At 71.9% G+C, this 55,125-nt stretch carries 47 protein-coding genes and 1 pseudogene; 29 read left to right on the forward strand and 19 right to left on the reverse strand.

The window, feature by feature from the left end; genetic code table 11:
* Nucleotides 1–84 (forward strand): annotated as a pseudogene (locus AB0C62_RS36980) (LuxR family transcriptional regulator); the annotation flags it as partial.
* A gap of 47 nt (nt 85–131) precedes the next feature.
* Here the strand turns inward: AB0C62_RS36980 and AB0C62_RS36985 are convergent.
* Nucleotides 132–1,061, reverse strand: coding sequence for an RNA polymerase sigma factor SigF (locus AB0C62_RS36985; protein WP_362980873.1), 930 nt, complete (start codon nt 1,059–1,061; stop codon nt 132–134).
* A gap of 238 nt (nt 1,062–1,299) precedes the next feature.
* Between AB0C62_RS36985 and AB0C62_RS36990 the strand changes: the two genes are divergently transcribed.
* The 6 genes from AB0C62_RS36990 (at nt 1,300) to AB0C62_RS37015 (ending at nt 6,916) form a co-directional block, all read left to right on the forward strand.
* Nucleotides 1,300–1,668: an STAS domain-containing protein gene (locus AB0C62_RS36990; protein ID WP_164373056.1), complete on the forward strand. Its 369-nt coding sequence runs from the start codon at nt 1,300–1,302 to the stop codon at nt 1,666–1,668.
* Between the two features lie 274 nt (nt 1,669–1,942).
* Entirely contained in the window at nt 1,943–2,506 is a 564-nt protein-coding gene (locus tag AB0C62_RS36995) for an ATP-binding protein (RefSeq protein ID WP_362980874.1), read from the forward strand.
* A gap of 197 nt (nt 2,507–2,703) precedes the next feature.
* Nucleotides 2,704–3,435 carry an LPXTG cell wall anchor domain-containing protein gene (locus tag AB0C62_RS37000; protein WP_362980876.1) on the forward strand — a complete coding sequence of 244 codons (732 nt, stop codon included), beginning with the start codon at nt 2,704–2,706 and terminating at the stop codon, nt 3,433–3,435.
* 30 nt (nt 3,436–3,465) lie between these two features.
* A complete protein-coding gene (locus tag AB0C62_RS37005; RefSeq protein WP_362980878.1) occupies nt 3,466–4,437 on the forward strand; it encodes a hypothetical protein in 972 nt (323 codons plus the stop codon).
* A 5-nt stretch (nt 4,438–4,442) separates the two neighbouring features.
* Nucleotides 4,443–5,564 carry a hypothetical protein gene (locus AB0C62_RS37010; protein WP_362980944.1) on the forward strand — a complete coding sequence of 374 codons (1,122 nt, stop codon included), beginning with the start codon at nt 4,443–4,445 and terminating at the stop codon, nt 5,562–5,564.
* A 62-nt stretch (nt 5,565–5,626) separates the two neighbouring features.
* On the forward strand, nt 5,627–6,916 hold the full coding sequence (locus AB0C62_RS37015; protein ID WP_362980946.1) for a hypothetical protein: 1,290 nt from the start codon (nt 5,627–5,629) through the stop codon (nt 6,914–6,916).
* A 118-nt stretch (nt 6,917–7,034) separates the two neighbouring features.
* On the opposite strand, the gene AB0C62_RS37020 is transcribed toward AB0C62_RS37015, so the two are convergent.
* The 3 genes from AB0C62_RS37020 to AB0C62_RS37030 all read right to left on the reverse strand — a co-directional run bounded on the left by AB0C62_RS37020 (nt 7,035) and on the right by AB0C62_RS37030 (nt 9,302).
* Complete coding sequence (locus tag AB0C62_RS37020) at nt 7,035–7,406, reverse strand: hypothetical protein (RefSeq protein WP_362980880.1); 372 nt, start codon at nt 7,404–7,406, stop codon at nt 7,035–7,037.
* On the reverse strand, nt 7,403–7,666 hold the full coding sequence (locus AB0C62_RS37025) for a hypothetical protein (RefSeq protein WP_362980882.1): 264 nt from the start codon (nt 7,664–7,666) through the stop codon (nt 7,403–7,405). The genes AB0C62_RS37020 and AB0C62_RS37025 overlap by 4 nt, the downstream gene beginning before the upstream one ends.
* A 139-nt stretch (nt 7,667–7,805) precedes the next feature.
* Nucleotides 7,806–9,302: an oligopeptide:H+ symporter gene (locus tag AB0C62_RS37030; RefSeq protein WP_362980884.1), complete on the reverse strand. Its 1,497-nt coding sequence runs from the start codon at nt 9,300–9,302 to the stop codon at nt 7,806–7,808.
* Between the two features lie 525 nt (nt 9,303–9,827).
* Here AB0C62_RS37030 and AB0C62_RS37035 point away from each other — a divergent pair.
* Both AB0C62_RS37035 and AB0C62_RS37040 read left to right on the forward strand, forming a co-directional pair.
* Nucleotides 9,828–10,505 carry a response regulator transcription factor gene (locus AB0C62_RS37035; RefSeq protein ID WP_018566970.1) on the forward strand — a complete coding sequence of 226 codons (678 nt, stop codon included), beginning with the start codon at nt 9,828–9,830 and terminating at the stop codon, nt 10,503–10,505.
* Between the two features lie 200 nt (nt 10,506–10,705).
* Nucleotides 10,706–11,989: an ATP-binding protein gene (locus AB0C62_RS37040; RefSeq protein WP_362980886.1), complete on the forward strand. Its 1,284-nt coding sequence runs from the start codon at nt 10,706–10,708 to the stop codon at nt 11,987–11,989.
* Between the two features lie 51 nt (nt 11,990–12,040).
* On the opposite strand, the gene AB0C62_RS37045 is transcribed toward AB0C62_RS37040, so the two are convergent.
* Nucleotides 12,041–12,580 carry a GtrA family protein gene (locus tag AB0C62_RS37045; RefSeq protein WP_267051012.1) on the reverse strand — a complete coding sequence of 180 codons (540 nt, stop codon included), beginning with the start codon at nt 12,578–12,580 and terminating at the stop codon, nt 12,041–12,043.
* Between the two features lie 218 nt (nt 12,581–12,798).
* Between AB0C62_RS37045 and AB0C62_RS37050 the strand changes: the two genes are divergently transcribed.
* The 4 genes from AB0C62_RS37050 to AB0C62_RS37065 all read left to right on the forward strand — a co-directional run bounded on the left by AB0C62_RS37050 (nt 12,799) and on the right by AB0C62_RS37065 (nt 17,221).
* On the forward strand, nt 12,799–13,938 hold the full coding sequence (locus tag AB0C62_RS37050) for a 5-(carboxyamino)imidazole ribonucleotide synthase (RefSeq protein WP_362980948.1): 1,140 nt from the start codon (nt 12,799–12,801) through the stop codon (nt 13,936–13,938).
* Nucleotides 13,935–14,459 carry a 5-(carboxyamino)imidazole ribonucleotide mutase gene (gene purE / locus AB0C62_RS37055; RefSeq protein ID WP_362980888.1) on the forward strand — a complete coding sequence of 175 codons (525 nt, stop codon included), beginning with the start codon at nt 13,935–13,937 and terminating at the stop codon, nt 14,457–14,459. The genes AB0C62_RS37050 and purE overlap by 4 nt, the downstream gene beginning before the upstream one ends.
* 41 nt (nt 14,460–14,500) lie before the next feature.
* A complete protein-coding gene (locus tag AB0C62_RS37060) occupies nt 14,501–15,679 on the forward strand; it encodes a dipeptidase (protein WP_362980950.1) in 1,179 nt (392 codons plus the stop codon).
* A 387-nt stretch (nt 15,680–16,066) separates the two neighbouring features.
* Nucleotides 16,067–17,221 carry a dipeptidase gene (locus tag AB0C62_RS37065; protein WP_362980890.1) on the forward strand — a complete coding sequence of 385 codons (1,155 nt, stop codon included), beginning with the start codon at nt 16,067–16,069 and terminating at the stop codon, nt 17,219–17,221.
* Nucleotides 17,222–17,268: 47 nt separating this feature from the next.
* Here AB0C62_RS37065 and AB0C62_RS37070 read toward each other — a convergent pair whose 3' ends face one another.
* Together AB0C62_RS37070 and AB0C62_RS37075 are read right to left on the reverse strand one after the other, a co-directional pair.
* Nucleotides 17,269–17,676: a VOC family protein gene (locus AB0C62_RS37070; RefSeq protein ID WP_362980892.1), complete on the reverse strand. Its 408-nt coding sequence runs from the start codon at nt 17,674–17,676 to the stop codon at nt 17,269–17,271.
* 73 nt (nt 17,677–17,749) lie between these two features.
* Nucleotides 17,750–18,109: a VOC family protein gene (locus tag AB0C62_RS37075; protein ID WP_362980894.1), complete on the reverse strand. Its 360-nt coding sequence runs from the start codon at nt 18,107–18,109 to the stop codon at nt 17,750–17,752.
* Nucleotides 18,110–18,203: 94 nt separating this feature from the next.
* Here AB0C62_RS37075 and AB0C62_RS37080 point away from each other — a divergent pair, with 94 nt between their 5' ends.
* The gene (locus AB0C62_RS37080; RefSeq protein WP_362980896.1) at nt 18,204–18,761 is read left to right on the forward strand and encodes a CGNR zinc finger domain-containing protein; all 558 of its coding nucleotides are present in this window, start codon (nt 18,204–18,206) and stop codon (nt 18,759–18,761) included.
* Nucleotides 18,762–18,887: 126 nt separating this feature from the next.
* On the opposite strand, the gene AB0C62_RS37085 is transcribed toward AB0C62_RS37080, so the two are convergent.
* Nucleotides 18,888–20,231 (reverse strand): UDP-glucose/GDP-mannose dehydrogenase family protein, encoded by a 1,344-nt coding sequence (locus AB0C62_RS37085; protein WP_362980898.1) that lies wholly within the window; start codon nt 20,229–20,231, stop codon nt 18,888–18,890.
* A gap of 189 nt (nt 20,232–20,420) precedes the next feature.
* Here AB0C62_RS37085 and AB0C62_RS37090 point away from each other — a divergent pair, with 189 nt between their 5' ends.
* The gene (locus AB0C62_RS37090) at nt 20,421–21,578 is read left to right on the forward strand and encodes an acyl-CoA dehydrogenase (protein ID WP_351427717.1); all 1,158 of its coding nucleotides are present in this window, start codon (nt 20,421–20,423) and stop codon (nt 21,576–21,578) included.
* A gap of 112 nt (nt 21,579–21,690) precedes the next feature.
* On the opposite strand, the gene AB0C62_RS37095 is transcribed toward AB0C62_RS37090, so the two are convergent.
* The gene (locus AB0C62_RS37095) at nt 21,691–22,989 is read right to left on the reverse strand and encodes an LCP family protein (protein WP_362980900.1); all 1,299 of its coding nucleotides are present in this window, start codon (nt 22,987–22,989) and stop codon (nt 21,691–21,693) included.
* A gap of 119 nt (nt 22,990–23,108) precedes the next feature.
* Here AB0C62_RS37095 and AB0C62_RS37100 point away from each other — a divergent pair, with 119 nt between their 5' ends.
* Nucleotides 23,109–23,660 carry an acyl-CoA thioesterase gene (locus AB0C62_RS37100; RefSeq protein WP_164373075.1) on the forward strand — a complete coding sequence of 184 codons (552 nt, stop codon included), beginning with the start codon at nt 23,109–23,111 and terminating at the stop codon, nt 23,658–23,660.
* Nucleotides 23,661–23,746: 86 nt separating this feature from the next.
* Here the strand turns inward: AB0C62_RS37100 and AB0C62_RS37105 are convergent, their stop codons facing one another.
* Entirely contained in the window at nt 23,747–25,249 is a 1,503-nt protein-coding gene (locus AB0C62_RS37105; protein ID WP_362980902.1) for an LCP family protein, read from the reverse strand.
* A gap of 178 nt (nt 25,250–25,427) precedes the next feature.
* On the opposite strand from AB0C62_RS37105, the gene AB0C62_RS37110 reads away from it, so the two are divergent.
* Complete coding sequence (locus AB0C62_RS37110; RefSeq protein ID WP_362980904.1) at nt 25,428–26,492, forward strand: glycosyltransferase family 2 protein; 1,065 nt, start codon at nt 25,428–25,430, stop codon at nt 26,490–26,492.
* Between the two features lie 87 nt (nt 26,493–26,579).
* Here AB0C62_RS37110 and AB0C62_RS37115 read toward each other — a convergent pair whose 3' ends face one another.
* The 4 genes from AB0C62_RS37115 to AB0C62_RS37130 form a co-directional block, all read right to left on the reverse strand.
* Complete coding sequence (locus AB0C62_RS37115) at nt 26,580–28,313, reverse strand: LCP family protein (protein WP_362980906.1); 1,734 nt, start codon at nt 28,311–28,313, stop codon at nt 26,580–26,582.
* A 124-nt stretch (nt 28,314–28,437) separates the two neighbouring features.
* Complete coding sequence (locus tag AB0C62_RS37120; protein ID WP_362980908.1) at nt 28,438–30,189, reverse strand: LCP family protein; 1,752 nt, start codon at nt 30,187–30,189, stop codon at nt 28,438–28,440.
* Between the two features lie 245 nt (nt 30,190–30,434).
* A complete protein-coding gene (locus AB0C62_RS37125; RefSeq protein WP_362980910.1) occupies nt 30,435–31,709 on the reverse strand; it encodes an LCP family protein in 1,275 nt (424 codons plus the stop codon).
* A gap of 137 nt (nt 31,710–31,846) precedes the next feature.
* A complete protein-coding gene (locus AB0C62_RS37130; RefSeq protein WP_362980912.1) occupies nt 31,847–32,602 on the reverse strand; it encodes a TIGR03089 family protein in 756 nt (251 codons plus the stop codon).
* Between the two features lie 128 nt (nt 32,603–32,730).
* Here AB0C62_RS37130 and AB0C62_RS37135 point away from each other — a divergent pair, with 128 nt between their 5' ends.
* Together AB0C62_RS37135 and AB0C62_RS37140 are read left to right on the forward strand one after the other, a co-directional pair.
* Nucleotides 32,731–34,095 (forward strand): N-acetylmuramoyl-L-alanine amidase, encoded by a 1,365-nt coding sequence (locus tag AB0C62_RS37135; RefSeq protein WP_362980914.1) that lies wholly within the window; start codon nt 32,731–32,733, stop codon nt 34,093–34,095.
* A 177-nt stretch (nt 34,096–34,272) separates the two neighbouring features.
* Nucleotides 34,273–35,355 (forward strand): NDP-sugar synthase, encoded by a 1,083-nt coding sequence (locus tag AB0C62_RS37140; protein WP_362980916.1) that lies wholly within the window; start codon nt 34,273–34,275, stop codon nt 35,353–35,355.
* Between the two features lie 287 nt (nt 35,356–35,642).
* On the opposite strand, the gene AB0C62_RS37145 is transcribed toward AB0C62_RS37140, so the two are convergent.
* The 4 genes from AB0C62_RS37145 to AB0C62_RS37160 all read right to left on the reverse strand — a co-directional run bounded on the left by AB0C62_RS37145 (nt 35,643) and on the right by AB0C62_RS37160 (nt 39,719).
* Nucleotides 35,643–36,644 (reverse strand): DNA-3-methyladenine glycosylase 2 family protein, encoded by a 1,002-nt coding sequence (locus AB0C62_RS37145; RefSeq protein ID WP_362980918.1) that lies wholly within the window; start codon nt 36,642–36,644, stop codon nt 35,643–35,645.
* Nucleotides 36,645–36,807: 163 nt separating this feature from the next.
* Complete coding sequence (locus AB0C62_RS37150; RefSeq protein ID WP_362980920.1) at nt 36,808–38,172, reverse strand: coenzyme F420-0:L-glutamate ligase; 1,365 nt, start codon at nt 38,170–38,172, stop codon at nt 36,808–36,810.
* Nucleotides 38,169–39,152, reverse strand: coding sequence for a 2-phospho-L-lactate transferase (gene cofD / locus AB0C62_RS37155; protein WP_362980922.1), 984 nt, complete (start codon nt 39,150–39,152; stop codon nt 38,169–38,171). The genes AB0C62_RS37150 and cofD overlap by 4 nt, the downstream gene beginning before the upstream one ends.
* Before the next feature lie 42 nt (nt 39,153–39,194).
* Nucleotides 39,195–39,719 carry a cysteine dioxygenase family protein gene (locus tag AB0C62_RS37160; protein WP_362980924.1) on the reverse strand — a complete coding sequence of 175 codons (525 nt, stop codon included), beginning with the start codon at nt 39,717–39,719 and terminating at the stop codon, nt 39,195–39,197.
* A gap of 732 nt (nt 39,720–40,451) precedes the next feature.
* Here AB0C62_RS37160 and AB0C62_RS37165 point away from each other — a divergent pair.
* The 3 genes from AB0C62_RS37165 (at nt 40,452) to AB0C62_RS37175 (ending at nt 46,173) form a co-directional block, all read left to right on the forward strand.
* Nucleotides 40,452–40,715: a WhiB family transcriptional regulator gene (locus AB0C62_RS37165; RefSeq protein WP_003975777.1), complete on the forward strand. Its 264-nt coding sequence runs from the start codon at nt 40,452–40,454 to the stop codon at nt 40,713–40,715.
* Between the two features lie 275 nt (nt 40,716–40,990).
* Nucleotides 40,991–44,686, forward strand: coding sequence for a glycosyltransferase (locus AB0C62_RS37170; protein ID WP_362980927.1), 3,696 nt, complete (start codon nt 40,991–40,993; stop codon nt 44,684–44,686).
* Nucleotides 44,683–46,173 carry a DUF5719 family protein gene (locus tag AB0C62_RS37175; RefSeq protein ID WP_362980929.1) on the forward strand — a complete coding sequence of 497 codons (1,491 nt, stop codon included), beginning with the start codon at nt 44,683–44,685 and terminating at the stop codon, nt 46,171–46,173. The genes AB0C62_RS37170 and AB0C62_RS37175 overlap by 4 nt, the downstream gene beginning before the upstream one ends.
* Nucleotides 46,174–46,242: 69 nt before the next feature.
* On the opposite strand, the gene AB0C62_RS37180 is transcribed toward AB0C62_RS37175, so the two are convergent.
* Nucleotides 46,243–46,692, reverse strand: coding sequence for a metallopeptidase family protein (locus AB0C62_RS37180; RefSeq protein WP_362980952.1), 450 nt, complete (start codon nt 46,690–46,692; stop codon nt 46,243–46,245).
* Nucleotides 46,693–46,953: 261 nt separating this feature from the next.
* On the opposite strand from AB0C62_RS37180, the gene AB0C62_RS37185 reads away from it, so the two are divergent.
* The 7 genes from AB0C62_RS37185 (at nt 46,954) to AB0C62_RS37215 (ending at nt 55,077) form a co-directional block, all read left to right on the forward strand.
* On the forward strand, nt 46,954–47,433 hold the full coding sequence (locus tag AB0C62_RS37185; protein ID WP_362980931.1) for a DUF3499 domain-containing protein: 480 nt from the start codon (nt 46,954–46,956) through the stop codon (nt 47,431–47,433).
* A gap of 277 nt (nt 47,434–47,710) precedes the next feature.
* The gene (locus AB0C62_RS37190; protein ID WP_362980933.1) at nt 47,711–49,327 is read left to right on the forward strand and encodes an L-lactate permease; all 1,617 of its coding nucleotides are present in this window, start codon (nt 47,711–47,713) and stop codon (nt 49,325–49,327) included.
* A gap of 160 nt (nt 49,328–49,487) precedes the next feature.
* The gene (locus AB0C62_RS37195) at nt 49,488–50,861 is read left to right on the forward strand and encodes a phosphomannomutase/phosphoglucomutase (RefSeq protein WP_362980936.1); all 1,374 of its coding nucleotides are present in this window, start codon (nt 49,488–49,490) and stop codon (nt 50,859–50,861) included.
* A 191-nt stretch (nt 50,862–51,052) separates the two neighbouring features.
* Nucleotides 51,053–51,223: a Trm112 family protein gene (locus AB0C62_RS37200; RefSeq protein ID WP_078943765.1), complete on the forward strand. Its 171-nt coding sequence runs from the start codon at nt 51,053–51,055 to the stop codon at nt 51,221–51,223.
* 291 nt (nt 51,224–51,514) lie between these two features.
* Nucleotides 51,515–52,642, forward strand: coding sequence for an SIS domain-containing protein (locus AB0C62_RS37205; RefSeq protein ID WP_362980938.1), 1,128 nt, complete (start codon nt 51,515–51,517; stop codon nt 52,640–52,642).
* Nucleotides 52,643–52,803: 161 nt separating this feature from the next.
* A complete protein-coding gene (gene manA, locus AB0C62_RS37210) occupies nt 52,804–53,955 on the forward strand; it encodes a mannose-6-phosphate isomerase, class I (RefSeq protein WP_362980940.1) in 1,152 nt (383 codons plus the stop codon).
* A gap of 141 nt (nt 53,956–54,096) precedes the next feature.
* Nucleotides 54,097–55,077: a cation diffusion facilitator family transporter gene (locus AB0C62_RS37215; RefSeq protein ID WP_362980942.1), complete on the forward strand. Its 981-nt coding sequence runs from the start codon at nt 54,097–54,099 to the stop codon at nt 55,075–55,077.
* The last annotated feature ends 48 nt before the right edge of the window (nt 55,078–55,125 follow it).

A 55,125-nucleotide genomic window follows, 5' to 3' on the forward strand; every position in this document is an offset into this window, starting at 1 on the left:
GTGCCGGGCGGGCCCTCGGGAAGCCCGGGGGAGCCCACCACCGCACTGGTCAGGGACAGCAACCTGCTCAGCGCGTTGATCGCCGCCGGACCGCTCCGTCTGCGCGCGGCCGCACGGGCCGCGAAGCCCTGTCATTCCTCGACGGTCAGTCCCTTCCGGAGTCGCACGAGGGTGCGCGACAGGAGCCGGGAGACATGCATCTGGGAGATGCCGAGTTCGTCGCCGATCTCGGACTGGGTCATGTTCGCCACGAAGCGCAGCGAGAGGATCTGCCGGTCGCGCTGGGGGAGTTCCGCGATCAGCGGCTTGAGGGACTCCACGAACTCGATGCCCTCGAGTCCGTTGTCCTCGTAGCCGATGCGGTCCGCGAGCGCGCCCTCGGAGTCGTCCTCCTCGGGCTGGGCGTCCAGCGAGCTGGCCGTGTACGCGTTGGACGCGGCCATGCCCTCGACGACCTCGTCGTTGCTGATGCCGAGGCGTTCCGCCAGCTCTCCCACTGTCGGAGCGCGGTCCAGCTTCTGCGCGAGTTCGTCGCCCGCCTTGGCCAGGTCGAGCCGGAGCTCCTGAAGCCGGCGGGGGACCCGCACCGACCAGGAGGTGTCACGGAAGAACCGCTTGATCTCGCCGATGATGGTTGGCATGGCGAAGGTGGGGAACTCGACCCCCCGGCTCAGCTCGAACCGGTCGATCGCCTTGATCAGGCCGATCGTGCCGACCTGGATGATGTCCTCCATGGGCTCGCTGCGGGAGCGGAAGCGGGAGGCGGCGAACTTCACGAGCGCGAGGTTGAGTTCGACGAGCGTGTTGCGGACGTACGAGTAGTCGTGCGTGCCCTCTTCGAGGGACTCCAGACGCGCGAAGAGCGTCTTGGACAGGGCCCGTGCGTCCACCGGCCCCACCTCGTCGTACGGGGGGATCTCCGGGAGTCCGTCGAGTCCCGCGAGTCCGTCGGCTCCGTCGGTGCCGGGGCCGTCGAGGTGCTCCGGGCCGACCGGAGAGGGTGTCGACGTCGCCGTCTGGGTCTGCGATGCGTCGAGCCGGGGTGACATGGTGTCCTCCATCGTTCTCGGCATATGGCCGCCGATGCCAATACGTGCACTGCGGTGTGCGGCGCCTCCAAAGCCGGCCGGGTCGGATAGGTGTCTCTTCTAGCCCTACCCGCTTTTGTGAGCTTGTCGCAAGTGCCTTCTGTGGCGAAATGTCCGTTTGCGGGGGGTTGTTCGGGTGTCAGGTGACGTAGAGAAGGCGTAGTGTTCGAGTGCGTACATCAGCAGTCGCGACGCTCGGGAGAGAGACGGCATGGACCGCGGGACGGTCGGCAGCGCACAGTCTGGCCGGCTTCTTGTCGAGGTGCGGGAAGAGGGCACTAGTGCCGTCGTGACCCCCGCGGGTGAGTTGGATCACCACACGGCCGATTTGTTGCGTGAGCCGCTCGAAGGGTGCCTCGAAAAGGGGTACTCGCGGCTCGTCGTCGACTGTTCGCGCCTGGAGTTCTGTGACTCCACCGGACTGAACGTGCTGCTCGGCGCCCGGCTGAAGGCCGAGGCCGCGGGTGGCGGCGTCCATCTGGCCGCGATGCAGCCGGTGGTCGCACGGGTCTTCGAGATCACCGGGGCGGAGGCCGTCTTCACCGTGCACGACACGCTCGAAGCGGCTCTCGCCGACTGACCGGGCGGCCCGTCGATCATGTCGCCGTTATGTCCCAGTCGCCCCCGCGTGACCGGCGTTACTCGCGTCACAGTTTCCGTGCCGAATAAATGGGTGTTCGGACGGTTCCGTCGGGCAGGAGACATCCTGGATGCGTCGGCAGCGAGCGGGCCGGCCTCCGGTACGGCGAAAGTCGTCCGATCCACAAGCGGCGAAAGCCGTTGATCCATCCGTACTGAGTACTGCGTACTGAGTCTTGAATTGTGAACCGGTGAATCGGTGAGGTGAAGCGCTGATGAGCACCACCCGGCCTTACTCGCCGGGCGACCGCGGCCCTGAGTCGGGCGACGGCGGCGCTTCCGGGGCGTCCGTGGACGACACGGCGCCCGTGGACGGCGGACCGCCCGGTGACGGAGCCTCTCCGGACGGCGCGGTCCTCGCTCCTCCGGGCCGCCAGGCCCGCAGACTGAGCTTCGAGGGCGAGAGCGGCGTCGTGCCGCTCGCCCGCGACTTCGCCCGCCAGGCGCTGTACGCCTGGGGCTGGCTGCCCGCCGAGGGCGCCGACCGGCGTGCCGCCGCCGAGGACGTCCTGCTGGTCGTCTCCGAGCTGGTCACCAACGCCTGTCTGCATGCCGAGGGCCCGGACGAACTCCGGATCTCCGTCGACAACAAGGTGCTGCGCATCGAGGTCTTGGACCGCGGCGCGGGCCAGCCCGCACCGCGCACCCCGCACCGAGCCGGCCGCCCCGGCGGCCACGGCATGTTCATCGTGCAGCGGCTCTGCCTGGACTGGGGGGTCGTCCGCAGCCCCGGAGTCGCCGGCAAGACCGTGTGGGCGGAGCTGGGCGCACCCGCCTGACGCGGGGGGCCTCCCGCACACACCTCCCGACTCCCGCCCCGTACGGCACTCTGCGCGCCGGATCCCCACGGATCCGGCGCGCACTTTGTCTTCCCTCCACAAGTCCCCGGGCGTACCTTGACGGCCGATCTGATGTTCCGTCAGAAATCTCGCCGCGTGTCCCGTCGGGGACGACGTCAGGATTGAGGGGCAGGCCCGTGTCGTACCGGACGTACCAGAAACGAACCGCCGCGCTCGCGTGCGCCGCGGCCCTGGCCGGCTCGGCGGTGCTGATGGCCGCCCCCGCAGCCCAGGCCGACGTGGTCGACGTCAACTACCAGTGCAAGACGCCGATCGGCGACAAGAGCGCCGTGTCGCCCATCGACATCAAGGGCGTCAGGAGCGGCAGCGGCTACAAGCTCACCATGTCCTGGCAGAAGGGCGTCTCCTCCAGCCCGGTCGAACTCGGCAAGGGCGCGATGACGCCGAGCGCGGTCATCAAGGTGGGCGGCGCCGACAGCGGCACGGTGGCGGTCACCGGACCGGCCAACGCGGCCGCGATCCCCGCCAACACGCCCATCAAGATCAGTGACCTGAGCGGCACGTACACACCGAGGAAGTCCGGCAAGGTCACCTTCACCGCGGGCGTCCTCACCATCAAGGCCCTCGGCACCACGACCACGTGCTCGCCCTCCAACAGCCCGAAGCCCTCGCTGACCCTCGACGTGAAGGCGGCGGGCGGGAGTTCGGGCTCCGGCTCGGGTTCGTCCGGCTCCTCGGGGTCCTCGGGTTCGGGGAGCCAGGGCGGCTCGGACTCCGGCGGGCAGCTTCCGCAGACCGGCCCCGCGGACTCCGCGATCGCGCTCGGCACGCTCGGCGGCACGGTCCTGCTCGCGGGCGCGGCGGGCGTGCTGTGGCTGACGCGCAGGCATCAGGCGGTACGCCGCTGACCTCCCCGCACGACGACCTGGAGCCGCCGCATGCCCTACGCACTCCCCGCCGCCCGCGTGCTGGGCCTGACGACCCTGGTGCTGCTCGGCGCGGCCCCGGCGGCCTCGGCCGCACAGGACTGGTCCGTCGTCCCGGCCGCGGGCGGCTCGGCCGACGGACGGCCCTCCGTGTACGCGGAGGGCGCGCCGGGCACCGTCCTCCAGGACGCGGTGTCCGTGGTCAACGCGGGCGGCAGGCCGCTCACGGTCCGGGTACGCGGCGCCGACGCGGACGGCAGCGCCCCCACCGTGCGTGAGCCGGGCACGGGCGCGTGGATCGCCTTCGCCGAGCGTTCCGGCGGCCGGCGGACCGCGGTGCGGACCCTGTCCCTCCGCGTGCCCGCGCACACCCGCGCGGACGTGCCGTTCACCGTGGCCGTCCCGGTCGGCGCGGCGCCCGGGGACCATCCCGGCGCGATCGTCGTGAGCGCGGGAGACCGCACCGCGGCGGTCCGGGTCCAGTTGAGGGTGGCCGGACCCGCGCTGTCGGCCCTGACGGTCGAACACGTCCGGGTGCGCGGCGGCCGGATCTCCTACCAACTGGTCAACCGCGGCACCACGGTCCTCACTCCGCGCCTCGCCGTGCACGCGGACGGCGTCCTCGGCGAAGTCCTGGACCGCGCCCCGCGCACCCTGCCCGTCGACCTCCTCCCCGGCCGCCGCGTCACGCTCCACGAACCCTGGGCCGACCCGCCGGTCCTCGACACGGTCGACGTGCGGCTGACGGTGACCGCGGCGGGCGAGGTGCGCGGCACGGCGACCGCGTCCGCCCGGTTCGTGCCGTGGTGGGCGCCGGCCGGAGCGGGAGCCGTCCTGGCGGCTGGGGTCGCCTTCCTCGCCGTACGACGTCGACGGCGTCCCGCGCGGCCGGGTCCGTGGCGGCACCGGCGCCGGACCGCGCAGGCCGGAGCAACGGTCGAACAGCCCCGCACAGAGGTCGAGTTGACGGGAGCGATGACGTGAGCGTCCTGGGCGGCAAGATGCGGATGGCGGCGCTGGGCGCGGTCCTGGCCCTCCTCCTGGTCCCGTTGGCGGCGACGGCCTCGGCGGGCCCGGCGTCCGCCGCCGCGGGGCCGAGCGTGAAACTGTCCGGATCGCAGGCGGGCGCGGGCGGTTCGGTCACCGTGAGCGGCAGCGGGTGGCGGCCCAAGGCCCTGCTGATGATGCTCATCTGCGGACAGTCGGTGCCCTCGCGCGGCGTGATCGGCGGCACCAACTCCTGCGCCAACGCCGACGGCCGGGCCGTCACCACCGACGCCAAGGGCGCCTTCAGCAAGAAGCTGCCGGTCGCCGAACCGCCGAAGCCGTGCCCCTGCGTGGTGCACGTCGCCACCGTCACCGGTGCCAAGGCCGAGGCGGACGCCATCTTCATGGTGGCCGGGCACTCGGTCGAACCGCTGCCCAAGGAGGAGAGCGGGGCCCGGCTCTCGGTGCTCACGGACACCCGCCTCGACGGGTCGAGCGGCCTGCTCACCTGGTTCGGTTCGGCCCCCGCGCGCACCCTCGTCTTCACGGTCGGCAACGTCGGCACCGCCCCCGTGAAGAACCCGGTCTTCCAGGTCGGCACCTCCCACGGGGTGTTCGCCCCGCAGTGGGAGGAGCAGGAGTGGCGCGGCACCGTCGCGCCGGGCCACAAGGCGCGGATCAAGCTCCCGTTCGAGCTGGCGGCCGGGGCGCACGGCGACTACACGGTCTCGCTCAAGTACGGCGGGAAGGTGCTCGCCGAGCAGCCGTGGGGCGTGGGCCGCCCCTGGGGTGTGACCGTCTTCTGGATCCTGCTCTGCGTGGTCGTCCCGGCCGCGGTGTTCCGTGTCGGCATGGCCGTGGTGGACCGGGTGCGCCCGCACCGGTCGAGCGGGCGTGCGGGCCGGCACCGGGTCCTGCGCCTGACCGACCTCACGCAGCGGCTGCCCCGGCCGGCCCCCACGCCCGCCCCACAGACTCCGGCGAACGTCTCGGACGCCTCGCCGGCCCCGGCCGCCCTGCCGTGGTTCACCCCGGACAGCGATCCGGGCACCGCGACGAACGGTCAGCTCTCCGCACCGCACGAGAACGGTCCGACGACACAGACGAGAGAGGGACACACGTGAGGACGCTACGGAGAGTGGTACCGGACACCGGACGCAGAGCGGGCGCGGCCGGAGTCGCGCTGATGCTCGGCGGTGCGGGCATCCTGCTGGGCGTGGCCGCCGTACCGGCGCAGGCCGCCGAGGTGTCGTACAAGACGGAGTGCATCCCGCCCGCCATCTCCGGGCTGCCCGCGGTGCAGGGCACCACGAAGGTGGAGATCACCGCGCCCGCGGAGGCGAAGGTGGGTGACGAGGTCACCATCACCTGGAAGTTCGCCCAGGCCGCGTCGAAGAACCCGGACGTCCTCGACCTCGACAAGGACACGGTGAAGCCCTCCGGCACCCTCAAGGCGGGCGGCGCGCAGACCGCGAGCATCGCCATGGAGGGGCCGCGCCAGAACCCCGCGATCCCCAAGAACAGCGACATGAAGCTCTCCGACATGACGGGCAGGCTCAAACTGACCGCGGCGGGTGACGTCACGCTGACCCCGGACGCCTACGACATCAACGTGAACAAGCCGATCTCCACCGACACCAAGTGCACGCCCAAGGAGACGGTGGGCTCCTCCGCGACCATCAAGGTGACGGCCGCCGACGGGGGTTCGGGCGGCGGGACCGGCGGCTCCACGTCGACCCCGACGCCGACTCCGTCCGGAGAGCCGACCGACTCGGCCACCCCGTCGCCGACCGGCAGCGGGACCGGGGGAGCGACCGGCGGCGACGACGGCGGCTCCACCGGCGGCGGTGGGCAGACCGACTTCACCGGCAAGCAGGTCTCCGTGGCCTACGCGTGCAAGACGCCCATCGGGGACAAGAACGCCACCTCGCCCGTGCAGATCAACGCCAGGAAGAGCGGCGGGAGTTACGCCCTGACCGTCACGTTCGGCGCGTCCGTGATGGACAGTCCGGCCGACATCCCGGCCGACTCCGTGAAGCCCTCGATGGAGGTCGCTCTCGGCGGCGCCGACAAGGGCACCGTCCACGTCGAGGGCCCGACCAACTCCGCGCCCATCAAGTCGGGCGACCCGATCGAGGTCCCGGACCTGAAGGGCACGTACAAGCCGGGCGCGACCGGCAGCTCGACGCTGTCCCCGGGTGTCCTGACGGTGACGGCCCTCGGCACGACGACGACCTGCACCCCGGCCGAGTCCGAGGTCTCGCTCACCCTGGACACCTCCGAGCAGGCGGGCGGCGCGTCGGGCGGCGGTTCCTCCTCGTCCGGCTCGGGTTCCGCGGGCTCGGCGTCCGGCGGCCTCGCGGAGACCGGCGCCGACAGCCACGGCGCCCTCAAGGCGCTGGGCCTGGTCGCCGGCACGGTGATCCTCCTGGGCGGCGCCGTCTTCACCTTCATGCCCCGCGGCAGGACCCGCTGACCGACTCCCGAACGACCGGCCCTGCCCCTCACCCGTGCGTGCAGCTGGGGTGAGGGGCGGGGCCGGGCGGACGAGCGTGCCGAGCGGTGTGACGGGACGTCCCGCCCGGCGCTCTCGTTCACGGTTTGCCGATGTCGACCGCCCATGCCCCCGTGCCCGCGTACGCATCGGGGGTGGCGGTGAGGACCTGGCCCTCGATCGCCCCCATGGCTGCCGCGTGGAGCGCGTGTCCGTAGGGCCATTCCAGCCCTGCGGCGACCGTCTGCTCGACCGACGCGGCGCCTGCGAAGTCGAGCGGCAGGAATTCCAGGCCCGGTAAGGCGCCGAGGTGTGCTGCCACGCCCGGGAGTTGCAGGCTCGCGGCCACGAGGCACAGGGCGGGAACGTGAGCCCGCCGGTCGGGATCGTCGACCTCGACGACGGCCAGACCGGAAAGCAGCCGGTGCCCCCGGCACAGGGCGAGCACCGCTGTGTGATCCAGGATGATCACCGACGTTCCCCGAGCTGACCGGCGGCGATCGCGGCGCGCCACTCCTGCGCCGCCCGGACGTCCGCCTCGGTGAAGTCCTCGCGAAGATTGGCACGGACGTAGGCGACGGCCCGCGCCGTGCGTTCCTCCCGTTCCTCCTCCGTGGGCGTCGCCGCGACCACGCGCTCGACGTACGCGCGCGTGCTCAGCCCGCGCTCTTCGGCGAGCGTCCGCAGACGATCTCTTGTCGACTCACTGATCTTGATGGTCGTGTCGGCCATGCCATCAGAATACAAGTGAATACCGTCGGTGGGGGAGGGTTCGTGGGGGTCGGCACCGTGGTGGAGGTGGTCGTCCGCAACGCCGAAGGGCCGCCGCACCCGGTGGTGCGGCGGCCCTTCGGCGTTGGTGCGGCCTACGTCAGCGGACGTCGCCCATCAGCTGCTTGACCTTCTTGCGGTACATCCACACCGCGACACCGGCGACCACGGCGAGCGAGGCCTCCAGGGCCACGATGCCCGTCTTGTTGAGGTCGACGTTGGCGATGGAGAGCAGGCCGGTCGTGGCGTCACCCGCGGTGACGGCCAGGAACCAGACGCCCATCATCTGGGAGGCGTACTTCGCCGGAGCCATCTTGGTGGTGACCGAGAGGCCGACCGGAGAGAGCGTCAGCTCACCGACGGTCTGGACGAAGTAGATGGCCACCAGCCACATGGCGGCCGCCTTGTGACCGCCCTCGGCGATCGTCAGCGGGGCCAGGAAGAGGAAGAACGAGGCACCGACCAGGATCAGACCGGAGGCGAACTTGGTGGCCGTGCTCGGCTCCTTGCCGCGCCGGTTGAGCGCCAGCCACAGCCAGGCGAAGACCGGCGCGAGCGCCATGATCATGACCGGGTTGACCGACTGGTACCAGGAGACCGGGAACTCCCAGCCGAAGATGGTGTTCTCGGCGGACGAGTCGGCGAAGATCGACATCGTCGACCCGCCCTGGTCGTAGATCATCCAGAAGACGGCCGCGGCGATGAAGAACCAGATGTACGCGGACATCTTCGACTGGTCGGCGCGGTCCAGCGACTTGTCCCGCTTGATGCGGCCGATGACCATGACCGGGATGATCAGGCCGGCGAGGGTGATCGGGACCAGCAGCCAGTTGAGCGTGTAGTGGCCCGAGAAGCCGACGATCGCGTAGAAGACGAGGGCGACGGCGGCCCAGAGCGCGGACTTGCGCAGCGTCGAGGCCTTCTCCTGCGGCGACAGGGGCGTGGGGACCTCCTGCGAGCGGGGGCTCAGGTGGCGGCCGCCGAGCAGGTACTGGGCCAGACCCACGGCCATGCCGAGCGCGGCGATGGCGAAGCCCAGGTGCCAGTTCACGTTCTCGCCGACGGTGCCGATGATCAGCGGCGCTATGAAGGCGCCCAGGTTGATGCCGATGTAGAAGAGCGTGAAGCCACCGTCACGACGCGGGTCGTCCGGACCGTCGTAGAGGTGGCCGACCATCGTGGAGATGTTGGCCTTCAGCAGACCGGAACCTATGGCGACGAGGCCGAGTCCCGCGAAGAAGGTGCCGGAGGTCGGCAGGGCCAGCGTGAGGTGGCCCAGCATGATGATCAGACCCGCGACGGCGACCGTCTTGCGGGGGCCGAGGACACGGTCGGCGAACCAGCCGCCCGGCAGGGCGAGCAGGTACACCAGCGACAGGTACACCGAGTAGATCGCGGTCGCGGTGGCCGCATTCATGTGCAGGCCGCCTGGTGCCACCAGGTACAGCGGGAGCAGTGCCTTCATGCCGTAGTAGGAGAATCGCTCCCACATCTCGGTCATGAAGAGAGTGGCCAGTCCGCGGGGGTGGCCGAAGAAGGTCTTCCCGGAACCGGGGGTACCCGGGTTCACCGAGGCCTTCGTCAGGCTGGACGCCATGGTCGTTCCTTGCTGTCGGGACGCGCTGTGGGGGTCCCCCCGGCCGACCGGAGTCGAAGGCCTGGAGGAGTCGCGCGCCCAGTGGGGGGGGCGGCCGGCACCGGCGGTTACGGCGTCCGCCCCCACGCCCACGGGGAGTCCGCTCCGGATGGCGAAGCGGTGGACGGCGACCACCGGGATCCACGCCCGGTGCGCGTCAGTGCGTCTCGGGCCCGGCCACAGGTCATTCCTTTCGAGGCTGGCGAACACCAGCCCGCACACAAAAGAGACCTTCAGCATCAAGCACGCGCCAAAGGTCCCCATGTAGTGCTACAGGCGTCCGGTCACCATACGACATGGCAATGCACCATATGGAAGGACTTGAGAGATGGATCACAGGCGATCATGGAACCGCCGGGAGCCATTCGAAGGTGTTTCTCAGGATGGCATCCCACACCCGCAGGTAAGAAACACCCGGACGGAGGGTGTGAATCACGGAGGCCGATCACTGCCCGAGCCTCGTCCGTGGCGGACTACCATCACCCCATGACCCGTGTACTGCTCGCCGAGGACGACGCGTCCATCTCGGAGCCGCTGGCCCGTGCCCTGCGCCGGGAGGGTTACGAGGTCGAAGTCCGCGAAGACGGACCCACCGCGCTCGACGCCGGAATGCAGGGCGGCGTCGACCTGGTCGTCCTGGACCTCGGGCTGCCCGGCATGGACGGCCTGGAAGTCGCCCGCCGGCTCCGCGCCGAGGGGCACACCGTGCCCATCCTCATCCTCACCGCACGCGCCGACGAGGTGGACACCGTCGTCGGCCTCGACGCGGGCGCCGACGACTACGTCACCAAGCCCTTCCGGCTCGCCGAACTGCTCGCCCGCGTCCGGGCGCTGCTCCGGCGCGGCGCGGCCGAGCCGCAGCAGCCGCCCGCCACGCACGGCGTGCGGATCGACGTCGAGTCGCACCGGGCCTGGATGGGCGACGAGGAACTCCAGCTCACCGCCAAGGAGTTCGACCTGCTGCGGGTGCTGGTGCGCGACGCCGGCCGGGTCGTCACCCGCGACCAGTTGATGCGCGAGGTCTGGGACACCACCTGGTGGTCCTCCACCAAGACCCTCGACATGCACATCTCCTGGCTGCGCAAGAAGCTCGGCGACGACGCGGCGAACCCCCGCTACATCGCGACGGTACGAGGAGTCGGCTTCCGCTTCGAGAAGAGCTGAGGCCTCACCTCGGGGGCCGGACGACCGTCCGGCCCCCGAGGCGTTCCGCCCGCCGCGCCCAGGACGGGGCCCCGCCGCGGAACCGCGCGGGGACATGACGGGCGGTGGCGGAAACCCCGCACCCCGGCCCGGCGCCCCGCGGGGACGACCCGGCGACCGTGCACACTGGTCCACGTACCGCCACCTGCCCGGAGGGCCCCGTGCGTCGCCGTCTCATCCAGTCCACCCTCGCCGTCGTGCTCGTCGTGATCGCCGTGTTCGGCGTCTCCCTCGTCATCGTCGAGACCCGCACGATCAGCAACAGCGCCCAGGAACGCGTGGACTCCGAGGCGCTGCGGCTGGCCAGCATCGTGGACAGCCGCATCCTCGGCGACGAGAACATCTCCAGCGACACGTTCCGCAACCAGGTCACCGACCAGCGCTACGCCGAGATCAGGATCCCGGGCCGCGACCCCATCGAGGTCGGCACCGAGCCCACCGGCGACGTCATCCACTACACCGCCAAGGGCGAGGAGGGCGAGACGGTCACCGTCCAGGAGCCCCGCTCCTCGGTGACCCGCGAGGTCGGCCGCACCCTGCTGATCATCGGCGCCGTCGCCCTGCTGGCGATCATCGCCGCCGTCCTGCTCGCCGTACGCCAGGCGAACCGTCTCGCCTCCCCGCTCACCGACCTCGCCGAGACGGCGGAACGGCTGGGCTCCGGCGACCCGCGCCCGCGCCACAAGCGCTACGGCGTCCCCGAGCTGGACCGCGTGGCCGACGTCCTGGACGGCAGCGCCGAGCGCATCGCCCGCATGCTCACCGCCGAGCGCCGGCTCGCCGCCGACGCCTCCCACCAGCTGCGCACGCCCCTGACGGCGCTGTCGATGCGTCTGGAGGAGATCACCCTCACCGACGACCCGGACACGGTGAAGGAGGAGGCGACGATCGCACTGACGCAGGTGGAACGCCTCACGGACGTGGTCGAGCGGCTGCTCACCAACGCCCGCGACCCGCGCACCGGCTCGGCGGTCACCTTCGACCTCGACGAGGTCATCAAGCAGCAGCTGGAGGAGTGGCGCCCCGCCTACCGCAGCGCGGGCCGCGCGATCGTCAGCTCCGGCAAGCGCCATCTCCAGGCCGTGGGCACCCCGGGCGCGGTCGCCCAGGTCCTCGCGGCGCTCATCGAGAACAGCCTCATGCACGGAGGCGGCACGGTCGCGCTGCGGACCCGGGTCATCGGAAACCAGGCCGTCATCGAGGTCACCGACGAGGGCCCCGGCGTCCCCACCGACCTCGGCGCCCGCATCTTCGAGCGCACCATCAGCGGCCGCAACTCCACCGGCATCGGCCTGGCCGTCGCCCGCGACCTCGCGGAGGCCGACGGCGGCCGTCTGGAGATGCTCCAGGCCCAGCCCCCGGTCTTCGGCCTGTTCCTGTCCCGGACCCCCCTGAAGCGAGGCCCGCTGATCGGCGAGGACGACGAGGAGCGGACGGTCAGGTAGGGGAGCGGGGAGCAGAGGGAACGGGGGAGCGAGCGAACGGTCCCGCCGTGGTCAGTTCGCCCGTGCCTGGGCCCGCCGGGGCTCCGGCTCCTCGTCCAGGAACGATTCGGCACTGGCCACCGCCTCACGGGCCGGAAGCGTCCGGAACACCCAGGTGCGGTAGGACCAGAAGCGGAACAGCGTCGCGACCCCGATGCCGAGGAACTTGAAGATGTTGCTCTGGAGCGGGCTGTCCCAGCCGAAGCCGTACGTCGCGGCGTAGAGCACGCCGTTCTCGATGACCAGTCCCACCGCGCTGAACAGCAGGAACAGCGTCAGCTCCTTCGTACGGCCGCCCTTGTCGCGGTCCCGGTACGTGAAGTAGCGGAAGCCCACGTAGTTGAAGACGATGGAGACGACCGTCGCGATGACACTGGCCCGCACGACCTGGAGGTCCGTGGTGTGGCGCACGAGGTTGAACACGATCAGGTTGACGAGCAGCCCCGCGCCGCCCACCGCTCCGAACTTGGCGACCTCACGCAACAGCAGGTCGAAGCGGCGGCGAACCGCGCTGCGGGGCCCCGCCTGAGGCCCCGAGGAAGCACTGTCCATGGTGTCGCCAGCCCCCGTCGGTGGGTTACGTCGTCGATCAAGCGATGGAATACGTCAACCCAGCCATGCTAACCAGCGCCCCCGCGCAGTGCCCGTGCATGACTTCACAGGTAAGAAAAGACCCGGTCACCAGCACGGAAAATCGGGCGTATCGGTGCCGAAACCAGCCAGCGTGGCGTGGCCGATACTCTTGGAGCGTGACGTTCCCGGTAGTCGGCATGGTCGGCGGCGGCCAGCTCGCTCGTATGACACACGAGGCGGGCATCCCGCTCGGCATCAAATTCAAGCTCCTCAGTGACACTCCACAGGATTCCGCGGCGCAGGTCGTCGGCGACGTCGTCATCGGCGACTATCGCGACCTCGACACGCTGCGCGAGTTCGCGCGGGGCTGTGACGTGATCACCTTCGATCACGAGCAGGTCCCCACCGAGCACCTGCGGGCCCTGGAGGCGGACGGCATCCCCGTCCGCCCCGGACCCGACGCGCTCGTGCACGCCCAGGACAAGGGCGTGATGCGCGCGAAGCTCGACGCGATCGGCGTGCCCTGCCCTCGGCACCGCATCGTGACCGACGTGGCGGACGTCGGCGCGTTCGCGGCGGAGGGCCTGCCCGAAGGCGCGGAAGGTGACGGTTTCCCGGTCATCCTGAAGACCGTCCGCGGCGGCTACGACGGCAAGGGCGTCTGGTTCGTCCGCTCCCTGGAGGACGCCGCCGAGCCCTTCCGCGCCGGCGTCCCGGTCCTCGCCGAGGAGAAGGTGGACTTCCTGCGGGAGCTGGCGGCCAACGTCGTCCGCTCCCCGCACGGACAGGCCGTCGCCTATCCCGTCGTCGAGTCCCAGCAGGTCGACGGCGTCTGCGACACGGTCATCGCCCCGGCACCCGGCATCGACGAGGAGCTGGCCCTCCAGGCGGAGGAACTGGCCCTGCGCATCGCCAAGGAACTCGGCGTCGTCGGCCACCTGGCCGTCGAGCTGTTCGAGACCCGTGACGGACGCATCCTCGTCAACGAACTGGCCATGCGCCCGCACAACTCGGGCCACTGGACCCAGGACGGCGCGATCACCTCCCAGTTCGCCAACCACGTCCGCGCCGTCCTCGACCTCCCGCTCGGCGACCCGCGCCCGCGTGCGAAGTGGACCGTCATGGCGAACGTCCTCGGCGGCGACTACCCGGACATGTACTCCGCGTACCTGCACTGCATGGCCCGCGACCCGCAGCTCAAGATCCACATGTACGGCAAGGACGTGAAGCCCGGACGCAAGGTCGGCCACGTCAACACCTACGGCGACGACCTGGACGACGTCCTCGATCGCGCCCGGCACGCCGCCGGCTACCTGAGAGGCACGATCACCGAATGAGCCCCGTTGTAGGCATCGTCATGGGTTCGGACTCCGACTGGCCCGTCATGGAGGCCGCTGCCCAGGCCCTCGACGAGTTCGAGATCCCCTACGAGGTGGACGTCGTCTCCGCGCACCGCATGCCGCGCGAGATGATCGCGTACGGCGAGCAGGCCGCCGAGCGCGGACTCAAGGCGATCATCGCCGGCGCCGGCGGCGCGGCCCACCTGCCGGGCATGCTGGCGTCCGTCACCCCGCTGCCCGTCATCGGTGTGCCCGTCCCGCTCAAGTACCTCGACGGCATGGACTCGCTGCTCTCCATCGTGCAGATGCCGGCCGGAGTGCCCGTCGCGACCGTCTCCGTCGGCGGCGCCCGCAACGCGGGTCTGCTGGCCGCCCGGATCCTCGCCTCCCACGACGAGGAACTCCTCGGCCGGATGCGGGAGTTCCAGCAGGAGCTGAACGACCAGGCCACCGAGAAGGGCAAGCGGCTGCGATCCAAGGTCGAGAGCGGCACCGGCGGCTTCGGCTTCGGGAAGTGACGCGCATGTCCTCCGAGACCCCCCTGCCCGCCGGCTCCTCGATCCCCTCCCTCGACCGGGCCCGCGCCCTGCTCGCCGAGTTCCCCGTCGTCGACGGACACAACGACCTCCCCTGGGCGCTGCGCGAGCAGGTCCGCTACGACCTCGGCGCGCGGGACATCGCCACCGACCAGAGCGCCCACCTGCACACGGACCTGGCCCGGCTGCGCGCCGGCGGCGTCGGCGCGCAGTACTGGTCGGTGTACGTCCGCTCGGACCTGCCCGGCGCGGTCACGGCGACCCTCGAACAGATCGACTGCGTCCGGCAGTTGATCGACCGTCACCCGGCCGACCTGCGGGCCGCGCTGACCGCCGCGGACATGGAGGCGGCCCGCGCGGAGGGTCGTATCGCCTCCCTGATGGGCGCGGAGGGCGGTCACTCGATCGACAACTCCCTCGGCGTCCTGCGGCAGTTGGCCGCGCTCGGCGTCCGGTACATGACCCTCACCCACAACGACAACATCGCGTGGGCCGACTCCGCGACGGACGTGCCCGCCGTGGGCGGCCTGTCCGCCTTCGGCCGTGAGGTCGTCCGCGAGATGAACCGCGAGGGCATGCTCGTGGACCTCTCGCACGTGGCCGCGACCACCATGCGCGACGCGCTCGACACCTCCGTCGCGCCGGTGATCTTCTCCCACTCCTCGGCCCGCGCCGTGTGCGACCACCCGCGCAACATCCCGGACGACGTGCTGGCCCGGCTCGCCGACAACGGCGGCGTGGCGATGGTGACGTTCGTGCCGAAGTTCGTCCTCCAGGCCGCCGTCGACTGGACGGCCGCGGCCGACGAGAACATGCGCGCGCACGGCCTGCACCACCTCGACACCACCGCCGAGGGCATGAAGGTCCACCGCGTCTTCGAGGAGGCCAACCCGCGCCCCGTCGCCACGGTGTCCACGGTCGCCGACCACCTCGACCACATGCGCGAGGTCGCCGGCATCGACCACCTCGGCATCGGCGGCGACTACGACGGCACGGCGTTCACCCCGGAGGGCCTGGACGACGTCTCCGGCTACCCGAACCTGATCGCCGAACTGCTCGACCGCGGCTGGTCGACCACGGACGTCGCCAAGCTGACCTGGCGGAACTCCGTACGCGTGCTGGGCGCGGCGGAGGACGTGGCCCGCGACCTCCAGGCCACCCGCGCCCCGTCGAACGCCACCCTGGAGCAACTGGACGGCTGACACTTCCAGCCCCTCCGAAGGCGCCCGTGCCGTCCGGCCGGGCGCCTTCGGCTCGTGAGGGACCGGGGACGGACCGCCGGGGCGCGCGCTCGCGCACCTTCGCCGGTACGGAGCGGAGCGGCCGGCACGCGCCGACCGGGGGCAGGATGCGGGCCCCCCGGCCTGTAGGAGTCGGCCGGGGCGGCAGGGCCGCCGTTCGCCGGCCCGCCGGGGCGGAGTGCGGCCCGGCGCTCCGCCCCCCGGAGGCGATCGGACGCCGGGGCGGGCACCGCCGCACCCGTGGGGCGTACACGTACCCCCGAACGCCCCACCCACCAGGAAGCCCTCCGGGCTCCGTGCCACGGTGGCGGTACCGCGATCATCGCCGTCCACCCCCCGGAGCCTGTCATGGCAGACCTGCAGGACGAACTGGCCACCGCCGTCGAGGTGGGAGAGCTCGACCCGCCCGCTGCCTGGCCCGCGTCCGAGCCGCTGACTCCCGCGGCCCGTCCCCTCGACGAGTCCGGCCCCGCCGCCCCGGAGAACGAACCCGGCGCGGACCCGCTCGCGCGCGCCCACGCGTTCCTGGCCGGCAACCCCGTCGCCGACGGCTACAGCGGTCTGCCCTGGGCCCTGCGCCACCTGCCCTGGTTCGATCTGGAACTGGGCGAGAGCGCCGTGGACACCGACCTGCCCCGGCTGCGCGAAGGGCACGTGGGCGCCCTGTTCTGGTCGCTGCACCTGCCGGAGGGCCTCGCCGGGGACCGCGCCGTCGGCGCCACCATGGAGCAGCTCGACCTGGTCAGGGCGGTGGTCCACGCGCACCCCGAGGGACTGCGGACGGCACGCGGCGCCGCCGAGATCGCCGACGCCCGCAACTGCGGCCGCATCGCCGTCGTCCTCGGCCCCGCCGGAGCCGCCGCGCTCGGCGACTCCCTGGGCATCCTGCGCGCCCTGCACACCCTCGGCCTGCGCATCCTCACGCTCACGGGCGTCTCGTGGGCGAGCGAGGCGGGCCTCACCCGCTTCGGCGAGGAGGTGCTGCGCGAGATGAACCGGCTCGGCGTGCTCGCCGACCTCTCCGGCACCTCGGACGCCACCGTCGGCCGGGTCCTCGCCGTCTCCAAGGCCCCGGTCCTGTTCACCCGCTCCGCCGCCCGGGCCCTGCGCCCCCACCCGTCGAACCTCCCCGACGAGGTCCTCACCGAACTGGGCGCCGCCAAGGGCCTGTGCCTCGTCCCGCTCACCGCCGAGCAGACCGGCCCCTCCGTACGGGACGTCGCCGACCACCTCGACCACGTCCGCACGCTCGCGGGCGCGGAGTGCGTCGGACTCTCGGGCACGTACGACTCGGGCGCGGCCCACCCCCAGGACCTCGCCGACGCGTCCTGCTACCCCCACCTCGTCGCGGAGCTGATCTCCCGCGGCTGGTCCACGTCCGATCTCGCCCTGCTCACCTGGGGCAACGTCCAACGGGTGCTGCGCAGCGCGGAGTTCACGGCCCGGGCCGCACAGCAGCGGCGCGCGCCGTCCTGCGCGAAGATCGCCGACCTGGACGGCTGACCCCGGGCGGCGCGGCCCGGAGGCGGGGAGCCGGCCCGGGCGGTGGGTCAGGGTGCCTCGGGGGCCTCGATCATGCACAGGCAGAACGGATGCCCGGCCGGATCGGCGAACACCCGGAAGTCCTTCTTTCCGCCCTCGTCGTCCAGGTCGAGCGGACGGGCGCCCAGCGCGAGCACCCGCTCCTGCGCGGCGTCGACCGCCTCCCAGGTGGAACCCGCCTCGAAGTCCAGATGGAGCTGCTGGGAGTCCCGGCCGTCGCCCGGCCAGCGCGGCGGGACGTACCCCGGCGCCCGCTGGAAGGCCAGCCGCGGCCCGCCGGGAATCCGCAGGACGACCCAGTCGTCGTCCTCCGCCTCCGGCGTGCCCCCGGCCACGGCCGCGTAGAAGGCGGCGAGCGCGCGGGGATCCGGACAGTCGAGGACGACGTTCCGCAGACGGGCGACGGGCTGTTCCATGGCGTGCTCCTCCAGAGGCGGGCGCGGCAGGCACCGGGGCGCCGAGGTGTCGGGGAGTGCGAGGACACCGTCCTCAGCAGGCGCAGAGGCAGAACGGGTGCCCGGCGGGGTCCGCGTACACACGGAACGAGCGGGACCGGTCCTCGGTGTCGAGCGGCCGGGCACCGAGCGCCAGCACGCCCTTCTCCGCGACGTCCAGGTCCTCGACGGCCAGGTCCAGGTGGAACTGCTGCGACCCGTCGAGCCCGGGCCACCGCGGCGGTACGTACCCGGGCGCGGCCTGGAACGCCAGCCTGCGGCCGCCGGGCAGGTCGAGGTCGACCCAGTCGCCCTCGCCCCGGACCGTGCCGCCGAGCACCTCGGCGTAGAACCCGGCCAGCGCGCGCGGGTCGGGACAGTCCAGGACGACGACGTCGAGCGTGGCGAGAGCCATGACTTCCTCCGTGAGAGTACGGGCTGTTACTGGTACATCGACTCAAGAGGTAACGGTTACCTCATGGTCCCGCACAGGAGGTAACGTCGCAAGCATGAACGACCGAGCGCCCGCACCCGGCGGCCTCGCCCTGGTCCAGTCCCTGGTGAACACCCTGGACCGCGCATCGGGCGCCGATTCCCTGGACACCGCGGAAGGTCTCGCCCGTCTCGGCCTCACGCCGGACGAGGTGCCCGGCGCACGCGAACTGCGCGAGTCGCTGCGGGCGGTGTGCCTGGCCCACGCGGGACACCCGGCCCACGCCGTGGTCACCCCGCTCGGAGAACTCCTCGCCCGGGCCCCGCTGCGGGTGACCGTCGACGAGCACGACGGCGGCGCGCGCCTGGCCCCCGCGGAGAACCCCGGCCCCTTCGTCGACCCGAACTCCCCGGACTCCCCGGGCTCTTCGGCCCCCCGGGTGCCCCTGCCCGCCCGGATCGCCGTCGCGGTCGCCGAGTCGCTCGTCGAGGGCACCTGGCCGCGCCTGAAGGCCTGCGAGGCCCCGGACTGCCACTGGGCCTACTACGACCGCTCACCGGCCGGACGCGGCCGCTGGTGCTCGATGTCGGTGTGCGGGGCGCGCGCCAAGATGCGCCGCTACCGCGCCAAGTAGCCCCGGGGCAGGGCCCGGAGGGGAGTCGGGCGACCGCCGTCCATCGCACGGCCAAGTGGTGCAGAATGCAACGGACGCCGGTCCGGCCGACTGAGCCTCGGCCGGACCGGCGTCGCCTCGACACCCTCAGGCGGTGGGCCGCCCCATCGCCCGGTACGTCCAGCCGGCCCGGCGCCACACCTCGGGGTCCAGCGCGTTCCGTCCGTCCAGCAGCACCCGGGACGTGACCGTCTCGCCCAGCACCGCCGGGTCCAGCTCGCGGAACTCGCGCCACTCCGTCAGATGCAGGACCACATCGGCACCCCGCACGGCCTGCACCGCGGTGTCGGCGTACCCCAGCGTCGGGAAGAGCCGGCGCGCGTTCGCCATGCCCTTCGGGTCGTAGACGGTGACCTGGCCGCCCTGGAGGTGGATCTGTCCGGCGACGTTCAGCGCCGGGGAGTCGCGCACGTCGTCCGAGTCCGGCTTGAAGGTCGCGCCGAGCACGGCGACCCGCTTGCCGAGGAACGAACCGCCGCCGAGCGCCTCACGCGCCATCTCCACCATCTGACCGCGGCGCCGCATGTTGATGGTGTCGACCTCGCGCAGGAACGTCAGCGCCTGGTCGGCACCCAGCTCACCGGCGCGCGCCATGAACGCGCGGATGTCCTTGGGCAGACAGCCGCCGCCGAAGCCGATCCCGGCCCGCAGGAACTTCTTCCCGATCCGCTCGTCGTGTCCTATGGCCTCGGCCAGCTTGGCCACGTCACCGTCGGCGGCCTCGCACACCTCGGCCATCGCGTTGATGAACGAGATCTTCGTGGCGAGGAAGGAGTTCGCGGACGTCTTCACCAGCTCGGCGGTCGGGAAGTCGGTCACCACGAACGGCGACCCCTCGGCGACCGGCGTGACATAGACCTCGCGCAGCAGCTTCTCGGCCCGCTCGCTGCGCACACCGACCACGATCCGGTCGGGGTGCAGGGTGTCGTTCACCGCGAAGCCCTCGCGCAGGAACTCGGGGTTCCAGGCCAGCTCGGCGTCCTCCCCGGCGGGCGCCAGCTCCGTGAGCCGCTCCGCCAGCCGGGCCGCCGAGCCCACCGGCACGGTGGACTTGCCGACGACGAGGGCCGGGCCGTGCAGGTGCGGCGCGAGCGACTCGAAGGCGGAGTCGACGTACGACATGTCGCAGGCGTACTCGCCGTGCTTCTGCGGGGTGTTCACGCAGACGAAGTGGATGTCACCGAAGGCCCCGGCCTCGGCCCAGTCCATGGTGAAGCGGAGCCGGCCCGTGGAGCCCTCGATCCCGGCCACGTGCTTGCGCAGCAGCTCCTCCAGACCGGGTTCGTACATCGGGACCTCGCCCCGCTGGAGCATCTCGATCTTCTCCGGCACCACGTCGAGCCCGAGCACCTCGAAGCCGAGCTCGGCCATGGCCGCGGCGTGTGTGGCGCCGAGGTAGCCGGTGCCGATCACGGTGATCTTGAGGGCCATGGGTGCTCCTGGGGTGTGCGGCGTCGGTGCGCGCCCGAGCATAGTCGGGGCTTGGGGGAGCGCTTTCACGGGCAGTTTCCCCCTTGTCGCCAAGCTCACGTATCCCTCGCGTGGGCGGGCCCCTAAAATTTGGGTTACTTAACAGTAGTTAGCGTCGCTGTCACAGCATTCCTTGGAGCGTGAGAGACCTTGGCCGGATCGGCTGATTTCGACCTGTACCGCCCGTCCGAGGAGCACGACATGCTCCGGGACGCGATCCGTTCGCTGGCCGAGGCGAAGATCGCGCCGTTCGCCGCGGCCGTGGACGAGGAGGCCCGCTTCCCGCAGGAGGCGCTGGACGCCCTCGTCGCCAACGACCTGCACGCGGTGCACGTCCCCGAGGAGTACGGCGGCGCGGGCGCCGACGCCCTCGCCACGGTCATCGTGATCGAGGAGGTGGCCCGCGTCTGCGCGTCCTCCTCGCTGATCCCCGCCGTGAACAAGCTGGGCTCGCTGCCGGTGATCCTCTCCGGCTCCGAGGACCTGAAGAAGAAGTACCTGGGCCCGCTCGCCAAGGGCGACGGCATGTTCTCGTACTGCCTCTCCGAGCCGGACGCCGGTTCGGACGCGGCCGGTATGAAGACGAAGGCCGTCCGCGACGGCGACTTCTGGGTCCTCAACGGCGTCAAGCGCTGGATCACCAACGCGGGCGTCTCCGAGTACTACACGGTGATGGCCGTCACCGACCCGACCAAGCGCTCCAAGGGCATCTCCGCCTTCGTGGTCGAGAAGTCCGACGAGGGCGTCTCCTTCGGTGCCCCGGAGCGCAAGCTCGGCATCAAGGGCAGCCCGACCCGCGAGGTCTACCTCGACAACGTGCGCATCCCGGCCGACCGCATGATCGGCGAGGAGGGCACCGGCTTCGCGACCGCGATGAAGACGCTGGACCACACCCGCATCACCATCGCGGCCCAGGCCCTCGGCATCGCCCAGGGCGCCCTCGACTACGCCAAGGGCTACGTCCAGGAGCGCAAGCAGTTCGGCAAGCCGATCGCCGACTTCCAGGGCATCCAGTTCATGCTCGCCGACATGGCCATGAAGATCGAGGCCGCCCGTCAGCTCACGTACGCGGCGGCCGCCAAGTCGGAGCGTGGCGACAAGGACCTCACCTTCCAGGGCGCCGCGGCCAAGTGCTTCGCCTCGGACGTCGCCATGGAGGTCACCACGGACGCCGTCCAGCTCCTCGGCGGCTACGGCTACACCCGTGACTACCCGGTCGAGCGCATGATGCGCGACGCGAAGATCACGCAGATCTACGAGGGCACGAACCAGGTCCAGCGCATCGTGATGGCGCGCAACCTGCCGTAGTACTCACGCGGCGACCGGCGACGGCCGACCGACACGAAAGGTGGGAGGCACCCCCGAGGGTGCCTCCCACCTTTCGTCGTCCGGTGTCATCCGCATCCGGTCCGGCGCGGCGTCAGTTGCCGCTGACGGTCACCTTCTCGTCGTTCTTCAGCTGGCTCACCAGCTCCTTCATCTTCGTCCTGTCCCACACGAGGTTGCCGCCCGTGGAGCCGGAGATCGGCATGTTCATCGACTTGCCGTCGCCGCCCGTGACGCCCTTCATGGCCCAGAACATGTCGGCCAGGTCCCACAGGCCCATGTCCTTGTCGACGACGAGGCTGTCCAGGCCGGCACCCATGGTCGGGTAGAGCTTGAACGGGTTCAGCACCGTCGACGGGGTCGCCACCTGATGGGCCAGGGCCGCCAGGAACTTCTGCTGGTTCTTCGTGCGCTCCAGGTCGGAGGCGGCGAAGGCGTGCCGGGTCCGGACGAACGCCAGGGCCTGCTCGCCGTTCAGCGTCTGCTTGCCCGCCTTGAAGTCGGCGCCCGAGTACTTGTCCTTGAAGCCCTTGTCGAGGTTCATCTCGACACCGCCGACCGCGTCGACGATGCTCGCGAAGCCGCCGAAGCCGATCTCCACGTAGTGGTCGATGCGCAGCCCGGTGTTGAACTCGACCGTGCGGACGAGCAGTTCGGGGCCGTCCTCGGCGTAGGCCGCGTTCAGCTTCACGTGCCGGCCGGTGCCCTGGTACGTCTTGCCGGAGTCGGAGCCCTTGAACGTGGGGATCTCGACGTCGGAGTCACGCGGCAGCGAGACCAGCGTCGACCCGTTGCTCCCGGTGTGCAGGATCATCATCGAGTCGGTGCGCTTGCCCGCGGCCGAGCCGGTGTGCAGCTTCTTCTTGTCCTCCGCGGACATGCCGGCACGGCTGTCGGAACCGACGATCAGGTAGTTCGTGCCCTCGCCGCCCTCCGGCCGGTCGATGACCTTGGAGAGATCCACGTCACGGTGCAGCTTGGAGTCGGCCCAGAAGTACGTGCCGACGGAGACCACGACCAGCAGCGTGACCAGCGTGATCGCGGTCCACTTGATCCGGCGCCGCCAGTTCGGTGCCTGACGCGGACGGCCGGGGCCACCACCGCCGGGCCCCTGCGGACCGCCGGGGCCGCCCGGCGTGCCGTACACGTGCCCCGTGTTGTAGCCGGAGTCGTACCCGTCGTCGTAGCCGGAGTCGTGGCCCTGCCCGTCGACGTACGACGGCTGCCGGGGCACCCCGCCGCCGTACGGCGGCGCGTCCGGGCCCGGAGCGGGTGCCGACGGTCCACGGCGGACCTGGCGCATGACGCGGGCACCCTCAGGCTGCGAGCCTGCGCTGCCGCGTCCGTAGCGGTTGCCGCCGTTGCCGCGGCTGTCGTCGGGCCAATCGTTCATGCCGACCAGTGTGCAGGGCTCCACCATGTCTCTTACAAGAGAGCCGGGAGATCTGGGTCACGCCTGTTGCAGAGCTGATGCAAAACGACCGTGTGTGCCCCCGGCATAAGGTGGACGTCATGACAGACCTGGCCCCCAACCCGGAATCCGATATTCCGGGCAAGCCGACCTCCGCGTCCCGGACCACCCTGAGCCACATCATGACCCACAACGACACCAACCTGCTGGGCACGGTGCACGGTGGCGTGATCATGAAGCTCGTCGACGACGCGGCGGGCGCGGTGGCCGGGCGGCACTCCGGCGGGCCGGCCGTCACCGCCTCGATGGACGAGATGGCCTTCCTCGAACCGGTCCGCGTGGGCGACCTCGTCCATGTGAAGGCGCAGGTCAACTGGACGGGCCGGACCTCGATGGAGGTCGGCGTCCGGGTCCTCGCGGAGCGCTGGAACGAGTCGACGCCCGCCCAGCAGGTCGGCTCGGCCTACCTGGTCTTCGCCGCCGTCGACGCCGACGGCAAGCCGCGCCGGGTCCCCCAGGTCCTCCCCGAGACCGAGCGCGACGAGCGCCGCTACCAGGAGGCCCAGATCCGCCGCACCCACCGCCTGGCCCGCCGCCGCGCGATCATGGAGCTGCGCGAGAAGCGCGCGGCGGAGGGTCTCGACACCCTCTGACACCCCGTGACGGGTGCCGCCGGCCTCAGGCCGGGCGACGGGCCCGCCGCCCGGCCCTCCGCCCGCTCGTCACGGACACACCACCGTCACGGGCACACCACCTGGTCGCCCGTCACCGCGCCGAACTCGCCCTGGCCCGGGTCGTCCGCGCGGACCCGCGTGACCTTCTCGAAGTCCGAGCCGGCGATCACCTTCAGCAGCGGGCCCTGTCCGGGGACCGCGCGCAGTTCGGAGCCGGGCAGCGCCGTCGAGAGCGACTTCGCCGAGCGGTCCCAGCGCGGGTCGTACGCGACGACGGTGCGCTGCATGGTCCGGTCCTGGGCGGTGGTGGGCTGGTGCGTCGTGCGGAATCCGGTGGCGGCCAGCGCGCTGTCGACCTGCTTGCCGAGCCCCGAGGTGGCGGTCCCGTTCTCCACCTGGACGCGGATCTGCTGCGGGGCCACGTCGACCCGGACGGCCTGCTGCCGCGGGGCCTTGTGCTCGGTGAGCGGCTTGTCCTCGCGCAGCGCCTCGAAGAGCTTCGTCGACTTCGCCGGGTCCCACTTCAGGGTCGAACCGATGCCCTTGACGACGTACCCCATCTGTCCGATCGGCACGGTCGTGAACTCCGAGGAGGACGGCGAGAAGTTCCGCATCGCCCGGCCGAGGTCCAGCAGCTCGTCCGTCCCGAAGCCCTTGTCGGCCCGCACCGAGCCCAGCACGGCCCGTGTCACGTCGCGGAACTTCATCGGGTTCAGCAGCACCCCGGACGAGGTGGCCTGGTCGACGAGGGCCGCCAGGAAGCGCTGCTGGCGCTGCATCCGGCCGAGGTCGGAGGAGCCGTCCGCGTGCCGGGACCGGACGAACTGCAACGCCTCGCCGCCGCCCAGCACGTGCGAGCCCGGCGCCAGGTCGAGGCCGGTGTAGCTGTCCTTCAGGGGCTGCACGGTGCAGACCTTCACACCGCCGAGGACGTCCACCGTCTTCATGAAGCTGGTGAAGTCGACCTCCAGATAGTGGTCGATCTTCACGTGGGTCATGTTCTCGACGGTCCGCACGGTCAGGGTCGGGCCGCCCTCCGCGTACGCCGCGTTCAGCTTGATGGGGTGCGGCTCGTGCCGCTTGCCCGTGACGGCGTCGGTGTGCGCGGGCGTCTCGGCGTACGAGTCGCGCGGCAGGCTGACGACGCTGGCGCGCTCCCGGTCCTCCGAGATGTGCACGATCATGATCGTGTCGGTGCAGTGGCAGGGCGCGCCGCCGAGCCGGTACTTCCGCCGCTCCGCCTCGGTGATCTTGTCCCGGCCGTCGGTGCCGACGAGGAGCACGTTCATGCCGTTCCCGGCCTCGGGCCGGTTCTTCATGTCCTTGAACGGGTCGACCCGGGCGATGTCCGCGTCCAGGCTGGTCACCACCGCGTGCCCGATGCCCGCCGAGGCGAGGACCACCACGGAGACGGTCGTCACCGCCCGCATGGCCCAGCGTGGCTTCTTGCGCCGTACGGGGCGCACGGGGCGCGTGGGGCGGCCGTCGGACCGGACGGCCGGTCGGCGTGCGGGGGACGACTGAGAGGGGCGCTGAGGGCGTGCGGGGGAGCGGGGCGGCGTGGGCAAGGGGGGACACCTCCGCGAGGCTGGACGGGGGAGGGACGCGTTCCGCGAGGCCGGGCGAGGCCGCGTACCGCTGGGCGTGGGGGATCCGTGTGAACGGTAGGCCCATACGATCTGCGGCCCGGTCCTCGGACCGGGCGGCGCGCGCCCGTGTCCCCCGTTCGCGGTAACGTGACGCTCGATGAGCGAGAAGTCTGACGTGCGGTCTCCCGCCGTTTCTGTGATCATGCCCGTCCTCAACGAGGAGCGGCATCTGCGCGGGGCCGTCCAAGCGATCCTGGCGCAGCGGTACGACGGCGAGATGGAGGTCGTGATCGCCATCGGTCCCTCGACGGACCGGACGGACGAGATCGCGGCCGAACTCGTCCGGGAGGACCCGAGGGTCCACACCGTGCCGAACCCGACCGGGCGCACGCCCGCGGCGCTGAACGCCGCGATCAAGGCGTCCCGGCATCCCGTCGTCGTCCGTGTCGACGGCCACGGCATCCTCTCCCCGAACTACATCGCCACCGCCGTACGGCTCCTGGAGGAGACCGGCGCGCAGAACGTCGGCGGCATCATGCACGCCGAGGGCGAGAACGACTGGGAGCACGCCGTCGCCGCGGCCATGACGTCGAAGATCGGTGTGGGCAACGCCGCCTTCCACACGGGCGGTGACGCCGCTCCGGCCGAGACCGTGTACCTCGGGGTGTTCCGGCGCGAGGCGCTGGAGCAACAGGGCGGGTACAACGAGGAGTTCATCCGCGCCCAGGACTGGGAGCTGAACTTCCGGATCCGGGAGGCGGGCGGCCTCATCTGGTTCTCGCCCGAACTGCGGGTGTCGTACCGGCCGCGGCCGAGCGTGAAGGCGCTGGCCAAGCAGTACAAGGACTACGGCCGCTGGCGGCACGTCGTCGCCCGGTACCACGAAGGCTCCATCAACCTGCGCTACCTCGCCCCGCCGACCGCGGTGTGCGCGATCGCCGCGGGCGTCGTCGTCGGAGCGGTGCTGACCCCGTGGGGTTTCGTCGTCCCCGCCGGCTATCTCGCGGCCATCGCGCTCGGTTCGCTGCCCGCGGGCAGGAAGCTGCCGGTGAAGGCCCGCCTCCAGATCCCCGTCGCCCTGGCGACGATGCACATGTCGTGGGGCTGGGGCTTCCTCACCAGCCCCAAGGCGCTGGCCCGGAAGGTCATCGCGTCCCGGCGTCCGGCGGTGCTCAGCGGCCCTGCCGAGCCCTCGACCGAGCCGTCCATCAGCTCCACCTGAGCTGTCCCGCACACGAGTCGGGCCCCTCTCGGAAACGAGAGGGGCCCGACTGCGTCGTGCGGTTCCCCGCGGAGGCCGTCGCCGTTCCTACCAGGTGTAGTCCGGGTTGACGTGCATGCAGGCGCCGGTGTCCGAGCCCTTGTCGAGCTTGGCCGAGGACGGCGTCGAGTCGTCGTCCTTCGGGGCCTTGTACTTCGTGCCGTCCCGCCAGTCCGCCCCGACGACCAGGGTGACCCCGGAGACGTCCGCGGACTTCTCCACGGCGGTCGACGGGACACCGAGGGCCTTGGCGACGCGCAGGGCGTCACCTTCCAGGTCGGCGCTCGGGTAGCGGATCAGGGTGGTGTCCTCGGCGGTCGCCGTCGTCTGGTCGGCGGTGGCCCGGGCGAAGCCCTTGCCGGTGAGCAGCGCGGTCACCGTGCTCGCCCGTCCGCCGACCGGCGCCAGCGTGTCGGTACGGGTGCCGTTCTGCACCCGCACCGCGATCTGGTCGTCCGCCGCGGCCGGATCCTTCGACGTCCGCTCCTTGGGCTTCTTCTTCCCGACGCCGTCCAGCGCGATGTCCTCGCGCAGCAGCCGCCAGACCTTGTCGGCGTCGGTCGGCTTGGGGAGCACCCGGTTGCCGTCGGAGGAGTACACCCACGGCATCGTGGTCATGTTGATGCGGTCCGTCGGGACCTTCTTCAGCTCTTTGCTGAGGTCGTAGAGCTTGGTCACCGAGCCGAGTCCGTCGTCGACGGTCAACGCGTCGGTGGCGGTCTCGGCGAGGTTCTTCAGCTTGCCCGGGTTGCTCAGCGTCGCGTTCTCCCGCAGCTGGCGCACCATCGAGTTCATGTACTGGTGCTGGGCCTTGGTGCGGCCTATGTCGCTGCCGTCCTCGAAGCCGTAGCGGGTGCGCAGCCACTCCAGGGCCTGTTTGCCCTGGACGGACGTGGTGCCCTTCTTGAGCTTCAGGCCGGAGCCGTGGCCGTTGGACGTGTGCGAGTAGATGTTGGCGTCCACGCACACCGGGACGCCTCCGATGGCGTCGGCCATCGACACCACTCCGGCGAAGTCGACCATGATGAAGTGGTCGATGTGGATGTCGGTCAGCTTCTCCCACGTGGCGACCGTGCACCCGGGGCCCCCGCGGCCCAGCGAGTCGTTCGTCATCGTGAGTGATGTGCTCGCGGCATACGTCTTGTCGGTGTGGGGGTCGGTGCACTCGGGGATCTGCAGCAGCGTGTCCCGGGGCATGCTCACGACCGACATGTTGGAGCGGTCCGCCGACAGGTGCAGCAGCATCTGGACGTCGGCGCGCGGCGCCGAGTTGAAGGTGTCCTTCGCGCCGCCGAGTTTCTGGTCCTCTTTGGAGTTACGGCCGTCGGAACCGATCAGAAGGATGTTCAGCGGCGTCTGGCCCGCGGCGTTCGGCTTCGGCGCCGGTGCCCGGTTCTTGTCGTCGCCGATGTTCAGGTCGTCCTTCTTGATGTTCCCGTTCAGATGCCGGTAGTAGAGATAGCCCGCGCCGGCGGTGCCGAGTATCAGCAGCGCCAGGACCATCGCCGACCAGCGGAGTATTCGGCGTCTGCGCCGGGGGCGGCCGCCGCCCCCGTGCCGTCGTCCGCCCCGGCCCCCGCCGCCGCGGTCCTGCTTGCGCGGTGCGGCCGACGAGTCGTCCTCGGCCCGCCCGGACGTGTCACCCCTGGCCGGCCCGTGCTCGGTGACGGCCGTACGAACGGGCTCGTCGCCCTCCTCGTACAGGTCCTCGTCCCAGCCCGATTCGCCGGCCCGCCGGACACGTGGTCGTGCACCCTCCCCACGCACACTGCTCTGCGCCATCTCCCCACCCCTCCCCACCCTGCGCCTGACAAACGGATCCGTCGTACGTCCGGCCGGACGCGTAGAACGTCCGGCCGGCCGGTCTCTCGCGCCCTGTAGGACGCTTCTCGGACCCGTTAGGTCATCACTTGGCGCACACCGTCTTGTCCGCCGTGGACTTGTCCACGTCAGGCGCCTTCGTCGAAGCCGTCAGCGGCACCCCGGCGCCCTTGAAGTCCTTGCCCAGGGTCAGCACGATCGCCGGCAGCCCCTGAGCGTTCTTCTCGCTCTTGCCCGGCTTCATCGCCGAAGCGGGCAGCCCCATGAGGTCCGCCAGCTTGCGTGCCTGGTCGGCCTGGTCGGGAGAGTACTCCAGGCTCGTCTTGTCGAGTGTTTCGTCGGCGTTTCCGAGCTGGCTGGACTTGAGCACGCCCTCAGTGTTCTGTAGCCAGTTGAGAGTTTCCTGTGCGGAGCCGGCCTCGGCGCCGCCGTTGTAGATGTCGACGCGGACGTCGGAGGCGGACGAGCGGGAGCCCTTGAGACGGGCGGCCACCTCGGCCTTCTCCTTCTTCGCCTTCTGCTTCACGGCGGTGAAGGAGACGTCGTTCTTGATGGCGTCGAAGACCGGCTGGGACGTCGTCGGGTTGACGATCACGGTCTTGTGGATCACGCCGTCGGCGGGGTTGTCGATCACCGGGACCGTCGTGAACGTGATGTTCTTCGGCGGTACCTTCTTCAGCTCCAGGGCCATGTCCTTGAGCGTGTCGACCTTGGCGATGCCGGTGTCCACGGTCAGGGCCTTGGTGGCCGCCTCGGCCAGCTTGATGAGCTTGGTGGGGCTGGTGAGGGTGTTGCTCGAACTCATCTTGCGCATCAGGGAGGCCATGAACTGTTGCTGCACCTTGATGCGGTCGAGGTCGCCCTGGTTGCCGAAGCTGTGCCGGGTGCGCACGAACGCGAGGGCCTGCTCGCCCTCGATGGTGTGCTTGCCGGCGGACAGCTTGAGGTGCGAGTCGGGGTCGTCGACGTCCTTCGCGAGACAGACCTCCACACCGCCCACCGCGCTGGTCAGGGTCTTCACCGCGTTGAAGTCGACCATCGCGAAGTGGTCCACCGAGATGCCGGTGACGGCCTTGACCGTGTCCATCGTGCAGCCGGGGTTGCGGTCCTCCTGCCCGAGGCTCGTGTTGAAGCGGACGTTCTGAGAAGGCCCGATGTTCTTCTCGGTGCCGTCGTCCAGCTTCGTCGTGCACTCGGGGATGTCGACGATGAGGTCGCGCGGGATGCTCATCGCGGTCGCGTTCGTCCGGTCCTTGGAGACGTGCAACAGGATGTTCGTGTCGGCGTGCCCGACGCTGTTCTTGTCGCCGTAGCCCTCGTTGCCCTTACCGGTCCGCTTGTCGGTACCGATGATGAGGATGTTGAAGGCCTCGTCCTTGCTGAAGCCGTCCTTGCCGGAGTCGCCGATGTCCGTCGCCTGGACGTTGCCCTCGAGGTGCTTGAGGTAGGCGTACGCGGCACCGGAGGCGGCGATCAGCACGAAGGCCATCGTGCCGCCGGTCCACAGCAGGACCTTCTTCGCCTTCGACTTCTTCTTCGGCTTGGTGCGTCCGCGCCGTCGCCCCGGCTCGGGCTCCGGCGGTTCGCCACGGCGTCGCCGCGGCCCGGGCACGTCGGTGCCCGGCGCCTCACGTTCCCGCCCCGGCGCCGCGCGATCCCGTCCCGGTTCGGTCCGGGTGCGTGCCTGCGAAGGGGGCGTACCCCTGCGCGGACGCGGCACTCCCGACTGCGCTCCGGAAGGGGTCAGTCGCAGCTCGTATTCGCCGGTGTTCGGGTTGAGCACCCACTGGTCTGCGGGATCGATGTTGTCCGCCCGCCCACGGCCTTGCGCGTCCACGGTTGTCTGAATCCTCCGTCGGGGCCACGCGGCGCCTTTCCCCCTCAAAAGGCGCTCGGGTCTCGGTCAGCGATGCGCGACCCACAAGGAGAACCTCGTGGCCGGGTGCACCGGGTCGCTCACACTATCCGCCCAGTTCAGCGTCGAGCCACGAGCGTGACAAATTCAACGTCCCTACAACCGGGCAATCCGCCCTATTTCTCAGAGACTTCTTAGCTCAGCTGTTCCCCACCTTGGCGCGCGCTTTACCCGCAGGCGTCCTCGGCCGCTGTGTTACCCCGGAAAGTCGGCGCCGGATCAGGCGTTCCTGTAGAGGCGCCCGGCAGCAACAGCATCGACCTACCGTCGCTGTTCGACTGCGTCCGGTGACGAGAGGGGGAGTTCTCGTACGGAGTTGCGGAATGCGGGAGCGGGCCCTCGGCGGCCTTCTCCGCGGACTCCTTCGTGACCGTCACGGGCTCGTCCGTGCGCAGCCGCTCGAAGAGCTGGGTCGCCTCGGGCTCCACGAGCTGGTCCCGGTTGGCGTTCAGGGCGTACGCCGTCCGCGGCACCGTCAGGAACTGCACGTTCTGCGTGGGGATGTTCCGCATGCCGCGCACCAGGTCGTACAGGCCGCGCAGGCTCGCGAGCCCCGGGTCGGTGGTGAGCGACGAGGTGGCCGCGTCCAGGACCGGATACAGCTTCGCCGGGTTCAGCAGGACGTCGTTGCTGCGCACCTTGTTGACGAGCGCGCCGAGGAACCGCTGCTGGCGGTCCATGCGGTCGGTGTCGCTGCCGTCGCCGATGGTCTTGCGGGCGCGGACGTAGCCCAGCGCCTGCTCGCCGTCGAGCACGACCTTGCCCGCGGGCAGCCGCAGCTTCGCCGCCTTGTCGTCGATGGGCTTCTTCAGGCACACCTCGACGCCGTCCACCGCGTCGACCATGTCCTTGAAGCCGTGGAAGTCCACCACCATGTGATGGTCGACGCGGATGTTCGTGAGCCTCTCGACGGTCCGGATCGTGCAGGCCGAACCACCCACCTGGAACGCGTAGTTGAACATCGCGAACATGGGCTCGGTACGGGTGCCGTCCGGGCGCCGGCAGCCCGGCACGTCCACCATCAGGTCGCGGGGCAGCGACATGGCGGTGGCGGTGCGCCGGTCCGCCGCGAGGTGCAGCAGGATCGTGGTGTCGGAGCGCTCGGTCCCGGAGTCGCGGCCGTACTTCTTGTTCCCGGCGCCCGAGCGCGAGTCCGACCCGATCATCAGGATGTTCTGCGCGCCGCGCACCAGCGCCGTGGGCCGTTCCTTCTCGTACCGGGCGAGCTCGGCCGCCGCGTCGTCGTCGGCCGTGATGTTCCCGTTCAGCTTCTCGTAGACCACCCAGCCGGCCACCCCCGCGCCGAGCACCACCACGGCCACGCCGATCGCGGTGTAGCGCAGCCAGCGTCTGCGCCGGCGTATCAGCCCGGTCCCGGTGGGCGACGCTCCCGGCACCGGCCCCTCCGGACGTCCGGAGGGAGTGCCTTCGGAGTCGGTCACGTCGGAATCCACCACCCCTCCTGGTGTACGAGCGTGTCTGCTGCTCCTACGACCATGTCCCGAAGTGGCTGGTGAGGGGGGCCGGTGATGGGCCGAACGGGCGACGGCCCCGGGTCCCCGGGGCCGTCGGGCACGCGCTAGCGGGCCGTCGCCGTCACGCGCTCGCTCTCGATCCGCTGCGCGAGGCGGTCGTCCCCCAACTGGTCCAGGTGGCGGCACAGCACCACCGAGCCGCCGGTGGCGAGCGGTGCGTAGAGGCCCGCGGACAGGCCCTCCCAGGTCTCGTACGGGAGCGCGGACAGGATCCGCGAGCCGGGTCCCGTCAGATCCAGCCCGGGAGCGTCGGAGCGGGCCTGCTCGACGACCTCCGCGCCGGTGTAGGCGGCTCCGGCGACGATCAGCGCCGGCTCCTCGGGGTCGACCGGAGCGTACGGCGCGAACCGGTCGCCCTGGCTCGGCACCTCCACCGCGTAGTCGGCGTACCCCGGGGGCGGGGCCGGGAAGCGTCGGCCGAGCGGGGCGAGGGACAGCGCGATCCGTTCGCCGGAGCAGGCGAGCCCGTCCTCGAACCGGCCCGGCCCCGCGACGACGTGGTCCGCCGCGGCCGGGTCACCGCCGATGTCCGCGACGACACCCGCCGAGGAGCAGGCGAGCAGCCACACGGCCGTCTGCCAGTGCGCGGGCAGCAGCAGCGCGACGCGCTCGCCGGGTTCGGCGGACAGTTCGCCCTGTAGCAGGTTGGCCGTCTTGGCCACCCAATTGGCGAAGGTGGCCACGGACAATTCGACGCGTTCACCCGTCGCGTCGTCGTAGAAGGTCACCAGGGGGCGCGCCGGATCCGTGGAGAGCGCGGATCGCAGCAGGTCGGCGGGGGTGCGGTCGGTGGCGTTCACGCGCGCAAGCGTACGCGGGGACGCCACGCGGCACGGACGGCGCGAGCCACCGGTTCGGCGGAGCGCGTCCGACGGTCCGTCAATTCCGCGATGGACAGATATGTATGACTATGTCCAAGATCAGGGGCATGCGTGGATTCCTTGCTTCCTCGGTCGGCGTCACCTGCGCGGCCGCTCTCGCCCTTCCGCTCGCCCTGCCCGCTCCGGCACAGGCCGGGCCGTCGGCGGTGACGTCCGAGACCTCCGTCCCCGGCAGCACCCAGTCCCTGCCCCTCGTCCCCCTGTCCGGCGACCGCGCCCTCGGAGCCGCCGCACCCGAACAGGGCCTCGGTCGCCGGGACGCCCGGCCCTTCTCCCTGGTCGGCGTCATCTGGGACGATCCGGGCAGCGAGCTGCGCGGCCGTGTCCAGGTCCGCACCCGGGCGGCCGGCACCGGCCACTGGTCGGGCTGGCAGGACGTCGACACCCACAACCACGAGCACGGCGCCGACCCCGACACCGCCGAGGGCGCCTCACGGCGCGTGCGTGGCGCCACCGCCCCGCTGTGGGTCGGCGCCTCGGACGGCGTCGAGGTCCGCGTCGACGCTGACGGGCCGCCCCGCGAGGCACCCGAGGGCGGGGAGCGCGCGGGCACGGCCCCGGACACCCCGCTCCCCAGAGGCCTGCACCTCGAACTGATCGACCCCGGCGGACCGCCGGGCCGTGCGGACGTCCACGCGGCCGACCGGGCCGGGGGCGCGCATCCCGCCACGCGCGCCGGGAGCGTACGCGCGGGCGCCTCGGACGAGGTCCCGGCCGCCGACGCCACCGAGATCGGCGCGCTCACCCAGGAGGAGACGGAGCGCGCGTACCTGTCCGCGGACTCCGCGGTACAGCGCGTGAAGCCGTACATCGGCGCACGCCCGCGCATCATCACCCGCAAGGGCTGGGGCGCGAACGAGAAGCTGCGCGAGCGCGGCTTCGTCTACACGAAGAAGGTCAAGGCGGCCTTCGTGCACCACACGGCGTCGGGCAACAACTACAGCTGCTCCCAGGTGCCTTCGGTCATCCGCAGTATCTACCGCTACCACGTGGTGAGCAGCGGCTGGCGTGACATCGGCTACAACTTCCTCGTCGACAAGTGCGGAAACATCTACGAAGGCCGGGCCGGGGGCGTCGCGAAGGCGGTCCTGGGCGCCCACACCCTCGGCTTCAACACGAACAGCATGGGGATCGCCGTCCTCGGCACCTTCCAGAACACGAAGCCGACCGACGCGTCGCTCAAGGCCATCGCCCGTCTGACGGCCTGGAAGCTGGGTCTCTACGGTGGCAATCCGCGTGGCAAGACATACCTGAAGTCGGGCGGTGGCAATCTCTACCGAAAGGGAAAGAACGTACGACTGAATGTGATCTCCGGCCATCGGGACGGGTTCGCCACGGAGTGCCCCGGACGGCTGCTCTACGGCAAGCTCGGCTCGGCACGGAAGACGGCGGCCCGCTACCAGGGCCGGTAGGCAGGGCCCGGAACCGGCGGCGCCGGCACCGCCCGGCCGGCCGGGGATCACCTGACGTCACGAGCACGGCCCCTCGACGGAGACCGCACGGCCATCGAAGGCGCCATCGAACAGTCTGCATACACTGGCCGGCCGGAACACAGTTCGGCCGGTCCCGGCAGGAAGCAGAGACGACAGGTGACAGAAGCGATCCTCCTGGTCGGCGGCAGAGGCACCCGGCTGCGCCCCCTCACGGTGCACACGCCCAAGCCGATGGTGCCCGCGGCCGGAGTCCCCTTCCTGACGCATCAGCTGGCGCGGGCCCGCGCGGCGGGCGTCGAGCACATCGTGCTGGCGACGTCCTACCTCGCCGAGGTCTTCGAGCCGTACTTCGGCGACGGCTCCTCGCTGGGCCTCCACCTCGAGTACGTCACCGAGGAGGAGCCGCTCGGCACCGGCGGCGCCATCCGCAACGTGGCGTCCCGGCTCCGCTCGGGCCCCGACGAACCCGTCCTGATCTTCAACGGCGACATCCTCACCGGGCTGGACATCCCGGCCCTGGTGGCGACCCACGAGACGACGGGCGCGGACGTCTCCCTGCACCTCACCCGTGTCGAGGACCCGCGCGCGTTCGGGCTGGTCCCCACGGACTCCACCGGCCGCGTCACCGCGTTCCTGGAGAAGCCGCAGACCCCCGAGGAGATCGTCACCGACCAGATCAACGCGGGGGCGTACGTCTTCCGCCGCTCGGTCATCGACACCATCCCCGAGGGCCGTCCCGTCTCCGTCGAGCGCGAGACGTTCCCGGAGCTGCTGGCCACCGGCGCCCACCTCCAGGGCATGGTGGACTCCACGTACTGGCTGGACCTGGGCACCCCGCAGGCGTTCGTCCGCGGCTCCGCCGACCTCGTCCTCGGCCGCGCCCCGTCCCCGGCGGTCCCCGGCCGCTGCGGCGACCGCCTGGTCCTGCCGACGGCCACGGTCGCCCCCGACGCCAAGCTCACCGGCGGCACGGTCGTCTGCGAGGGCGCCCGGATCGGCGAGGGTGCCCGGATCTCCGGCAGCACGATCCTCGCCGGAGCGGTCGTCGAGCCCGGCGCGGTCGTCACGGACTCCCTCGTCGGCCTCGGCGCCCGCATCGGCGAACGCACGATCCTCACGGGCGCGGTCATCGGCGACGGCGCGACCGTCGGCCCCGACAACGAACTCCGCGACGGAGTCCGCATCTGGTGCGACGCCCACATCCCCGCGGGAGCACTCCGCTTCTCGTCGGACCAGTAGAAGAACGAGCAGAGGAAAGAGGGCGCAGCCGGAGGGACCAGCCCCACCCCTCCGGCGCTCGCAATCTTTCAGCTCCTCCGGTGCTCGCGACATTTCAGCCCCTCCGGCGTTTGAGGAGCGGGGTCTGGGGCGGAGCCCCAGGTACGGGAAGGGCAGGGGCGGAGGGGGCGAAAAACCGCTGTGCCCGAGCCGAGCAAGGATCCCCGGCCCACGGGAAGCCAGGCAAAGGTGGCGGACCCCGGGGACACCAGGGAAGCCGGGCGGACGAAGCCGAAGGCGAGGCACGCCTAGAGCTTCCCGATGTCACCCCGGGGCATCTTGGGCACGCGCCGCGCAGGCGTCCGCCCCGACAACAGGATCAGCCGAGCCGCCCGATGCCGCTGCCCGGCATAGGGCTCCAGCAACTCCAGCATCAAGGCGTCGTCCGCGTCCCGGTCCCCCACCAGCGCGTACCCCACGATCCCCGGCAGATGAAGATCCCCCACGGTCACGGCATCGGCCGCACCGTGACTGCGCTGCACGACCTCCGCGGAGGTCCAGGGCCCGATCCCGGACACCAGCTCCAGCCGCTCCCGCGCCCGCACGGGATCGAGCCGCACGGCCTCCTCCAGCCGGGGAGCGACCCGCACGGCCCGCAGGACGGTGGACGCCCGCTTGTCGTCGACACCGGCGCGGTGCCACTCCCAGGACGGGATCAGCGCCCAGGTCCGGGGCGCCGGCATCACGTACATCCGCTCGGGCGCGGGCCCCGGCGCGGGCTCGCCGAACTTCCGGACGAGCAGCCGCCACGCCCGGTACGCCTCGTCGGTGGTGACCTTCTGCTCCAGGACGGACGGGATCAGCGACTCCATGACGAGCCCGGTCCGCACCAGCCGCAGCCCCGGCCGCCGATGCCGGGTGACCGCGACGAGGCGGTGCCGGGGTTCGAAGGCGTCGGGATCGTCGGCAGCGCCGAGCAGTTCGGGGAGCCGGTCGAGCAGCCAGTCGGCGCCGGGCCCCCAGGCCTCGCCCCGGGCCGTTCCGCCGCGCAGCGTCACGCGCAGGGTGCCGGGCCCGGCGGGCGTGCGGCAGACCCGCCACACGGAGCCGTCGGGTGTCGTACGGAACGTCGGATCGCCGGGGCCGCGACGCAACGGCCCGAGCACCAGCCCGAGGTCGAGCGGTCCGTCGGGGGCCCAGGTGCGGACGCGGGCGGGCTCGGTGGCCTGTCGCGGCACTCCGCCGGGCACCACGACGTGCCCGCCGCGCACGGTCGTGCGCGTCGGCCGGGGAGCGAAACGTCCAGCCACGGATGAGGTCCTAGGGGTGCTCGGGGTGCCCTACGAGGGTAGGCGCTCGCGTGGCCGAAAACGCACCGTTCGCGAGACCACCCACCGGACGCGACCCACCGCGCCGCACGGGTCCACGGCCCGGCCGGGCACCGTGCGGGTCACCCGCTCCGCGCAGCGCCCCTCACCGCACCTCGAGGAACGCCTCCGCGTCCCGCGCCGGGCGGTCCCGGGGTTCCTCCGCCGCGTGGCCCACGGCCACCGCGCCCATCGGGTCCCAGCTCGCCGGCAGGTCCAGCGCCTCGCGGACGACGTCACGGCAGAACATCGTCGACGACACCCAGGCCGAGCCGAGCCGCTCACCGGCCAGGGCGACCAGGAAGTTCTGCACGCCCGCCCCGGTGGCGACCACGAACATCTCGCGCTCGGCGCCGTCCCGCCGGGCGTCGCCGTACGTGTGGGAGCCGTCCATGACCAGGCACGGCACCACCAGATACGGCGCGTCGCGCAGCACGTCGCCGCGGCGGACCCGCTTGGCGACGGACTCCTCGCTCTTCCCGTCGGCCCGCAGGTCGGCGATCCAGGCGTCCCGCATGGCGTCGAGCAGCCGCGTCCGCGACTCCTGCGACTCCAGGAGCACGAACCGCCAGGGGGTGGTGTGGTGCGGGGCGGGGGCGGTCACGGCCGCGGCGACCGCCCGGCGCACGGCACCGGGGTCGACGGGCTCGTCCGTGAAGGCCCGGACCGTACGCCGCTGGGTGACCGCTTCCCGCACGGCCTCCGAGGTGCCGAGCCGGAACATGTCGTCGCGGGCGCCCCGGACGATGGCCCGAGCCCCTTCGCCGTCGCCCTCGGCCACCAGGTGGGCGAGTCCGCGCACGACGGCGACGGGCAGCCCGGAGGCCTTGCCCTTGACGAGGTCACCGGCGGCGGCGAGTTCGTCGGCCGTGGCGACGACGGTCGCGCTGAGCGGATTGCCGTGCGCGTCGGTGCCGCCGCGCAGGTCGTCCAGCACATGGACGCCCGCCGCGCCGATGGCGACGTCGGTGAGCCCGGTGCGCCAAGGGCGCCCGAAGGTGTCCGTGACGACGACGCCGACGTCGACCCCGAGGGTGTCCCGCAGCCCGTCGCGGATCGCCCGCGCGGACGCGTCGGGGTCCTCGGGCAGCAACAGCACGGTGCCGGCGGGTGTGTTGGAGGCGTCGACGCCGGCGGCGGCCATCACGAGCCCCTGCCGGTTCTCGACGATCCGCAGCGCGCCGCGGCGCGCCACGACCCGGACGGTCTCGGCGTCGATGGCCGCCTCGCGGTCGGCGGCCTCGACGATCCGGCCCTCCGCCTTGGAGACGATCTTGGAGGTGACGAGGAGCACGTCCCCGTCGGCCAGGCCCGGCCCGGCGGCCGCGATGAGCTTCGCGAGGTCGTCGCCCGGGCGCACCTCGGGCAGTCCGGCCGGCGCCCAGACCCGGTAACCGGGCGGGGCCTGCTCCGCCGGCTCTCCCTGTCCGGCGGGTCCCGGCGTGTCCGCCGCATGGTTCGGGGTGGTCACGGAGTCCGTACCTCCTCCGCCAGGGCGAGCGCCTCACGGGCCATCCGGGCCGTCGCGTCGAGGTCGGTCATCATCAGCGGGATGGCCCGGCAGCGGATGCCGGCGCTCTCGACGCGCTCCACCACCGAGGCGTCCACGGTGTCGACGAGCCAGCCGTCCAGGAGTCCCGAGCCGTAGTGCTCGGCGACCGCGGCGGCGGTGGACTCGACGCCGACCGCGGCGAGCACCTTGTCGGCCATGCCGCGCACGGGCGCGTCGCCGACGATGGGGGAGAGGCCGACCACGGGCACGCCCGCCTCGGCGATCGCCTCGCGGATGCCGGGCACGGCGAGGATGGTGCCGACGGAGACGACGGGGTTGGACGGCGGGAAGAGGATGACGTCGGCCTCGCCGATGGCTTCGAGGACCCCGGGGGCCGGCTTGGCCTGCTCGGCACCCACCGGCACGATCGCCTCGGCCGGCACGGAGGCCCGCAGCCGCACCCAGTACTCCTGGAAGTGGACCACCTTGCGCTCGCCGGCGCCTCCGGCCGCGTCGCCGTCCGGCAGGGTGACGGCGACGTGCGTCTCGACGCGGTCGTCCGACATGGGGATGAGCCGCACGCCCGGCTTCCACCGGTCGCAGAGCGCCTCGGTCACGGCGCTGAGCGGATAGCCCGCGCCGAGCATCTGCGTCCGCACGATGTGCGTCGCGAAGTCGCGGTCGCCGAGCCCGAACCACTCCGGTCCGACCCCGTACGCCGCGAGCTCCTCCTTCAGATGGAAGGTCTCGTCGGCACGACCCCAGCCCTGTTCCTCGTTGATGCCGCCGCCGAGCGTGTACATCACCGTGTCGAGGTCCGGGCAGACCTTCAGCCCGAAGAGGTGGATGTCGTCGCCGGTGTTGCCGATGACCGTGATGTCCGCGTCCGGGACGGCCCGCTGGAGACCACGCAGGAACCGTGCACCACCGATACCGCCTGCCAGAACCACAATGCGCATGGGGTTCAGTCTTGCAGGCGGCGACGACAACGTGTCAGCCGGTCACGCCACCTCGGCCCCGGCGGGCGTGCCGTCCGGCGCCACGCTCTCGGCGACCGCGCAACGCGCCGCGTGCATCGGCATCTCCGTGAGACCCGGGTAGTAGACGTGCAGGCTGACGGCTCCTTCGAGCGAGTCGTTGACGACCTCGTGGGTGTAGCCGGGCGCGAACACCCGCTGCGCGCCGGAGCCCAGGGCGCGTGTGCCGCGCTCCGTGCGCTCGGTCAGCGCGCCGTCGAGGACGGTCAGTACGCCGGAGGAGCCGCCGTGGTCGTGCAGCCCGCTGCCCTGTCCGGGCACCCAGGACAGCAGCCAGACCTCGTAGCCGGGTCCGGTGCGCAGCCGGTGGTACCAGCGTGAGGTGGCGTCGTACTCGACGAGGTGCTCCCACTGGGAGCGGTCGGCGGCGATGGAGCGCGCCATGCCGACGAAGTCGGCCACGGTGACGGGGTGTTCGCGCGGCGGCTGGAGCAGGTGCGGTACTTCGAGGATGTCGCCGGCGATCTGGAGGTCGCTGTCGCTGTTCATGGGTGCGGTGGTTCCTCGGCAGGAGAGTGCTGGGGTGTCGCTGGCCGTTTCCGCCCGGGTCGCGAGCGGGGGTTCACGCCCGGGTGACGGGCGGGAGGGGAGTGCCCTGGTGCGGGCGGTCGCCCGGAGGGGGCGGTGGTTCGCCTCAGTGGCGGCGAGGCAGCCGGAGCGCGGTAGGGCTCAACAGCTGGAACAGCAACAACAGCTACAGCGGACGTGGGCAGCACCGTGGGACCCGGCGGTGCGGGTCGAGGTGGATGCCAAGTTCGCGAGCATGCCCATAAGGTCACCGGTTCACACCCCTACTGTCAACTTCATGTCCGATATGTGGGGGATGTTTCACCTCATCCGGTTCATCTGGCAGGCGAAAGGTTTGTTCACCCGCCTCCCCGGACACATGGCGCACAACCGGGCGCACAAACCTCAGCGCGAGCCCGTGATCCCCATGTGATCAGGTTCGCTTCGAGGTCGGCGTCGGAACGCGATCGAACTCCTGGCCGTCTTCCCCCGTAACGGGAGTGGACGTCGGGCCGGACCCCTTGGGCTGTCAGGGTTTATGCCGATTTGAACACTTTCCGCATAGCCTTGGTTCCGCAGAGTGAATAAGGGGCCCAATAGCAGATCTCGGCTTGACTGGCCCGGATCGGCACACTTGTAATTTCACTCGTGTCGTTCAGCCGAAATCGGTGACGACAGCATCACGGGGACGCGAAAGACAGACGAGGGGCGCACATGACCGAGCTGGTGCAGCAACTGCTGGTCGACGACGCGGACGAGGAACTCGGCTGGCAGGAGCGCGCGCTGTGCGCCCAGACCGACCCCGAGTCCTTCTTCCCCGAGAAGGGCGGCTCCACCCGCGAGGCCAAGAAGGTCTGCCTCGCCTGTGAGGTCCGCTCCGAGTGCCTCGAATACGCGCTCGCCAACGACGAGCGGTTCGGCATCTGGGGCGGTCTGTCGGAGCGGGAGCGGCGCCGTCTCAAGAAGGCCGCCGTCTGAGCGACCGCCTGAGGGGCGCTCGTACGAAGAGGGACGCTGTCCGAAAACAGTCGCACGGAAATGCGTACGGAAAACAGCCGCACGCACGCGTGGGAGCCGCTGACCAATCGGCACACACGCTCACGTAACGAACGGCCCGTCGCACGTGGGTTATCCACAGGCGGCGGGCCGTCGTCCTGCCCAGCCGTTAGTGTGGGCCCTCGTCCGAGACGTCCCGCTGTCCCCGCCGGACACAGACGTCCACCGCAGTCCATCGAACCGGGGCCCGTACCTCGATGTCCGTGCACAGCCATTCGGCAGCCCGTCACGACGCAGCTGCCGCCCCTGAGTTCCCGCGCCACGTGGTGACCGCGGTGCTCGTCTCCCACGACGGCGCCCGCTGGCTCCCCGAGGCGCTCGCCGGGCTGCTCGGCCAGGAGCGCCCCGTGCAGAACGCGGTGGCGGCCGACACCGGCAGCGCGGACGACTCCGCCCAGCTGCTCACCGACGCCCTCGGAGCCGACCACGTCCTGCACCTCGCCCGCCGCACGGGATTCGGCCAGGCCGTAGAGGAGGCGACCCGCACCGCCGGTCTGCTGACCCCGGACGACCTGCCCTACCTGAAGCGGCCGAGCGGCTGGGACCCGGTCACGCGCAGCTGGCGCGACGACGCCTACGACCTGCCGGACCTTCCGTACGGCGAGCCCGAGCAGTGGCTCTGGCTGCTGCACGACGACAGCGCCCCGGAACCCGACGCCCTCGCGCACCTGCTGCGCGTCGTGGAGAACGAACGCGAACTGGGCCACGAGGTCGCCGTCGTCGGCCCCAAGCTCCGCGGCTGGTACGACCGCCGACAGCTCCTCGAGGTCGGCGTCACCATCGCCAACTCCGGCCGCCGCTGGACCGGTCTCGACCGCCGCGAGCAGGACCAGGGACAGCACGACCACGTCCACCCGGTCCTCTCCGTCTCCACCGCCGGCATGCTCGTCCGCCGCGACGTCTTCGAGGAGCTCGGCGGCTTCGACCGCCGGCTGCCCCTGATGCGCGACGACGTCGACCTGTGCTGGCGGGCCCAGGCCGCCGGCCACCGCGTCCTCGTCGCCCCAGAAGCGGTCGTACGGCACGCCGAGGCCGCCTCCCGCGAGCGCCGCACCGTCGACTGCGTGGGCCGCACCTCCGCGTCCCCGCACAAGGTCGACAAGGCGGGCGCCGCCTACACCCTCCTCGTCAACGCCCGCACCGCGCAGCTCCCCTGGATCCTGGTCCGCCTCGTCCTCGGCACCCTGCTGCGCACCGTCGCCTACCTCGTGGGCAAGGTCCCCGGCCAGGCCGTCGACGAGATCCGCGGCCTGCTCGGCACCCTGCTGCGCCCGGAGCGGATCATCGCCGGGCGGCGCAGGCGCGGCCGTCCCCAGGTCGACAAGGGCGAACTGCGCCCGCTGTTCCCGCCGCCCGGCGCGACCGTGCGGGCCACCGTCGAGCAGGTCGCCGGCAATCTGGTGGGCCGCTCCGACGCCGAAGTGACCACGGGCGCCGGCCGGCACGGCGGCGCCGTCGAGTCCGGACCCGGCGGCGACGACGGCGACTTCCTGGAGATCGAGCAGTTCGTCCGGCTCAAGCGCATCGCGCGCAACCCCGGCCCGATGGTCTTCCTGGTCCTCCTGTTCGTCTCGCTCCTCGCCTGCCGCGCCCTGCTCGGCGGCGGAGCCCTCGCGGGCGGCGCGCTGCTGCCCGCACCGTCCGACGCCTTCGAGCTCTGGTCGCGCTATGTCGACGGCTGGCATCCGGTCGGCGCGGGCGACACCCAGGCCGCCCCGCCCTACCTCGCGCTCGTCGCGATGCTGGCCTCCGTCCTCCTCGGCTCCACCGGACTCGCGGTCACCGTGCTCCTCGTGGCGTCCGTGCCGCTGGCCGGCTTCGCCGCCTACTTCGCCTCGCGCCCGCTGGTCGAGTCCCGCCTGCTGCGCGCCTGGGCCTCCGTCGCCTACGCCTTCCTGCCCGCCGCCACCGGCGCGCTGGCCGGCGGCCGCATCGGCACGGCCGTCCTCGCGATCCTGCTGCCGCTCATCGCGCGCGCGGGCGTCGCGGCGAGCGGTCTCGCGCACTCCTCGGGGGCGCGCGGCAGCTGGCGCGCCACCTGGGCCTACGCCCTGCTGCTGACGTTCACCACGGCGTTCACGCCGATCGTCTGGCCGATCGCGCTGATCCTCGGCCTCGCGCTCCTCGCCGTGCGCCGCAGGGAACTGTCCGCCTACGGGCCGCGCTTCCTCGCCCAGCTCGGCACCCCGCTGCTGGTCCTCGCCCCCTGGTCGCTCACGCTGCTGCCGTTCGGCTTCTTCAAGGAAGCCGGCCTGGAGTACGGAGCGAGCGCGGCCTCCGCGCTCGACCTGCTCGGCGCGAGCCCCGGCGGCCCGGGCACGGTCAGCGGCCTGATGCTCTTCGGTGTCGTGCTCGCCGCACTCGCGGCCCTGCTGCGCACCGAGCGCCAGGCGGGGATCAGGACCGCCTGGATCGTCGCCCTGGTGGCGCTCGTCCTCGCGGTCCTGTCCAACAGCTCCACCTGGGCCGGCCCCGCCACTCTCGTCTACGGCCTCGCGCTGCTCTCCGCCGCGGCCGTCGGAGCCGACGGAGCCCGCGCGCGCGTGGCCGAGCAGAGCTTCGGCTGGCGCCAGCCGGTCGCCGCGCTCATCGCCTTCGCCTGCGCCGCGGGCCCCCTGCTCATCGCCGCCGGATGGATCATCGGCGGCGCCGACGGACCCGTGGAGCGCCGCGACCCGGTGCAGGTGCCCGCGTTCGTCGCCGAGGAGAGCGGTACCCGCGACCAGGCCCGCACCCTCGTCCTCGACAGCCGCTCCGCCGCCCAGGTCGGCTACACGCTCGTCCGCGGCTCCGGCGCCCGCCTCGGCGACGCCGAACTGGCGTCGGCGGGCGGCGAGAACAAGAAGCTCGACAAGGTCGTCGCCAACCTCGTCGCGGGCTCCGGCGCCGACCAGGCCGACGAGCTCGGCGGTTTCGCCGTGCGGTACGTCCTGGTCCGCAAGGGCGCGCCCCGCGAGGTGAGCCGCGTCCTGGACGCCACCCCCGGCCTGACCCGGCTCAGCCAGCAGGACGGCAGCGCCCTGTGGCGCGTCAACCGGCAGGTCTCGCGCGCCGCGATCGTCCCCGCCTCCGGTGAACCGCAGTCCATCGCCGCCGGACCGGTCGAGGTGCACACCACCGTCCCGACCGGCGCCGACGGCCGCGTCCTGCGGCTCGCCGACAGCGCCGACCCGGGCTGGACGGCCACCCTGGACGGCAAGCCCCTCACCCGCACCACGGTCGACGGCTGGGCGCAGGGCTTCGAACTGCCCTCGGGCGGCGGCCGGCTGGACGTCACCTTCGACGCCCCGCTGAGCCACACCGCCTGGCTGTGGGCCCAGGGCGCGCTCGCCCTCGTCCTCGTGGTGCTCGCCCTGCCGGGCCGCCGCCGGGACGTCGACGACGACCTCCCCGAGGAGCGGGCCGTGCCCGCCCAGGACGCCACGGGAGACGGCCGCCGAGCCCGCCGTCTGCGCGCCCAGGCGGAGGCCGAGGCCGAGGGATCCGACGAGGACCTCGACGGCGTGTCCGCCCTCGACCAGGAGGTCCCGGCCGGCGCCGTCCCGCACCAGCAGACGCACGGCGAGTGGGACACCCCGAGCTACGCGGGCGCCGAGTACGGCACGTACGGCGCCGAGCAGTACGACGGCACGGGGGAGTACGCGACGGGCGGCTACCAGCAGCCGTACCAGGCGGACCCCTACCAGGGCGGCCAGTACGACCCGTACGCGTACGGCGGCACGACCCCCTACGACCCGGCGTACGGCCAGGGCTACGACGCGAACGGTCAGCCGTACGACGCCCACGGCCAGGGCTACGGCACGGGCGAGCAGGGCTACGACCCGGCCTACGACCCCACGCAGCCCCCGCCGCACGGCACCGACAGCGAGCGCCCCGACGGGAGCCAGCAGTGAACCGCACCACCCTGTCCCTGATCGCCGGCGCGACGGCGCTCGCCGCCGTCACCGGATTCGCCACGCTGCAGTCGCCGGACGCCTCCGGAGACGACACGGCACGGGCGGCCGCGCGACTGCCCGTCGAGCGCACCAGCCTGCTCTGCCCGCAGCCGAGCACCTCCGACATCGCCGACACCGCGTACACGTCGTTCACCCCCGTCGCGGACGGCGCGGGCGCGGGCGGCAAGGCCGAACTGACGGCGGCCACCGAGGAGTCGGACGGCGGCAAGAAGAGCGGCGGCAAGGCGTCCAAGCCCGTCGTGCGGGTCAAGGAGCCGGGCAAGCCCGCGACCGGTGACGCCTCGGGTTCTCAGGCACCCGCGCTGGTCGGCACCGCGGAGGGCAAGTTCGCGCCCGGCTGGACGGTCCAGGAGACCACCGACGTCGCCGTGGGCACCGGACGCGGCCTGCTCGGCACCAACTGCACAGCCCCGGACACCGAGTTCTGGTTCCCGGGCGCCAGTACCGCCGACGACCGCACCGACTATGTGCACTTGACCAACCCGGACGACTCCGCGGCCGTCGTCGACATCGACCTGTACGGCAAGGACGGCACCCTCAAGTCCACGGTGGCCGACGGGATCACGGTCCAGCCGCACGCGAGCGAGCCGATCCTGCTGAACACGCTGACCGGCGACCCGCAGACCAACCTCACGGTGCACGTGACGGTCCGCAGCGGCCGTGTCGGTGCCGCCGTACAGGCGCTGGACGACAAGATCGGCGGCGACTGGCTGGCCGCCTCCGCCGACCCCGCCGGCAGCCTCGTCCTGCCGGGCATCCCCAAGGACGCCACCTCCGTCCGCCTGGTCGCCTTCGCGCCCGGCGACACGGACGCCGACCTGAAGGTCCGCCTCGCCTCGCCCACGGGCCTGATCACGCCGGCGGGCCACGAGACGCTGCACGTGAAGGCCGGCATGACCTCCGCCGTCGACCTCGGGGACGTCACCCGCGGCGAGGCGGGCTCCCTGGTGCTCACGCCCAGCGACGCCTCCGTCCCGGTCGTCGCCGCCCTGCGGGTGGTGCGCGGCAAGGGCGACCGGCAGGAGACCGCGTTCATCCCGGCCACCGCCCCCGTCGGCACGCGCGCGACGGCGGCCGACAACAGCGCCAAGGGCTCCACCCTCGCCGTCACCGCGCCCGGCAAGGGGGCCACGGTCAAGGTCACCGCGTCCGCGGGCAGCGGCGGCGGCACGGCGGTGTCGAAGACGTTCACCATCAAGGCCGGCACCACGCAGAACGTCGAGGCACCGGTCCCGAGCGGCCTCAAGGGCACCTACGCCCTCACCGTCGAGCCGGTCTCCGGAGGCCCCGTCTACGCGTCCCGGATGCTGGCCTCGACGCAGGACGGCGTTCCCGCGTTCACCGTCCAGACCCTCCCGGACGACCGGGGCACGGTCTCGGTGCCTGAGGCGGACCAGGACCTCTCGGTGCTGCTCGACAAGTGAGGCGGGGCGGGTGACCGCGTACGGGTGATCTCCGGCCGATGACGCGGCCGGGGTGATCCCGCCCTCGGCTCAGTCCTCGCCGTACCGGGGATCGACCGTCTCGGGAGTCAGCCCCAGCAGCTCCGCGACCTGTTCCACGACGATCTCGTGCACCAGGGCGGCCCGCTCGTCGCGGCCCTTCGTGCGGATCTCGACCGGTCGGCGGTAGACCACCACGCGCGCGGGACGGCCCTCGCGTGCGGCGACCGTGCCCCCCAGGGGCACCGCCTCGTCGCTCCACCCCTCGCCCGAGCCCTCCAGGCGCGGCACCTCGAGGACCATGAAGTCGATGTCGGCGAGCTGCGGCCAGCGTCGCTCCAGCCGCTCCACGGAGTCCTGCACCAGGTCCGCGAACACTTCGGCGCGGCTCGCCGCGAGCGGCACCTGGGGAGGCGCCACGGGGCCGCGCATGCCGCGGCCATGGCGGTCACGACGGCGGGGACCGGCTGATGCGGCGGGGGGCGGTACGGGGTTGTCCATCACTGACGAAGAGTAGTCCCCGCCCGGCCCGGCCGCCCGGCCCCACGCTGCGCCGGATCATCGCCCCACCGGCCGACGCCCGGTGATCCGGCCTCTGTTCCGGATGTCGCCCGATGACCATTCCGGCCAAGGTCGGGCTCGATTCCGTATCCCTCCAGGACCGTCGCTGACATGGCAATTGACATGATTTGCACCAAGTGGTGACCGGATTCAGGTCTGTTCGGTGTCCCCGGCGGTGATGTCCCCCCAGGTCAGGGGGTGATGATCGAAAAGAGGTGTGGGCGGTCTCACAGGACGACACGGTGGGGTGACCTGGGGGAGAGTCGTCGCGGCCCGCTCAAGAGTGCGGTACCGTCCAACGTCGTGAGCCCTGTACGTCGCTGTTCGCGCACCGCTTGCGGCCGTCCCGCCGTCGCGACGCTGACGTACGTCTACGCCGACTCGACCGCGGTCCTCGGCCCGCTCGCCACCTACGCCGAACCCCACTGCTACGACCTGTGCGCCGAGCACTCCGAGCGCCTCACCGCGCCGCGCGGCTGGGAGGTCGTCCGGCTCGCCGACTCCTCGGGTCCCGCCCGTCCGAGCGGTGACGACCTGGAGGCGCTGGCGAACGCGGTGCGCGAGGCGGCCCGCCCGCAGCGGCGCACGGCCGAAGCCGGTGGAGGCAGCGCTCGCTCGGCCGACCCGATGGAGGTCGCACGCCGCGGCCACCTGCGGGTTCTCCGCTCGCCCGACAACTGAGCGCCCCTCCCCGTCCCGCCACCCGCCTCTCGCGGCCGCCCCGAACACCCCGGCGCCCGGCACGCGCGCGGAGAGCCGGCGTCCGCTCGTGGCTCCTCCCGCCCCCGGCTCCGTCATGCCGCGGGCACCCGTTCCGGGCGCAGTGCCCGGCGAGCGCGTCCCCTCGTCGATTCCACCGGGCCGCGCACACCCATTGACGCGAAGTTGTCGCGGACACGACGATTCCGTACGGCCGTGAGAAACCGCTTTCGCATCACGGAATCCCGGGGAGGCACCCGTGTACGTCCAGGAGCTGGAACCCGTCGCCGACTCGCTCGGCCTGTCCGCCCTCGTGGCCGCCCTGCCCCTCGTCGTCGTGCTGGTCCTGCTCGGCGGTGTCCGCATGAAGGCCCACCTGGCGGGTCTGACCGGCCTGCTGGCGGCCGCGCTGGTCGCCTGCCTCGCCTACGGCATGCCGGTCGGTCAGACGCTCTCCAGCGCCGCCCAGGGCGCGGTGTTCGGCCTCTTCCCCATCCTGTGGATCGTCGTCAACGCCCTGTGGGTCTACCGGATGACCGTCCGCACCCGGCACTTCGACATCCTGCGCCGCTCCTTCGGGCGACTCTCGGACGATCCGCGCATCCAGGCGCTCGTCGTCGCGTTCTGCTTCGGCGCGCTCCTCGAAGCCCTCGCCGGTTTCGGCGCACCCGTCGCGATCTGCTCGGTGATGCTGGTCGCCCTCGGCTTCGACCCCGTCCGCGCGGCCGTCGTCGCCCTCGTCGCCAACACCGCCCCGGTCGCCTTCGGCGCGATGGGCACACCGGTCGTGACGCTCGCCCAAGTCACCGGTCTGCCCCTGGACTCGGTGGCCTCCGTGGTGGGCCGGCAGACCCCGTTGCTCGCGCTGATCGTGCCCCTGGTGCTGGTCGGTCTGGTCGACGGCAGACGCGGACTCCGGGATACCTGGGTGCCCGCCCTGGTGTGCGGAGTCGCCTTCGCCGCCGCCCAGTTCACCGTCTCCAACTACCTCTCCGCGCAACTCGCCGACATCGCCGCCTCCTTGGCCGGCGCCGCAGCCCTGGTCGCCGTGCCGCGCACACGTGTGCCCGCCACCGAGTCCGTACGGGCGTCGGTCCTCACCGGCACCCGCAGCGAGGACCTCGACGAGCGGGACCCGCGCCGCGAAGTCCTGCGCGCCTACGCCCCGTACGCCCTGATCGTCGTGATCTTCTCGGTCGCGCAGATCCCGGTGGTGAAGGACTGGCTCGCGGGGGCGACCCGGACGTACGACTGGCCCTTCCTGGACGTCGTCGGCCCGGACGGCAAGCCGGTGGGCGGGAACGTCTTCACCTGGCCGATCGTGGCGACCGGCGGCACGCTCGTCCTGATCGCCGGACTGTGCACCGCCGTCGTGCTCGGGGTGCACGCGCGCGTGGCGGTACGGGAATGGCTGGCGACCGTCCCCGAGTTGAGGTTCGCGATCCTCACCGTGACGTCCGTGCTGGCACTCGCCTACGTCATGAACCTCTCCGGACAGGCCGCCACCATCGGCCAGTTCGTGGCGGCCGCCGGGGCCGGGCTGGCCTTCCTGTCACCCGTCCTGGGCTGGTTCGGCGTCGCCGTGTCCGGCTCCGACACCTCGGCAAACGCCCTCTTCGGTGCCCTCCAGGTGAGCGCCGCGAAGGAGTCGGGACTGTCGCCCGAACTCCTCGCCGCCGCCAACAGTTCGGGCGGAGTCCTCGGCAAGATGATCTCGCCCCAGAACCTGACGATCGCCTGCGCGGCGGTCGGGCTCGCCGGCCGGGAGGGCGACCTGCTGCGCAAGGTGCTGCCCTGGAGCCTCGGACTCCTGCTGGTGATGTGTCTGATCGTGGTCGGACAGAGTTCACCGGTGCTGTCCTGGATGCTGCCGTGAGCCGCTCGTGGACCCGTACCGGGGCCGACCCGTCCCCTCCCGGTCGGGAAGGGACGCTTCCGCAGGTCGCGGTTGTGTTCCACCGCGGCTCGGTACGGCACCCCGTCGGCCCGGAAGGGTAGTTTGGGCCGACCGAAGTGGACTTCTGGAGGGTTGGCCCGTGACTGCTGATCTGTCGCAGCTCGTGAAGGCGTACGACGTGCGCGGGGTGGTCCCGGACCAGTGGGACGAGCCGCTGGCCGAGCTGTTCGGTGCCGCCTTCGTCCAGGTGACCGGAGCCGACGCCATCGTGATCGGGCACGACATGCGGCCCTCCTCGCCCGGACTGTCCCGGGCCTTCGCGCGCGGAGCCGCCGCCCGCGGTGTCGACGTCACAGAGATCGGCCTCTGCTCGACGGACCAGCTCTACTACGCCTCGGGCGCGTTCACTCTGCCCGGCGCCATGTTCACCGCCTCGCACAACCCGGCCCGGTACAACGGCATCAAGATGTGCCGGGCGGGCGCGGCCCCCGTCGGCCAGGACACCGGCCTGTCCGAGATCCGCCGGCTCGCCGAGTCCTGGCTCGACTCCGGTGCCCCGGCCCCGGCCCCGGCCTCGGACGCGACGCCCGGCACGATCACGAGCCGCGACACGTTGGAGGACTACGCGGCCTACCTCCGCTCGCTCGTCGACCTGACCTCCATCCGCCCCCTGAAGGTCGTGGTCGACGCGGGCAACGGCATGGGCGGACACACCGTCCCGACCGTCTTCGCCGGGCTGCCGCTGGAGCTCGTCCCGATGTACTTCGAGCTGGACGGCACCTTCCCCAACCACGAGGCCAACCCGCTCGACCCGGCGAACCTCGTGGACCTCCAGAAGCGTGTCCGCGAGGAGGGCGCCGACCTCGGCATCGCCTTCGACGGCGACGCCGACCGCTGCTTCGTCGTGGACGAGCGGGGCGAGCCGGTCTCCCCGTCCGCGATCACCGCGCTGGTGGCCGCCCGCGAACTCGCCAAGCACGGCGGCGGCACCGTCATCCACAACCTCATCACCTCCTGGTCGGTCCCCGAGGTCGTCCGCGAGCACGGCGGCACCCCGGTCCGCACCCGCGTCGGCCACTCCTTCATCAAGGCCGAGATGGCCACCTCCGGCGCGATCTTCGGCGGCGAGCACTCCGCCCACTACTACTTCCGCGACTTCTGGAACGCCGACACGGGCATGCTGGCCGCCCTCCACGTCCTCGCCGCGCTCGGCGGACAGGACGGCCCGCTCTCCGGGCTCGTCGCGGAGTACGACCGCTACTCCGGCTCCGGCGAGATCAACTCCACCGTCGACGACCAGGCCGCCCGCCTCGCCGCCGTCCGGGCCGCCTACGAGGGCCGTGAGGGCGTCACCATCGACGAACTCGACGGCCTGACGGTCACCACCGAGGACGCCTGGTTCAACGTCCGCCCCTCCAACACCGAACCCCTCCTCCGCCTCAACGCCGAGGCCCGCGACGAGACGACGATGACGAAGGTCCGCGACGAGGTGCTGGCCATCATCCGGGGCTGAGGTATCCCGCCCGGCGTGCCACGGGCGCGCCGGGCCCTCGCGGACACGAGGTGCGTACACGCCGGAACCCCCGGACATGCCCCGTCCGGCGCGGCCCGCGCGCCTGACGAACAGGCCCCCGCGCCCCCGCGCCGGGCTCCCCGCAGCGGTACCCTGACCAGGCCGCATCCACTGTTTCGGAAGGACACCCCATGCCGCTCGAAGCCGGCCTCCTGGAGATCCTCGCCTGCCCGGCCTGCCACGCCCCGCTCAAGGAGCAGGAGACCGAGCTGATCTGCACCGGAGCGGACTGCGGCCTCGCCTACCCGGTCCGCGACGGCATCCCCGTCCTCCTGGTCGACGAGGCCCGCCGCCCCGCCTGACCGGCACGGCCGCCCGCACGGGAGGCCCCCGCGGCGCCGTCCCCGTCCGCACGGGCGGGCCGACGGCGCGGCAACCGACATCCCCCTCGACAAGCGACGACAAGCGACCGCGCCGCCGTCGTCCGCACGGGACACCGGCGACGCCCGTCCCGCACGGCGACCGGCGCCGCGACCGGCCGGTCCCCGGTCCGACCCAGCGCCGCTCGACAACCCGCGCGAGCGACCCCGTGCACGCGACACCGGCGGGCCGGCGCGCAGACGCCGCCCCGGCGATCGGAGGCTCCCGACCCCATGCTCGACGAATCGCTGCTCGACGACCCCGACGCACTCGCCCGGGCCGACCGGCGGGCCCTGCTCCGCGGCGCGGCCGAGGCCGGCGCCCGGGTGCGCACCGCGGTCCGGCACGCCGCCGAGGCCGGGATCTCCGAGCTCAAGCCGGACGGCCGCCCGCGCGCCGTCCTGATCGCCGGGCCCGGCATGGCCGCCACCGGCGTCGCCGAACTCCTCGGCACCCTCGCCGGAGCGAGCTGCCCCGTCACCCGGCTCACCCCCCTGGGCGTCGCCCCCGCCTCGGGCGCCCTGCGCTGGGAGCTGCCCGGCTGGGCCGGCCCCGTCGACCTCCTGCTGATCGCCACCCCCGACGGCAGCGAACCCGGCCTGGACCTCCTCATCGAGTCGGCCTACCGGCGCGGCAGCACCGTCGCCGCCGTGGCCCCCGCCGGCTCCCCCCTCTCCGGCTGGGTGGCAGGCATCCACGGCCTCTTCGTCCCGATGGCGACCGCCCCGTACGAACCGGAGGAACCGATCGCGGCCTCCGCGCCCGGCGTCCTGTGGGCGCTGCTCACCCCGCTGCTCGCGCTCCTCGACCGCACCGGCCTCGTCTCCGCCCCGCCGGAGGCCCTGCAGAAGGTCGCCGACCGCCTCGACCGCGTCGCCGAACGCTGCGGCCCCGCGATCGCCGCGTACAGCAACCCCGCCAAGACCCTGGCCGTCGAACTGGCCGAGGCCCTCCCGGTCATCTGGACGGAAGGCACCTCGGCCGGACCGGCGGGCCGCCGTTTCACCGCCGCGCTCGCCGAACTCGCGGGCCGCCCCGCGCTGACCGCCGAACTTCCCGAGGCCCTCCTCTCGCACAGCGTGCTCCTCGCGGGAGCCCTCGCCGCGGGCGCGGACCCCGACGACTTCTTCCGTGACCGCGTCGAGGAGGCCCAGGCACTGCACGCGCGCGTGGTGCTGCTCCGCGACCGCCCCATCGGCGGGATCAGCGCCGCCCCCGCCGCCCGCGAACTCGCCCTCACCCACGACACCGCGATCAGCGAGCTCGAACCCGAGGAGGGCGGCGAACTGGAGACCCTCGCCGAGCTGATCGCCACCACGGATTTCGCCGCCGTTTACCTGGCGCTCGCCTCGGGGGCCTGACCTGGGTCCTGTCGTCACCACCCCGTCCGAACCCGGGGCGGGGTCCCGTGATCCGACGCCCCGGCCGCCGGGTCCCACGACCGGAACCCCGATGCCACGCCTCCCCACCGGCCCCCGCACGGAGCGGGCCGCGCAGCGCACGTATGGAGAAGAAGACACCGATGGACCGCCTCGACAACACCGTCCGCCCCTACGCCTGGGGCTCCACCACCGCCATCCCGCACCTGCTCGGTGTGGAGCCGACCGGCGAGCCGCAGGCGGAGATGTGGATGGGCGCCCACCCGGGCGCACCCTCGCGCACCGGGCGCGGTCCGCTCGACGAGGTCGTCGCCGAGGACCCGGAGAGGGAACTCGGCCGCGCCGCCGTCGCCCGGTTCGGCCCCCGCCTGCCGTTCCTCCTCAAGCTCCTCGCCGCCGGCGCCCCCCTCTCCCTCCAGGTCCACCCCGACCTCGAACAGGCTCGCGAGGGCTACGAGGACGAGGAGAGCCGCGGTGTCCCCATCGACGCCCCGCACCGCAACTACAAGGACGCCAACCACAAGCCCGAACTCATCTGCGCCCTCACCGAGTTCGACGGACTGTGCGGCTTCCGGGCCCCCGAAGAAGCGGCCGACTTCCTCGCCGCGCTCGACGTCGACGCCCTCAAGCCGTACGTCGACCTGCTGCGCGCGCACCCCGAGGAAGCAGCCCTGCGCGAGGTCCTCACGGCCGTCCTCGGCGCCGACCCCGACGAGATGGCCCACACGGTCACCGAGACCACGGCCGCCTGCGCCCGGCTCGGCGGCGACCACGCCCCGTACGCCGACCTGGCCCACCACTACCCGGGCGACCCCGGCGTCATCGCCGCGATGCTCCTCAACCACGTCCGGCTCCAGCCCGGCGAGGCCCTGTTCCTCGGCGCGGGCATCCCGCACGCGTACCTGAACGGCCTCGGCGTCGAGATCATGGCCAACAGCGACAACGTCCTGCGCTGCGGCCTGACCCCCAAGCACGTCGACGTCCCCGAACTCCTGCGCGTGGTCCGCTTCGAGGCGAGCGACCCCGGCGTCCTGCGCCCCGAGGCGTCCTCGGACGGCGAGGAGCTCTACGCGACCCCCATCGACGAGTTCCGCCTCTCCCGCTACTCCCTCGCCGAGGGCGCCGCCCCCCGCGACCTCACCCGAGACACCCCGCAGATCCTGCTGTGCACGGCGGGCTCCGTGCGCGCCGACGGCATCGACCTGACGCCCGGCCACTCGGTGTTCGTACCGGCCGGCGAAAAGGCCGAAGTGTCCGGTTCCGGCACGATCTTCCGTGCGACAGTGGTGGCCTGACGGGACGACAGCGCAGGCCTGAGGCGCCGCTGCCGGCCCGTGCTGCAAGAATGGCCCACCGCAAAGGGCGGGCAAAGCCCGGACCGGGGTACGAGGGTACGAACGGGGTCCGGACGGCGTACGAAGGGACAGCAGGAGCAGATGAGCGCTTCAGGCGGCACCAAGGCGATCGTGGCGGCACTCGGCGCCAACCTCGCGATCGCGGTAGCGAAGTTCGTGGCGTTCGCGTTCAGCGGCTCCTCCTCGATGCTCGCGGAGGGCGTCCACTCACTCGCCGACTCCGGCAACCAGGCACTCCTGCTGATCGGCGGCAAGAAGGCCCAGCGCGAGGCGACCCCGGAGCACCCCTTCGGCTACGGCCGCGAACGCTACATCTACGCGTTCCTCGTCTCGATCGTCCTGTTCTCGGTCGGCGGCATGTTCGCCGTCTACGAGGGCTACGAGAAGATCAAGCACCCGCACGCGATCGAGCACTGGTACTGGCCGGTGGGCGTCCTGGTCTTCGCGATCATCGCCGAGGGCTTCTCGTTCCGCACGGCGATCAAGGAGTCCAACCAGATCCGCGGGACGCACTCCTGGTCCCAGTTCATCCGCCGCGCCAAGGCCCCCGAGCTGCCCGTCGTCCTCCTGGAGGACTTCGGCGCGCTCATCGGTCTGGTCCTCGCCCTGTGCGGCGTCGGCATCGCCCTGCTCACCGGCGACGGCACCTGGGACGGCATCGGCACGGTCTGCATCGGTGTCCTGCTCATCCTGATCGCCCTGGTCCTCGCCGCCGAGACCAAGTCGCTGCTGCTCGGTGAGTCGGCCGGCCCGGAGAACACCGCGAAGATCGAGGCCGCGATGGTCGACGGCGACACGGTCACCCGCATCATCCACATGCGCACGCTCCACCTCGGTCCCGAGGAACTCCTCGTCGCGGCGAAGATCGCCGTCCGGCACGACGACACGGCCACCGAGGTCGCCTCCGCGATCAACGCGGCCGAGGGCCGCATCCGTGAGGCCGTCCCGATCGCCCGGGTGATCTATCTGGAGCCGGACATCTACAGCGAGGCGGAGGCCGCCAGGGGCGCCGACCGCGAGGCCACCCCCGGCGGACCGGCCCAGACGCCGTCCGACCACTGACCTCTCGTCCGTACGACGTCGGGGCCCGCCTGAGATCTCAGGCGGGCC

The sequence above is a fragment of the Streptomyces sp. NPDC048643 genome (assembly GCF_040650615.1).
In the GTDB taxonomy this organism is placed as follows: Bacteria; Actinomycetota; Actinomycetes; order Streptomycetales; family Streptomycetaceae; genus Streptomyces.

Excerpts from the sequence above, each read along its gene's own strand:
- AB0C62_RS36985 (WP_362980873.1), bottom strand. The coding sequence starts at position 1,061 with ATGGAGGACACCATGTCACCCCGGCTCGACGCATCGCAGACCCAGACG.
- AB0C62_RS36990 (WP_164373056.1), top strand. The coding sequence starts at position 1,300 with ATGGACCGCGGGACGGTCGGCAGCGCACAGTCTGGCCGGCTTCTTGTC.
- AB0C62_RS36995 (WP_362980874.1), top strand. The coding sequence starts at position 1,943 with ATGAGCACCACCCGGCCTTACTCGCCGGGCGACCGCGGCCCTGAGTCG.
- AB0C62_RS37005 (WP_362980878.1), top strand. The coding sequence starts at position 3,466 with ATGCCCTACGCACTCCCCGCCGCCCGCGTGCTGGGCCTGACGACCCTG.
- AB0C62_RS37015 (WP_362980946.1), top strand. The coding sequence starts at position 5,627 with ATGCTCGGCGGTGCGGGCATCCTGCTGGGCGTGGCCGCCGTACCGGCG.
- AB0C62_RS37025 (WP_362980882.1), bottom strand. The coding sequence starts at position 7,666 with ATGGCCGACACGACCATCAAGATCAGTGAGTCGACAAGAGATCGTCTG.
- AB0C62_RS37030 (WP_362980884.1), bottom strand. The coding sequence starts at position 9,302 with ATGGCGTCCAGCCTGACGAAGGCCTCGGTGAACCCGGGTACCCCCGGT.
- AB0C62_RS37035 (WP_018566970.1), top strand. The coding sequence starts at position 9,828 with ATGACCCGTGTACTGCTCGCCGAGGACGACGCGTCCATCTCGGAGCCG.
- AB0C62_RS37045 (WP_267051012.1), bottom strand. The coding sequence starts at position 12,580 with ATGGACAGTGCTTCCTCGGGGCCTCAGGCGGGGCCCCGCAGCGCGGTT.
- AB0C62_RS37050 (WP_362980948.1), top strand. The coding sequence starts at position 12,799 with ATGGTCGGCGGCGGCCAGCTCGCTCGTATGACACACGAGGCGGGCATC.
- purE (WP_362980888.1), top strand. The coding sequence starts at position 13,935 with ATGAGCCCCGTTGTAGGCATCGTCATGGGTTCGGACTCCGACTGGCCC.
- AB0C62_RS37065 (WP_362980890.1), top strand. The coding sequence starts at position 16,067 with ATGGCAGACCTGCAGGACGAACTGGCCACCGCCGTCGAGGTGGGAGAG.
- AB0C62_RS37070 (WP_362980892.1), bottom strand. The coding sequence starts at position 17,676 with ATGGAACAGCCCGTCGCCCGTCTGCGGAACGTCGTCCTCGACTGTCCG.
- AB0C62_RS37075 (WP_362980894.1), bottom strand. The coding sequence starts at position 18,109 with ATGGCTCTCGCCACGCTCGACGTCGTCGTCCTGGACTGTCCCGACCCG.
- AB0C62_RS37080 (WP_362980896.1), top strand. The coding sequence starts at position 18,204 with ATGAACGACCGAGCGCCCGCACCCGGCGGCCTCGCCCTGGTCCAGTCC.
- AB0C62_RS37085 (WP_362980898.1), bottom strand. The coding sequence starts at position 20,231 with ATGGCCCTCAAGATCACCGTGATCGGCACCGGCTACCTCGGCGCCACA.
- AB0C62_RS37095 (WP_362980900.1), bottom strand. The coding sequence starts at position 22,989 with ATGAACGATTGGCCCGACGACAGCCGCGGCAACGGCGGCAACCGCTAC.
- AB0C62_RS37100 (WP_164373075.1), top strand. The coding sequence starts at position 23,109 with ATGACAGACCTGGCCCCCAACCCGGAATCCGATATTCCGGGCAAGCCG.
- AB0C62_RS37110 (WP_362980904.1), top strand. The coding sequence starts at position 25,428 with ATGAGCGAGAAGTCTGACGTGCGGTCTCCCGCCGTTTCTGTGATCATG.
- AB0C62_RS37115 (WP_362980906.1), bottom strand. The coding sequence starts at position 28,313 with ATGGCGCAGAGCAGTGTGCGTGGGGAGGGTGCACGACCACGTGTCCGG.
- AB0C62_RS37135 (WP_362980914.1), top strand. The coding sequence starts at position 32,731 with ATGCGTGGATTCCTTGCTTCCTCGGTCGGCGTCACCTGCGCGGCCGCT.
- cofD (WP_362980922.1), bottom strand. The coding sequence starts at position 39,152 with ATGCGCATTGTGGTTCTGGCAGGCGGTATCGGTGGTGCACGGTTCCTG.
- AB0C62_RS37160 (WP_362980924.1), bottom strand. The coding sequence starts at position 39,719 with ATGAACAGCGACAGCGACCTCCAGATCGCCGGCGACATCCTCGAAGTA.
- AB0C62_RS37165 (WP_003975777.1), top strand. The coding sequence starts at position 40,452 with ATGACCGAGCTGGTGCAGCAACTGCTGGTCGACGACGCGGACGAGGAA.
- AB0C62_RS37170 (WP_362980927.1), top strand. The coding sequence starts at position 40,991 with ATGTCCGTGCACAGCCATTCGGCAGCCCGTCACGACGCAGCTGCCGCC.
- AB0C62_RS37180 (WP_362980952.1), bottom strand. The coding sequence starts at position 46,692 with ATGGACAACCCCGTACCGCCCCCCGCCGCATCAGCCGGTCCCCGCCGT.
- AB0C62_RS37185 (WP_362980931.1), top strand. The coding sequence starts at position 46,954 with ATGATCGAAAAGAGGTGTGGGCGGTCTCACAGGACGACACGGTGGGGT.
- AB0C62_RS37200 (WP_078943765.1), top strand. The coding sequence starts at position 51,053 with ATGCCGCTCGAAGCCGGCCTCCTGGAGATCCTCGCCTGCCCGGCCTGC.
- AB0C62_RS37205 (WP_362980938.1), top strand. The coding sequence starts at position 51,515 with ATGCTCGACGAATCGCTGCTCGACGACCCCGACGCACTCGCCCGGGCC.
- manA (WP_362980940.1), top strand. The coding sequence starts at position 52,804 with ATGGACCGCCTCGACAACACCGTCCGCCCCTACGCCTGGGGCTCCACC.
- AB0C62_RS37215 (WP_362980942.1), top strand. The coding sequence starts at position 54,097 with ATGAGCGCTTCAGGCGGCACCAAGGCGATCGTGGCGGCACTCGGCGCC.